This window comes from Rhizobium sp. BK602 (genome assembly GCF_014195095.1).
Taxonomy (GTDB): Bacteria; Pseudomonadota; Alphaproteobacteria; order Rhizobiales; family Rhizobiaceae; genus Rhizobium.
In genome coordinates this window covers 1-56,971 of the sequence record NZ_JACIBC010000010.1, presented here as the reverse complement: position 1 = coordinate 56,971, position 56,971 = coordinate 1, and the positions used below count along the sequence as shown (strand labels likewise).

Below are 56,971 nucleotides of genomic sequence, written 5' to 3'. Positions count from 1 at the left end.
CGGCCGGCCTGAGGCCGATCCAGACGCCCAGCGGAACCCAGATCAGGCTTGCGACGGCGATCAGGACGATGACACGCAGCAGCGTGACGAGCCCGCCGCTGAAGGCCTCCCAGGCATCGCTCCAGCCGAGGCTCCGGCTCATGAAGGCGAAGGCTGTCCAGATGCCCCAGGCGCCGACCATGGTGATAAGGCCGAGCCAGGCATAGTCGAGCATCCGCGTTGCCGCGCCGCGTTCGCGTGGCTTGACTGCCATGGATCGGGTGCCCGGCAGGCGGATCAGCAGCAGGCGATGCCATACCCAGGAGACCGGCTGCATCAGGCGCTTGAGAAGATGCGTGCGCTGGACGAGCGAATAGACCCAGGAGCGGGGCTTGGCCTGCCCGGCCGTCTGTTCGAAACGGAACTTGTCGGCCCAGGTCACGACCGGCCGGAAGAGCAGCTGGTCGTAAAGCACAATGACGATACCCATGGCGAGCACGGCCCAGGCGACAGCGGCGAAATCCTGCTTGTCGATGGCGACCGCGAGCCAAGAGCCGAGGCCCGGAAGCTGCACCGTCGTATTGCCGACGGTGATCGCTTCGGAGGCGACGACGAAAAACCAGCCGCCGGACATCGACATCATCGTGTTCCAGATGAGGCCGGGAGCGGCGAAGGGGGCCTCCAGCCGCCAGAAGCGTTGCCAGCTGGAAAGGCCGAAGCCGCGGCTGACCTCGTCCAGATCGCGCGGCACGGTGCGCAGCGACTGGTAGAAGGAGAAGGCCATGTTCCAGGCCTGGCTGGTGAAGATCGCGAAGATCGATGCGCATTCGGCTCCAAGCTGGTTGCCGGGGAAGATGCCCATGAAGAAGGTTACGGTGAAGGTGAGGAAACCCAGCACCGGCACGGACTGCAGGATGTCGAGCGCCGGGATGATCACCATCTCCGCCCGACGGCTCTTGGCGGCCAGCGTCGCGACCGCGAAGGTGAAGACGAGCGAGGCGACGATGGCGGCGAACATCCGCAGCGTCGTGCGCAGCGCATATTCCGGCAGATAGGCCGGATCGAGCGAGATGGGGGTGCTCGCCAGGCCCGCCAGCGGCGCCCGCATTTCGGCCGCGCCATGCAGCGCCAATACGGCGAGAGCGGCGACGAAGGCAAAGGCGATGAGATCATAGCCGTTCGGCAGGATGCGGGTGCCGGCCAGTTCGGCGACGGCGCGGTGGCCGGGGCGATCATTGGAAAGAAAGACCATGGGAGACCTCATGGAAGGTTCGGAAGGCTCGATGTCATGTCCTTCGATCTCGTGGAGATCACCGAGCATGACATCTGGCGATTGCGGCGATGGGATGCGGAAAAGATTACGCCGCCCGGCGGCAAGTTCGGCCGTGACTGCCATCTTCCTCGGACATCCCCTGAGGTTCCGTGGTCCAGCGGCATTCCCTTTTTCCTGTGCGGGGATTGGTGTGCCAGACCGCGACGAGTACGGGGCGCTGGATGCGGCCCGCAATCGGAGCCTTGGCCGGCAGTGCGCGGACGATGGGAAGAGCGGTGGCCGACGCGCGTCGGCGGAAAAGAAGGATGTTGTTCACGGTTCACCTCCTCGGCCCACCATCGGCGGGTCCGTGGGCGAACCGGACAGGCTATGCCCGGCCGGCGCTCGCCCGGGCGGTTGCGCCGGGAGCGGTCCAGATTGTTGCGATGACCATCCGGCCGCGGCCTGACGCCGCAACCGGACAGCGACTAGGGTAGCTGTCCATTGGTGTCTTGATCTGTTGTTTCGACAGGCTTCGCGGCGCTCGCTGCGAAGACATGGCCGTATTGTCACGAGGGGGATGAGGGGTCAATCAGGCGTTGGTGCACTGCAGCTATACCTTGGTATAGGCAATGGTTCCGTCAATCGGAACAGGCCCGCCGGGATACCTTGGCACCCCGGCTTCACAATGGAAGCCTCCCCCGACCGGTTTGAGGAAGGCGCGTGACCGTTAGTACACGACGACGCCGCGGATGCTCTCACCCTTGTGCATCAGATCGAAGCCCTTGTTGATGTCTTCGAGCGGCATGGTGTGGGTGATCATCGAGTCGATCTGGATCTTGCCCTGCATGTACCAGTCGACGATCTTCGGCACGTCGGTGCGCCCGCGCGCGCCGCCGAAGGCCGTGCCCATCCAGTTGCGGCCGGTCACCAGCTGGAACGGCCGGGTGGAAATCTCCTGGCCGGCGCCGGCAACGCCGATGATGACCGACTTGCCCCAGCCGCGATGCGAGGCCTCCAGCGCCTGGCGCATCACCTTGGTGTTGCCGGTGCAGTCGAACGTATAGTCGGCGCCGCCGATCAGGTCGCCATTGCGCTTGGTCAGATTGACGAGATAGGGCACGATATCGTCGCCGACCTCCTTCGGGTTGACGAAATGCGTCATGCCGAACTTCTCGCCCCAGGCCTTGCGGTCCGGATTGATGTCGACGCCGATGATCATGTCGGCGCCGGCAAGGCGCAGGCCCTGCAGCACGTTGAGGCCGATGCCGCCGAGACCGAAGACGATCGCCGTCGAGCCGATCTCCACCTTGGCGGTGTTGATGACGGCGCCGATGCCGGTGGTGACGCCGCAGCCGATGTAGCAGACCTTGTCGAAGGGGGCGTCGGGATTGATCTTGGCGAGCGCGATCTCCGGCAGCACGGTGAAGTTGGCGAAGGTCGAGCAGCCCATATAGTGGTGGATCTTGTCCTTGCCGATCGAGAAGCGCGAGGTGCCGTCGGGCATGACGCCCTGGCCCTGGGTCGAACGGATCGCGGTGCACAGATTGGTCTTGCGCGAGGTGCAGGAATAGCATTCGCGGCATTCGGGCGTGTAGAGCGGGATGACGTGGTCGCCCTTCTTCACCGAGGTGACGCCGGGACCGACATCGACGACGATGCCGGCGCCCTCATGGCCGAGGATGGCGGGGAACAGGCCTTCCGGATCGGCACCCGACAGCGTGAAGTCGTCGGTGTGGCAGATGCCGGTCGCCTTGACCTCGATCAGCACTTCGCCGGCCTTCGGCCCCTCGAGCTGAACCGTCATCACTTCCAGCGGCTTGCCGGCCTGAACAGCTACTGCGGCGCGTACGTCCATGGGTATTCCTCCAGATGATTGGATATTGATAGTTTTCCGGTGGGTCAGCCGGCGGTTTTGGCCCAGAGATTGCGGGCCTCTTGCATCAGAAGCAGGGATTCTTCCCACCGGTCGGTCGAATCCTCGCCGTCGCGGCCGGTGATCGCATAGGGTTTGGGGCCGAGCTCGCAGGTGAATGCCAGGGTATCGCCGGCTCCGGCGCGCTTGCGCCAGCTGCGGAAACCGTAATCCCACCAGCCGAGAAACAGATCGAGCCAGGGCCGATGATGCGGAAAGGAAATCTCGATCTGCACCTGCTCGCGCGAGGCGACCCGGCCGTGGAAGGCCCAGGAGCCGTCGAGAATCCGATGGATGAGGGCGTGATTTTCGTCGGAGACCGGCCAGGCGAATTCCCGTCCGACGAGGAAGTGCGAGACATCGCCCAGCAGCCGCAAGCCTGGCAGGCGGTCGAGCAGGTCGAGGGTGAAGAAGAGGTCGGTGGTCATCCGGTCGCGATGGGTCTCGATATAGACGTCGACGCCGGCCTCTTCGCCGAGCCGTTGCCAGCCTTCGAGCAGGGGAAGACAGTCTTCCAGCCGGCGCAGCCTGACGTCGGGCTGCAGGCAGATGTGATGCACATTGCATTCGGCGGCGATATCGAGCACCGGCTTCAAATCATCGACGGTCTTTGGGAAACATTGTCCTTCCGCCTGGAGGCCGTGCTGCTTGAGCAGTCTTGCGAGCCGGCGTACATAATCGCGGTCGTACCAATGCGCGCTGACGCCGTCGAAACCGGCGGCGGCGATCTTCCCCACATTGTCCTCGAGGCTGAGTTCCGGATATTTGGCGCTGCGCCGCTCCATGGCCCAGAGCGACTGGAATATCAGTATGTTCTGCATGGTGCCTCCCTGCCATCGGGCCGCACAGATCACGGATTTCCAGCCTTTGCCAGAGGCCGCGTTGATGGGTTTTGATCATGACGGCATTTCGTTGCAAGGCTGATGTTCCTGCGCGTCCGCCGCCGCCGTCCGTGACGGTTTTTCATCAAAATACCCTCGGACGCGGAATGGCTCTGCCGCTTAACTCTCAGCAGGCGGCCGCTTGGGCCGCCGTTTCCTGGGAGGAGAACATGCTGAAATTTCTAAGCGCAAGCGCCTTGGCGCTGGTGTTGTCGTCGCAGGCCCATGCCGCCGATCGTATCGGCGTCTCGATGGGCTATCTGACGACCAATTTCCAGACCCTGATCGCCAATGGCATGCAGGATTATGCCAAGTCGCAGGGCGTGGAACTGCAGGTCGAGGACGCGGCCAACGACGTCAACAAGCAGGTGGATCAGGTGCGCAACTTCGCGGCAAGCGGCCTGTCGGCCATCATCGTCGATCCGGTGGATTCCGATGGAACGCCGGCGATGAGCAAGATCGCCGAAGAGGCGGGCATTCCGTTGATCTATGTCAATATCCAGCCGACCGATCTGTCGACGCTTGGCAAGAAGCAGGCCTTCGTCGGATCGAACGAGACCGAATCCGGCACGCTGCAGACCCAGGAAGTCTGTCGCATGCTCGGCGGAAAGGGCCAGATCGTCATCATGATCGGCGATCTCAGCAGCCAGGCCGCGCGACAGAGGACACAGGACGTGCACGACGTCCTGAAGACCGAGGCCTGCAGCGGCTTGAAGGTGGTGCGCGAGCAGGTCGGAAACTGGAGCCGCGTCGACGGTTCGGATCTGGTATCGAACTGGCTGACCTCCGGCGTCGCTTTCGATGCCGTGATCGCCAACAATGACGAGATGGCGCTCGGCGCGATCGCCGCGATCAAGAATGCGGGCGGCTCGACGGACAAGACGATCGTCTCCGGAATCGACGCCACGCCCGACGCGCTGCAGGCGATGAAGGCGGGCGATCTCAAGGTCACCGTGTTTCAGGACGCCAAGGCGCAGGGTAGGGGAGCGATCGATACGGCCCTGAAGGCCATCAAGGGCGGCACGATCGACCGGGAGGTCTGGATTCCCTTCAAGCTCGTGACGCCGAAGAACATGGCGGAGTTCGAGCACCTCAATTGATGCCGCTCGCCAGCCGAAATTACGGGGGAGGCCATCGGCCTCCCTTTTCGTTTGCGTGGCACCGTCCTGTGCCGGTGCCCCCGGCCGGGTTCTTTGTCGCCGTGAGTAATTTTCATCAATTCTTTGCTGTCGTTTACCGAGCCAGTCGCTGAGACTGCTTCCAGAATTTCATTCATCGGGAGACGACATCATGGACGACACGCTCTACGGGTCGCGCGACAAGCGCGGAGACTGGAGACCTAACAAGCTCATTCAATATCCTCCGGTCTTCATCTGGCCTGCTAAGCCGCTTGCCTTCCTGAAATGGTTCTTCGGATATCCGGGCTATCTGATGCCGTGGAACGTGCTCTATGCCGTCATCGGCACGCTGTTGTGGCTCTATGCGACGCCTTCGATGGAGGTGATGAAGACGCTCTCCCCCGGCTGGATCGCCTATATCCTTGCCCGCAACGCCGCGCTCGTCTTCCTGTTCTTCGGCGCCTTCCATCTGCGTCTCTACATGCAGAAGAAGCAGGGCACGAGCTTCAAATACAACGGCAAATGGCCGTCGAAGGACAATTCGGCGTTCCTCTTCGGCAACCAGACCGTCGACAATGTCATCTGGACATTCGCAAGTGCGGTGCCGCTCTGGACGGCATTCGAGGTGCTCACCCTGTGGGCCTTCGCCAACGGCATCATTCCCTATGTCGATTTCGCCGAGCATCCGCTCTATTGCGCTGTCGTCATGCTGCTGATCCCGGCTTTCCGTGACCTGCATTTCTATCTGGTGCATCGCCTGATCCACTGGCCGCCGCTCTATCATGCCGTCCACAAGCTGCATCATAACAACGTCAACCCCGGTCCCTGGTCGGGGCTTGCGATGCATCCCATCGAGCATCTCCTTTATTTCTCGGGCGTGCTCATCCACTGGATCGTGCCGTCAAATCCCGTCCATGCGCTGTTCCATCTGACGCATGCAGCACTTGCGCCGGCGCCGGGTCATGCGGGCTTCGACAAGATCGTCATCGCCGACGAAGCCGCCATCGACACACATGCCTATGACCACTACCTCCATCACAAGTTCTTCGAGTGCAATTATGCCGACGGCGTCATTCCGCTCGACAAGTGGTTCGGCACCTTCCACGACGGCTCGAGGGAGGCGGAGGACCGTATGAACAAGCGCTTCATGGAGCGGGCGAAGAAGCAGGCGGAAAAACAGGCGCGGCGTTCGCAGGCCTCCGGCTGAGGTCCCGGCCACAATCCCAAGCCGAGCCCAAGACTGTGCCGCCCCTTGCCGGGCGGCACGCCGATCTCCTCCTGCCTCCCGCCTTGGCGGCTGTCGATGGCAGGTCATGCCGGAGCCTGTGGCCCCTCTATCGCAGGCTCCGGTCTTCTTTGCTCAGGCCGTTGCGGAAAATTGTCCGATATTCTCGCCGGTATAGGTGAGAAACGGAACCGGATCCTGGCTGACCGGGACGTCGATGATCCCCATTCTGTGCAGGACCGTATCCAGCGCGCGCCGCGCCTGGGTTTCCGGCGCCTGGTCGAGAACCAGCGTCAGCAGGCCAGATGAGATGAAGCCGCGGGTTTCGTCGTTGAGTTCGTGCGCGATCCAGACGAGTTCGCCGCGCTGCCTTTCCCGATAGCGCTGCAATGCCGATCCGACACCCAGATTGGCGCCGCCGGCATTGTAGACCCCGACGACGCCCGTTTCCCGGCGCAATGCTTCCGTCATCATCTCGGCGGAGCGGACATCTTCATCCAGCCCGAATATGACCTCCGAAAACAGATGGGCCGGGTTGTGGTTGGCGGCGAGATAGTCGGAGAAGCCGCGGATGCGCTCCTTGTGGATCTGATAGGCCCAGCTATGACAGACCGCCACGATGCGCCCGGCCGTGTGCGCGAGCATCCGGGACATGTAGAAGCCGGCCGTCCGGCCTGCCGCATAATTGTCGATGCCGACGAAGACATTGTCCTTGCCGGCCGTGTAGGAGACGATCTGCACAACCTCGATGCCGGTGCTGCGGGCACGACGCAGGCTCTCCCGGATTTTCGGATGATCGACGGCGACCACGATCAGCGCGTGCCGCCGGATCGCCGTATTGGCGATGTGGGCGGCGAATTTTTCCGGATCGTTCTCGTCCACGAAGGTCCGGTTCACGGTGATCGAGCTGTCGAGCGAGGCGGCGATGCGCTCGAAGGCGCGGTTGAGCCGGGAGAAGAACGGCGTCTCCGGCCGGACCATCACGACCTCGATGCGCAGCGTGCCGCGATAGAGGTTCGGAATCAGTCCCTTGTAGCCCAGCCGCTTTGCGGCGAGCACCACCTTCTCGGCTGTCTGCGGCCTCACGCTGCCGCGCTCGTTGAGCACGCGTTCGACAGTGGCAAGGCCAACACCGGCTGCCTGCGCAATATCGACCAAACGGGTTTTCTTCATTCCGCTCCTCCTGATGAAAAATGATCATAATCGAACTGGAAAGTGAAGGGGTGCATCACGCATGGTCGATCTTAGCTGGGGAGGAAAAACCGAATGCGATCAAGGCGCAGGGCCGGGGCTTTCCTCCTGAAGGACAATCATGAGGAGATAAGAAATGACGACATGGATCGACGCCTGTAAAGCCACCGATATCGACCAGGAGGATGTCGTCCGCTTCGACCACGAAGGACGGACTTTCGCCATCTACCGCAGTCCCGATGATGAATATTTCGCGACCGACGGGCTGTGTACGCACGAAAAGATTCATCTGGCCGACGGTCTGGTGATGGACGACACCATCGAATGCCCCAAGCACAACGGGCGCTTCAGCTACAAGACCGGCGAGGCACGCGGAGCACCCGTCTGCATCAATCTCAAGACCTATCCCGTCAGGGTGGATAACGGCCGCGTCATGATCGGGCTTGGAGCATGAGCGGCGAGGCAGGCATTGTCATCGTCGGCGCCGGCGAATGCGGCGCGCGGGCGGCCGTCACGCTTAGGGAAAGCGGTTATGCCGGTCCCGTCACCCTGATCGGGGACGAGATCCATCTCCCCTATGAGCGGCCGCCTTTGTCCAAGCAGGTGTTGCTGGCCGAGACGACGGAAGCACCGCCGGCGGTTCTGAGCGAGGCCGGTTTGCGCGAGCGCGCGATCCAGCACCTGGCCGGGGTTCCGGTAACGGCCGCCGATTCCGCCTCCAAGCAGGTCGTTCTGGCGGATGGCCGGGCCTTGCCTTACGACAAATTGCTGCTGGCGACGGGGGCGATGCCCCGGCGATTGCCGAACGTGCCGGCCAGCCCGCGCATTCTTTATCTGCGAACGATCGGCGATGCGCTTGCGCTTCGCCCATGGATCGCCGCCGGGATGCATGTGGCGGTGCTGGGCGGTGGGTTCATCGGACTGGAAGTCGCGGCGTCGGCCCGCAGCCGTGGCGCGCGGGTCACGGTCATCGAGGCGCAGGAGCGCATTCTGAAGCGCGGTGTGCCGGACGCCGTCGCCGAGACCGTGCTGTCCGTGCATCAGGGCAACGGCGTTCTGGTGGCATGCGGCGTCTCCGTGTCCGGCATCGACGCCGACGAGCATGGTGTCGGCATTCGGCTCGGGGACGGAACGCAGGTAACGGCCGATATTCTCGTCGTCGGCATCGGCGCCCAGCCGTGCATCGATCTTGCCGAGCAGGCGGGTCTTGCGCTCGACAACGGCATCGCCGTCAATGAACGGCTGGAGACCTCGGTGAAGGACATTTATGCCGCCGGCGACTGCTGCTCGTTTCCGCATCCCCTGTATGGCGGCCGCCGGCTACGGTTGGAGGCATGGCGCAATGCGCAGGATCAGGCGATCATCGCTGCCGCCAACATGATGGGCGCGACGCGCGGCTATGAATCCGTACCCTATTTCTGGTCGGATCAGTTCGATCACACCTTGCAGATCGTCGGACTGGTGGACGAGGGGCGTTCGGTAGTTCGGCGAGAGCTTGGAGATGGCGCGTTCATCCTCTTTCATCTTGACGACGGCGGAAGGCTGGTCGCGGCGAGCGGCATCGGCGTGGGCAACAGGATCGCCAGGGATATGAAGCTGAGCGAGATGCTGATCGCCAAGCGGGTCGCGCCGTCCTGCGAGGCGCTTGCCGCGGATGCGAATTTGAAGACTCTGCTGCCGAGAGCGGCCTAGCCGTGGGCCGGGTCGCTCCACGGAAGTGGTTTGTATGAGATTGTAGAAGGCTGGTCGCCTCCCACATTTCGTTACACTTCCGCGCAATCGGGACATATGCGGGATACTTGGCGGCGGCCTTATGCGGGCAATGACTGCCTGGCGGTCATTGTGCTCCATCGGAGCGTCAGCATCACCCGTTTCAAAGGAACCGACATCATGACCCAGACCGACAAGGTACTCTACACTGGCAAGACCCACACCATCGGTGGACGCGAGGGCGCAGCGCGCAGTTCGGACGGACGCCTGGACATCAAGCTTTCTCCTCCCGGCAGCGCCGGCACCGGCACCAATCCGGAACAGCTCTTTGCTGCCGGCTGGTCGGCTTGCTTCGAGGGTGCGATGGGACATGCCGCCCGCAAGCTGAAGATTGCCGTGCCGAGCGATACGGCTGTCGATGCCGAGGTGGACCTGTGCCTTGTCGACGGCGCCTATTTCCTGCAGGCACGCCTCAATGTCAGCCTGCCGGGCCTGGAGCGCGACGTTGCGCAGACGCTGGTGGAGGCCGCGCATCAGACCTGCCCCTATTCGAAGGCCACGCGCGGCAATATCGATGTCATCATCAATCTGGTCTGAGCCGGAGTTTCCAACTTCACGAGAAAGAGGCCGGCAAGGGCGATCAGGGCTCGTCCTTGCCGGCGTCGACGAGGGTGTCGCCAAGGGCGGCGATGGCCTTTTGCAGGATCTGGAATTTCTCTTCCGTTTGCGTCTATCGGCACAATCGCGGCTGGAAGATCGATGGCGCTCTCCATCGGTGGCTTGAAGACGGTCAGGCGCCCATCCATTTAAGATGTAGAACAACAGCATATGGCGGCCGGGCTTGTTTGCAGCCGGCCTGCCGGCGGCAGCGGCGATGGCGCGGCTGCTCGAGGGTCAAGCGATGGGCTTTATGGACAAGGCTGTGGTGCCGGCCGAAGACGGTGCACTGATAGATGCATATTCCCAATCCATAGCGAGCGCGGTGGACATGGTCGGACCGGCCGTCAGTCGCATCGAGCGCGTCGGCGGCAGGGGCGGACATGGTTCCGGCTTCGCCATATCGCCGGATGGGTTGATCGTCACGAACAATCATGTGGTCGACGACGCCAGGCTCGTTCGCATCACCACGCCGGACGGTTTCGTTACCGAGGGCCGGGTTCTCGGGCGCGACGTCGATACCGACATCGCCCTTATCCGCGCGAATTCCGGCGTCGGAGCCTGGGCGCGGCTCGGCGATTCCAAGCGGCTGCGCAGGGGGCATATCGCGATTGCCATCGGCAATCCCCTCGGTTTCGAGTGGACAGTGACCGCAGGTATCATCTCGGCGCTCGGCCGTTCGATGCGCTCTGCAAGCGGCCGTCTGATGGACGATGTCATCCAGACCGACGCCGCGCTCAATCCGGGCAATTCCGGCGGGCCGCTGGTTTCTTCGAACGGCGAGGTCATTGGCGTCAATACGGCCGTTATCCAGGGTGCGCAGAGCATCGCTTTCGCGGTCGCCTCCAACACGGCGAATGTCGTGGTCTCGGAAATCCTGCGTTATGGCCACGTCCGGCGCGCCTTCATCGGCATCGCCGGCGATACGATCGAACTGCCCCGCAAGGTCGCGCTGGAGGCAGGCACCGGCCAGGCGACGTCGGTGCGCGTCAGGCGGGTCGAGCCTGGCGGTCCGGCCGAACGTGGCGGCTTGAAGGACGGCGACTATATTCTGGCGATCGACGGAACGCCCGTCGGCGGCGTCGATGATATCGTCCGATTGATGAGCGGCGAGCGGATCGGTCGGGATACCGAACTCCTTGTCTTTTCCGTCGCCGGCAGGCTCGAAAGGCGAACGGTGCTGCCGGTCGCCCGATCTTAGGTCTCATCGGCCTGCGCGGATGGGTCGGGTAAGTTGGCGCGTGCGGCGACGCTCGTCGTTCTTGCCTTCGTCGCACTCAACGGATGGATGACGTAGCCGGGCGTCTCGCCCAGCACCGTAGCCTTGCTCCTGAGCGCCCCGCCTGGTTTTCCTGGGCTCAACCACCTCGTTCTTCGAAGACCTTGCGGACGACGGGAGCTGCCGACATGGCATTCGGCCAGCCGGCATAAGAGGCCAGATGCGTTATCAAGCTGGCGATTTCCGGCTTCGTCGGGCCGTTGTTCGTTCCGATGAACGAGACTGATGAATGAATACCTGGGCCATTTGGCAGGATGGTATCGCTGCCGCTCGCGCATCTCTGGCTTGAAAGTAATGCAGAAATGCATTACAATCATGTTTTCCGAAGAGAGGAGGTTGCCATGACGACACTGACCGTGACGGTACGAGGGCAGGTTACCTTCCGCAAGGAAGTGTTGCAGCATCTGGGTATCCAGCCGGGTGAGAAAATCGAATTGAATCTGCTGCCGGATGGCAAGGCGGAGCTGACTGCCGTTCGGCTAAAAGGCTCGTTTCGGAACCTGCATGGTTTCTTGAAAGGAAAGACGAACGGTCGGATCCTGACCGTTGAAGAAATCGACGATGCCATTGCGGAGGCGGGCGCAGCGGCTGGGGCCGACAAGCCGTGAAAGTGACGGCTGATACCAATGTGCTGCTCCGAGCCTATGTTGCGGACGATGCGAAACAGGCGAGTGCTGCCGTCGAGTTGCTGGCCGAAGCGGAACTCGTCGCCGTAAGTCTGCAATCCCTCTGTGAGTTTAGCTGGGTTTTGGCACGTCAGTATCAAACCGCGCGAGAAGATATCGCCGCGGCGATCCGTGCATTACTCGGTATTGAAAATGTTGTCGTCAACCGGCCGGCCGTGGAGGCGGGCTTGGCCGTTCTTGATGCGGGCGGCGATTTTGCCGATGGCGTGATTGCCTATGATGGAAACTGGCTCGGCGGAGAAATCTTCGTTTCCTTCGACAGAAGAGCTGTGAAGCTGCTTTCCGAGCAGGGACGTCCGGCACGCTTGTTGTCCTGAATTCCCGGCGGCGCCTGTTCTGAATAGCCATCGCCATCGGCCGGCGGATCACCACCTCAATGGCGAACGGTAAGACCGGATGATCTCCGGCTCAGTCCACCAAAAAAATCGCATGGCATGTCGAAATCGGGTGGGTTTGAACGTCATTAGACCATAGTCGGTGCGGCGTCCGCCGCGCGGACGTTGGTTTACGGACATGGGAGCTGAGCGGCTATGAGCATTTCCTATCGTTGGGTCATCGTTGGCGCCGGTGCCTTGATGACGTGTGTCGCGCTTGGCGCCATGTTTTCGCTGGCGATTTTTCAAGTGCCGATCGCGGCGGCGACCAATTGGTCGCATGCGGGCATTGCCAGCGCGATGACGCTCAATTTTCTGGTCATGGGTCTCGGCGGCTTCCTGTGGGGTGCGGCGAGCGACCGCTTCGGCCCCCGCATCGTCGTCCTCATCGGAGCAGTGCTTTTGGGGCTCGCGCTCGTGCTTGCCAGCCGGGCGGCATCGCTGCTGCAATTTCAATTGACCTACGGCATCCTCGTCGGGCTTGCGGCCAGCGCATTTTTCGCGCCGATGATCGCGGCCACGACAGCCTGGTTCGACGAGCATCGCAGCCTCGCGGTTTCGCTGGTGTCCGCCGGCATGGGGGTGGCGCCGATGACGGTTTCGCCCTTCGCCCGCTGGCTGATTTCCGCCTATGACTGGCAGACGGCCATGATGCTGATCGGCGTGCTTGCCTGGATATTGCTGGTGCCGGCGGCACTTCTGGTGCGGCAACCGCTCGAGGCGGCGGAAGGATCGACGGTCGATCAGTCGGCTGATGGCGCCGATATTCCGCTGGGTCGGATATTCCGCTCGCCGCAATTCCTCGTGCTCGGCGGAACCTTCTTTGCCTGTTGCGCGGCGCATTCCGGGCCGATCTTCCACATGGTGAGCTATGCCACGATCTGCGGCGTGGCGCCGATGGCGGCGGTCAGCATCTATAGCGTCGAGGGCCTCGCCGGGCTCGGCGGCCGGATTCTATACGGCACGCTGGCGGATCGGCTCGGGGTCAAGCCGGTTCTTGTCGCGGGATTGCTGGTGCAGGCCGCGGCGCTGGCGACCTATCTCCTCGTCAGCCGGCTTGGCGAATTCTACGCGCTCGCGGTCGTCTTCGGCAGTGCCTATGGTGGGATCATGCCGCTCTACGCCGTCTTGGCGCGCGAATATTTCGGCCCGCGCGTCATCGGCACGGTGTTCGGCGCGGCGACGATGCTGTCGAGCATCGGTATGGCCTTCGGTCCGCTGATCGGCGGCTGGATCTTCGACACCTTCGCCAACTATTCGTGGCTCTTCATCGGGTCGGCGATGGTCGGGCTCGGGGCGGCGGCGATCGCGCTTGCCTTCCCGCCATTGCGGCGTCTGCGGCTCCAGCCGGCATGATCATGCGCTCCAGAGACAGGAAAGCGGGGCCGCATAGAGCCGGTCGCTAAAGGGCAGGATCTTGTCTCCATCGTAGAGAACAAGCCCGATCCGAAAGTCATCGCCGGCTACATGCCGGATCTTTCGCAGGCCCTTGAAGTCCGGATCGGTGACCGTGGCCCCGCCTTGATCTCGATACCGGCGATGGCACCGCTATTGTCTTCGAGAACGATATCCACTTCGTCCAATCCGGATTTCAAGCGCGTCCAATTCGGAAAGTCTTGAGCAGCCGGCGTTGATTTTCAGTGGTTCGCACGGGATTTTATCGGTGGACCTTAGACTCAGTTTTCTGGCACCGACAGGGTGACAACCGGTTACGCCAAAAGCGAACGAACCGCCCGTCATGACTGCTTTTCCGCCCCTTACACACAATTTTAATCAATGGAGGCAAGTTGCAGCCATTGCATTTTTCAATTTTTCGCCAACACTTCCGTGCGTATCGGATGCACGACCTCCTGGGAGGAAACTGGAGGGCATCCGTCGGCGCCGGTTTCCCGCGCCACGCTGGCCGGGATTTCCTGCGCAATAGGACTGTTGGGGGGATATGATGCGGGCTTTGCCGCCATGCCCTGGGTGCAATTGGGAGGATTGAAAATGGCAACCACGTCCGTGGCCGAGACATCTGATCGAGGTATGACCAGGGAAGAGAAGAAGGTGATCTTTGCATCTTCGCTCGGAACTGTGTTCGAATGGTATGATTTCTATCTCTATGGGTCTCTGGCAGCCTTTATCGGCGCGACCTTCTTCAGCGATTATCCGGAGGCGACCCGCAATATTTTCGCGCTGCTGGCTTTCGCGGCGGGCTTCCTTGTCCGGCCGTTCGGCGCGCTGGTCTTCGGACGGATCGGCGATCTCGTCGGCCGCAAATATACCTTCCTCGTCACCATCCTGATCATGGGTCTGTCGACCTTCCTCGTGGGTATTCTGCCCGGCTCGGCGAGCTGGGGCATTGTCGCCCCGATCATCCTGATCGCGCTGCGCATGCTGCAGGGCCTGGCGCTCGGCGGCGAATACGGCGGCGCGGCGACCTATGTCGCCGAGCACGCGCCCAACAATCGGCGCGGCTTTTATACGTCCTGGATCCAGACGACGGCAACGCTCGGGCTTTTCCTGTCGCTCATCGTCATCCTGGTGGTGCAGAACTGGGTCGGCAAGGAGGCTTTCGCGACATGGGGCTGGCGCATCCCCTTCATCCTCTCCTTCGTTCTCCTCGGCATTTCCGTCTGGATTCGGCTCTCTCTCAGTGAATCGCCGACCTTCAAGAAGATGAAGGAGGAGGGCAAGGGCTCGAAGGCACCGCTGTCGGAGGCCTTCGGGCAGTGGAAGAATGCCAAGATCGCCCTTCTCGCCCTTTTCGGCCTCACTGCCGGTCAGGCCGTGGTTTGGTATGCGGGCCAGTTCTATTCGCTGTTCTTCCTGCAAAACGTGCTGAAGGTCGATGGCCAGTCGGTCAACATCATGATCGCCATCGCGCTTCTGATCGGCAGCGGCTTCTTCGTGTTCTTCGGCTGGCTCTCCGACAAGATCGGCCGCAAGCCGATCATCATGGCCGGGCTTGCGTTGGCGATCCTGACCTACTTCCCGCTGTTTAAGGCATTGACCTATGCAGCCAATCCGGCTCTGGCCCAGGCGGAACAGACCGTCCGCGCCACCGTCACCGCCGCCCCCGGCGATTGCACGTTCCAGTTCAACCCCGTGGGAACGGCGAAGTTCAACACGTCCTGCGATATCGCCACCTCGTTCCTGGCGAAGAGCTCGGTGCCCTATGAAATCGTCGACGGCCCGGCCGGCCAGCCGGCAACGGTCAAGGTCGGCGATGCGACGGTCCAGTCCTATGATGCGGTCGCCGCCGGCGCGGGTGCCGCGGCAAAGAGCGCCGTCTTCACGCATGATCTCAACCTTGCCCTGCAGAAGGCGGGCTTCCCGCTGGCGCGCGATGCGGCCAAGGTGCCGGATGTCAAGCTCGACGCCTTCATTGCGGCCAATCCCGAGCTCGGCCTGAATGCGGCGACGGTCAGGGCTGGTGACAAGACCGTTACGCCGGTGGCCGATCTCGTCAAGGCGAAGCTCCTGACCGCCGATCAGGCGGCAGGAGCGACGGAAATGCCGGTCTATACGGTGCCGAATGGCGGGGCGTTCAAGATGGTCGCCGATCCCTCGGCGATCAACTGGCCGCTGACCATCGCCATCCTCACCGTGCTGGTCATCTATGTGACCATGGTCTATGGCCCGATCGCGGCGATCCTGGTCGAGATGTTCCCGACCCGCATCCGCTATACCGGCATGTCCTTGCCCTATCACATCGGCAACGGCTGGTTCGGCGGCCTGCTGCCGGCAACGGTCTTCGCCATGAGCGCGGCCAAGGGCGATATCTATTATGGTCTCTGGTATCCGATCGCGGTGGCCGCGATGACCTTGATTATCGGTCTGATCTTCGTCCGCGACACCAAGGGCGTCGATCTCCACGCCATCAAGTAAGCTGACGGACAGAAAAGGCCCGGCGCAAACCAACGCGCCGGGCCTTTGCTTTTGATGGCCGCAATGGCGGTTGCAGGTGGGAAACCGGCCGCCGTCCCGTCACATCTTGCAACAAGAATTCCCACAAAATTCACGGTGCGGAAACATTCAGACACCGTCGGCGGCAGGCAATCCTCTAGATATCGGGACCCCATGCGGCGCAAGGACGGGCGAGACATCCTGTTACTGCCGCCGACTGTCAAAACGCCTGTCGCGGAGTGCGATCTTCGATGTTTTTCCATAATCCGTGGCGGCAGCAGCAGCTAAGACATGTCGTCGTGACGACCTTCCATGAAAAAGGCTATCGCGATTATGGAAAGAGATGCATCGAGACTTTTCTCGAACATTGGCCCGCGGATATCGAACTGCTGGTCTATGCCGAGGATGTTGATGTCGAGGAGCGGGATTCCCGGCTCCACGTTCTGGACCACGGCGAGGTTCTTCCGCATCTGCTGGAATTCCGCGATGCATTTGCAGGCAATCCGCTCGCAAACGGAGTCCGCTCTTCCGGCGGCGTGCTGAAGCGCGATTACCGCTGGGATGCCGTGCGCTTTTCCAACAAGGTCTTCGCCGTCACCGATGCGATCCGGCGATATCGGACGTTGGCGGACCAGCTGATCTGGCTCGATGCCGACACGGTGACGCATAGGGACATTCCGCGAAGCCTGGTCGACAGGATAGCGCCGAGGGGAAAACAGCTCGCCGCCTATCTGAACCGGAGCATCTACCCCGAATGCGGATGGGTGGGATACAATCTGCGCCATCCCGAAATATTGACCTTCGCGGAACGCTTCGAACGCACCTATACGTCGGGCTATTTCCTGGCGATGAAGGAAAGCCACGACAGCTTCGTCTTCTGGAAGATCGTCCAGCAGATGGAACAGGACAGGGAAGCGAAGTTCAAGTTTCTGGGCTCGAACCGCACCAAGTCGCATGTCTTCATCAACAGCGTCCTCGGCGGTTACCTGGATCACCTCAAGGGTGACCGGAAGGCGGCTGGAAAAAGCCGCAAGAGCGATTTGACCTGGCGAAGGCGCGAGGCCTGGTGGCGCTGACGGCCGCTGCGTGATTCGCCGAAATAGTTTAAGTTTAAACTTGTTTTTTCCGTTGCGTGACTGGATACTGCGGTCATGGCGGTTGGCTGCAATCGGCTGACCCGGCTGTCGTTTCGCGAGCACGGAGTGTTGAGCCATGATGAAGGCGCATCCGCTGAAGGGAGAGAACCGCCTGAAGCTTGGCGTCTTTTCCGCCAATGCCGATGGCGGGCTGGCGATCACCGATGTGCCGGAGCGCTGGGCGGCTCGCTGGCAGGACAATCTGACCGCCGCGCAGATCGCCGACCGTGCCGGGTTGGAGTTTTTCCTGCCGATCGCCCGCTGGCGCGGTTTCGGCGGCAAGAACCGGGTGCGCGAATGGTCTTTCGAGACCTTCACCTGGGCGGCGGCCCTGGCGGCGGTGACGGAACGGATCGCCCTGTTCATGACGGTGCACGTGCCGTTGCTGCATCCGCTTTATGCCGCCAAGTCGCTGGCGACCGTCGACCATATCAGCCAGGGGCGGGCGGGGCTCAATATCGTCTGCGGCTGGAACCCGAAGGAATTCGGCATGTTCGGCATTCCGCTGGTCGAGAAAGGCTACGATCAGGCGGCCGAGTGGTTGGAGATCGTCGAAAGGCTCTACGCTTCCGATGAGCCGATCGATCATGCCGGCGCCTATTATAGTCTCAAGGAGGCCGTCAGCCGCCCCGCGAGCTTGCAGATGCCGCGGCCGGTGACGATGAATGCCGCCTTTGGCGGTCCCGGCCGGGATTTTGCCGCGGCGCATTGCGACTATCTCTTCACGACCTTTACCGAGATTGCCGATGCCGGCAAGCATGTCGCCGATATTCGCGACCGCGCGCGCATGAAAAGCAGGGAAGTGGGCGTCTATACGGTCTGCCATGTCGTCTGCCGTCAAACGCAGCGGGAGGCGGAGGATTACTATAGCCGCTATGCCGTCATCATGGCCGATCACGCGGCGGTCGACCAGCATATGGCGGGCAAGAAGGAGTTCTCGCAATCGCATGATCGCGAGGCCTATGACCGCTATCGCCAGCGCTTTGCCGGCGGCGCCGGCAGCTATCCGTTGATCGGAACGCCGGAAAGGATCGCCGAGGACATGATCGCCATTGCCCAGCAGGGCTATGCGGGCATCGCGCTGTCTTTCGTCAACTATACGCAGGAACTGCCCTATTTCTGCGACCGGGTGCTTCCGCTTCTGAAGAAAGCCGGATTGCGCGCCGGGTGACGGCGCTGACCTTGGGGAAACGATGACGTCCGCTGCCTGTGTGAAGGAGACGACGGACGTCGTTTCATTCCGGATCGCCCGCCTGCGAGGGCGATCCGGATGTCGTGGGCGCGGCGGGCTTACAGTCCGCCCGCGCTGGCGGTGCTGCGCAAGAGCCTGCACAGGCTGACGAGGCCGGCATCGAAATTGCCCGAGGCCGTGACCTGGCGACAGGCGATCAGCATGCGTCTTTGCTCGGCGCTCGACATGGTGCGGAAGGCTGCGAGCGTGCGTCTGCTCGAGCCGAGGCCCTGGCCGCTGCCGGATCCCAAGCCGGAGCCGCCCGAAAGCCCACCATTTCCGCTGCCGATGCTGATGCCGCCAGACCCTCCGGAGCCACCGGAACCACCTGTTCCACCGCCTCCAGAACCACCACCGGAGCCGCCACCGCCCGAACCGCCACCGCCCGAACCGCTGCCTCCAGAGCCGCCGCCGATGCCAACGCCGACACCCACGCTTGCGCTGCCACCGCCGACCGATACGCCGGCACCTGCGTTGATCCCGCCGGAGCCGCCGACAGACGCGCCGACGCCGGCATTGATGCCGCTGGTCGTGTTGGCGGATGCGCCGAGACCGGCATTGACACCATTGGAGCCGCCGACGGACACGCCAGCTCCGGCATTGACGCCGCTGGTGGTCGACGCGGTCGCGCCGACGCCGGCGTTCACGCCGCTGCTACCGCCCACGGATGCCCCAGCGCCGACGCCGAGCCCGGTTGAGCTCAGGCCGACGCCCGCGCCCGCCTTTATGCCGCCGAGGGAGACGCCAAGGCCAGCGCCAAGCCCGCCTCCGCTCGCCGATTGGCTTCCATGATCCGTGCCGCCGCCTGGCTCCGCATAGGCCGTATAGGCTGTGGAAGCCAACAAAAAGACTGCGGATGCGACGACCGCCATCCGTGAAGTTTGCGTTCTCATGACATGCCTCCGTTTCAGTTTAGGCCAGCAAAGCGGGCCAGTTTCTGATGTCGGAGCGCGCGCACCGTAGCGTTGGAATGAACGGGCGAACTTTGCCAGCCTTTCCTCCCAAGACTGCACATTAGGATAGTCTTAATTTTTAACTCGGCAATAAGAATTTCGCGGATGACTTGTAATTGGTCGACTATACTACAACGAACAAAATTTGGCCGTGCGGCAGTTGGCTTCCTCGTGTCCGCTATGCTCCACTCTTCTTGTCTCTCGACATGCTGGTACGGGGTTGAGCTGGGCCGGCTCATGGTTCATTTTGTCAAAGAGGATTTGATTCACGGGAGCGGCGCTGTGAGCGAGGAATTGTTCTTGACGTTACAGTCGATCGTGGCTGAAAGCCCCATACTGTCTCCCTTGCTTGAAAGATGGGAGGACGTCGCTCTCCCGGATGGCTGGCTCGTTGCCGGCGCCGTCGCGCAAACGGTCTGGAACCACGCTTTCGGCCTGCCGCCAGCGCACGGCATCAACGATATCGATATTGTTTATTTCGATGCCACCGACCTTTCCGAGGATGCCGAGGCGGCACATGCGGCGAGGCTGCGGTCGATCTTCTCCGATCTGCCGGTTTGGATCGATGTGAAGAACGAGGCCAGGGTGCATCTCTGGTACGAGGCGAAGTTCGGAGATGCGATCGAGCCCTACCGGTCGGTGGCGGATGCGATCATGACATTCCCGACGACTGCGACCGCTGTCGGCCTGCAGCGTCGCGGTGACGACCTGGCGCTATGCGCTCCCTTCGGACTTTCGGATCTGTTCGAAACCATCGTTCGTCCCAACAAGAGGCAGATCACGTCCGCGATATACGCAAACAAAGTCAGCCGATGGGTCGCGCTGTGGCCGGGACTCAGGGTAATCGACTGGGACGGCTAGGCGCTTGTCGCCAGTCGGCGGACCGCGTGCGGCGCGCGCCATCATGAGAAGCGATTGATCCATGAAGTCATTGAAGCTGCGAACCGAACGGGCCTATCTCAGATATCACGACATAGCGGGAAGCGGCCCGCCCCTGATCTTCATTCATGGCCTTGGCTGTGCCTCGTCCTGCGACTATCCCGCCATCGCCGCCGATCCTGCCCTTGCCGGCCGCAGGATGCTGCTGGTCGATCTGCTGGGAGCGGGTTTCAGCGACCGTCCGGCCGAATTCGGCTATACGATCGATCTCCACGCCCGCACGATCGTGCAGCTGGTCGGTCATCTCGGCCTGGAAGCCGTCGACCTCTTCGGCCATAGCATGGGCGGCGCCGTGGCGATCACCGCGGCCGGCCTGCTCGGGCATCGGGTACGGCGCATGGTGTTGAGCGAGCCGAACCTGGAGCCTGGCGGGGGCATCTTCAGTCGTCGGATCGCCGCGTTTTCCGAAGCGGATTATCTTTCCAGCGGCCATGACGATCTGATCCGGACCTTTGCGAGGGTGGATGGCGGCATGTGGGCGGCATCGCTGATGGTCAGCGCGCCCTATGCCCTGCATCGCGGCGCGTCCTCGCTCGTGACCGGCAGCAGCCCGAGCTGGGGCGAGCAGCTCGCCATTCTCGGCATGCCGAAGACGGTGATCGTCGGCAGCGCCAGCCTGCCGCATCCTCATATCGAGCAATTGCCGCGTAGCGGCGTGAAGATCGACATCGTGCAGGATGCCGGCCATTCCATGGCCTGGGAGAACCCGGCCGGGCTTGCCGGCGCGATCGGACGGGCGCTCGCCTAATCCCAGTCGCATGGCCTTCGGCCTTTAATGCCCGAAGGCCGGCGCGAACTGGAGCCTTCCGCTTGGGGCAGGGCCGCGAAGGACGAGGCGTTGCACGAGCCTCGTGTCGAGATTTTCGTAGGTCAGCCGGCCGTCGCTTTCAAAACCCGCGTGGCGATAAACATCCGGATTGCCGATAAGGGCGCATCCGCGGGCAGCCCTTTCGTCCAGAAGGGCAATACCCTTGGCGATGAGCGCCTTGCCGATGCCCTGCCGCTGCCTGTCCGGCGCGACCGATATGGGGCCGAGCCCGAACCAGCCGTCATGCACGCCATCGATCGTCACCGGCGAGAAGGCGACATGGCCGACGACCATGCCGTTCTCCTCGGCGACCAGCGAAATGGTCAAATCGTCAGATGCCCGCAGCGCCCGCAGAATATCGACTTCGCTACCGTCGCTGAAGGGCATGGGCGCGAATGCGACCCGCGTCAGCGTGTCGACAGCCTCGATATCAGCCGGTGCCTCTGCCCGGATCAGCATTCGATCCCCCATTTACCAATGCGCAGGCAGGCGCTCAGGCGCGCTCCGCCCAGAGCTTTGCGAGTTCGACGATGGTCTTGACCGCCTTTTCCATGTCCTGTCGGCTGACCCATTCCAGCGGCGAGTGGAAGGCATGGCCGCCGGCGAAGATGTTGGCGCAGGGCAGGCCCATGAAGGACAGGCGCGAACCATCGGTGCCGCCGCGGATGCTGCCGCGCACCGGCGTCATGCCGGCCCGGCGGATGGCCTCGACAGCATAGTCGACGATCTGCGGATGACGGTCGAGAACGACCTTCATGTTGCGGTATTGCTGCTTGACCTTGAACGTGTGGGAAGAGCCGGGATAGCCGGTCATCACATCCTTGACGATGGCTTCCAGCAAGGTTTCCTTGGCCGTGAGGCCTTCCTCGTCGAAGTCGCGGATGATGAAGCCGAGCGACGCCTTTTCCATGGAGCCGCTCAGTCCCGTCGGATGGATGAAGCCGTCCCGGCCGGCCGTCGTTTCCGGCGCAATGTCTTTGGGCAGGCGGCTGACGATCGCGCCGGCGATCTTGATGGCATTTTCCATCTTGTCCTTGGCGAAGCCCGGATGGATGGCGACGCCCTGGATGGTGATCTCGACGCCATCGGCCGAAAAGGTTTCGTCCTCGATATGGCCGGCCGTTTCGCCGTCCATCGTGTAGGCGAAGGCGGCGCCGAGTTTGGCCAGATCCACCTTGTCGACCCCGCGGCCGATTTCCTCGTCGGTCGTGAACAGCAGCTTGACGGTCCCGTGCTTGATGTCGGGATTGTTGAGGAGGAACTGCGCCGCCGTCACGATCTCGGCCAGGCCCGCCTTGTCGTCGGCACCGAGCAGCGTCGTGCCGTCGGAGGTGATGATATCGTTGCCGATCTGGTTGTTAAGCTCGGGATGTTCGCTGACACGGATGATCTGCTGCGGATCGCCCGGAAGCTGGATGTCGCCGCCGCCATAGTCGCGCAGGATCTGCGGCTTGACGTTGGTGCCGGTGAAGTCCGGCGCCGTATCCATATGCGAGCAGAAGCAGATGACCGGGACCGGCTTGTCGAGATTGGACGGAATGGTCGCATAGACATAGCCATGCTCGTCGAGATGCGCATCCGCAAGGCCGATCGCCAGCAAGTCCTCGACCAGTAAGCGGCCGAGATTTTTCTGTTTTTCAGTGGAGGGTTGCGTCGAGGAGGTCGGATCGGATTGCGTGTCGATAACGACGTAGCGAAGGAAACGATCGGTGACGGTGACGGTGTCGGTCATGAGGTCGGGTCCAATCTGTGTGCGTCAGCCTTGGACAGCTATAGCCTCCACCGGCGGAGTCGTGAATCCATTTTCGACCCGGCGATGCGTTTTTGTTGCTGCGACAGGACGATCGCCCCGCGAGGGGCGATCGGTCGCGATCCAATTCAGCCGTCAGCGCGCATTGTATTTCGCGTCGACCTCGTCGATGGCCTTGACGTTGCTGGCCGAGCGGCCCTGTTCGTCGAAGGTCTGGACGAGGAAGGCATCAGCGATGGCCTTGGCAAGCTCCGAGCCGATGACGCGGGCCCCCATGGTGATGATCTGGGCATTGTTGGAGAGCGCTGCACGCTCGGCCGAATAGGTATCGTGGGTGAGCGCCGCGCGAATGCCCGGCACCTTGTTGGCCGAGATGCAGACGCCGATACCGGTGCCGCAGACGAGGATGGCCTTGTCATAGGTGCCGTCGATGACGCCCGAGGCGACGCGGTCGGCGAGATTTGCATAGAATGCGTCCGGGCCGGCATCCGTGCGCGAGACTTCGCTCACCTCGTAACGGTCCTTCAGGTGGTCGGCGAGGACCTTTGCCAGGCCTTCGCCTGCGCTGTCTCCTGCGATGGCAAGTTTCATTTCGTGTCTCCTCTAAGTTTGGCGGCGCATTTGGCGAGAATGTCGAGGTAGCCTTCGACGTTCCAGGCCGAACGGCCGATGAAAAGCCCGTCTATATGCGGGCATGAGATGAGTTCTTCGCAATTGTCCGGATTGACCGAGCCGCCGTAGAGGCAGGGGATACGGCGGCCGAGCACGCCTTCGGCGACCGCGATGATCTCGGCCTGGCGCGCGTCGGCATAGGACGGCTCGGCGGGAATGCCCTTTTCGCCGATGGCCCAGACCGGCTCGTAGGCCAGCAGGATCTGCGCCTGTTTCTGCGATGCCGAGAGCCTGGAGAGGGCGCCCACGACCTGTTCGCTCAGGATCTCCGTCGCACGGCCGCTTTCGCGGTCGCTCAGCGTCTCGCCGATGCAGATGAGCGGGATGAGGCCATGGCGGACGGCGGCTTCGGTCTTGAGGCCGACGGTCTCGTTGGTCTCGCCGAAATGCTCGCGGCGCTCGGAATGGCCGAGTTCGACGATGTCGAGATTGCAATCCCTCAGCATCAGGGGCGAGATTTCCCCCGTCCAGGCGCCCTGGTCGGCCCAGTGCATGTTCTGCGCGCCAACCTTGACCGAGGTCTCCGACAGGATCGCCTTGACCTCGCGGATGGCGGTGAAGGGCGGAATGATGAAGCGCTGGATCGCGGGGTCGCGCTGGTCATCCGCATCGCGCAGCGCCTCCGCGAAGACGCGGGCTTCCGCCAGCGTCTTGTTCATTTTCCAGCTGGTTCCGATCCAGTAGCGGGGTGATGCTGTCATTTCAGATCCTAGGTCGAGGCAATGGTCAGGGCGACGCCGTCGCGGTTCAATTGTTCGAGGATATCGGCTTGCGGCGCGCTGTCGGTGATAACGGCGTCGAAATCGGCAAGATCGGCCATCACATGCAGCGCGGTATGGCCGATCCGCTGGTGGTTGACCAACAGGCAGGTCCTGGTCGCCGAGGCGATCATCGCCCGCTTCGTGCGCACCACGTTGTCGTCCATATGATAGACGAGCCTGCCCGACACGGCCGGTGTCGAGATGAAGGCGATGTCGGCGCGCAAGCGAAAAAGTGCCTCCTCGGTGACGACACCCAGAAAGGCGTTGAATTTGGGCGAATAGATGCCGCCGAGTGCGATGAGCGTGATGCCGTTCTCGCCCTTCATCCGGTCGATGATCGCCGCATTGTTGGTGATCAGCGTCAGCGGCTGTCTCTGGAGCAGCATCTCGCCGAGGACGGCGGCCATCGAGCCGTCATTGACCATGACCGTCATGCCCGGCTCGACCAGGTCCAGGGCGGCGCGCGCCATGGCGAGCTTTTCCTCATGTCCCTGGCGTTCCCGGAAGCGGAAATCGCTTTCGAACTGGGTGCCGGCATCGATCGTTGCCCCGCCGCGCACCTTGCGCAAAACGCCGGCCTGCTCGAGATCGTCCAGATCGCGGTGAATGGTCATCTTCGATACGGCAAAGCGCTCGGCCAGATTGTCGAGGTCGACCGTCTTGTGTTCAACGAGCAGATTGATGATCGATTGCTGACGCTCTTCCCGTTTCACCTTGCGCTCCGGTCGTGACCAAGATCGAACTTATCAAAACATAACATTATAATCACATAATTCAACATCGATATTGTGATGTTGATGTGAAATTGTGTTTCTTTTGGCGCGATGGGCAGATTTAATCCTGTAGCAGTGCCCGCGCCGTCCGTTCGTCGGTGATCAGGCCGTAAAGACAGCGGCTGTTGAGAACGGCGCGAATGGCATGAACCTTCGGCAGGCCGCCGGACAGGGCCACGAGTTTCTCCTTCTTCGAGTGGGGCAGGGAGGCGGCAAGCGTCCGGGCCGTCAGCGTCGTCTCGAGGATGCGTCCATCGGCATCGAAGAAATGGCCGAGGATTTCGCCGACGCCGCCCATGGCGGCGATCTCGCGGATCTCGCGCGGCTCCACCATGCCCGACAGAACGAGCTGTGCATCGATATCGACGGTGCCGAGGCCGACAAGCTTCAGTTCGGCATTGTTGGCGAGGTCGAAGACTTCACGGACCCCGCGCTGCGCCAGCAGAACGTCGCGGTCCTCGCGGGTATTGGCGAAGAACGGCACCGGCATGACGTAGGCCTGCATCCCCGTCTTTTCGGCGATGCGATGCATCACGTCATAGGGATTGGCGGCATAATGCCGGGTCAAGCCGCCGAGCAGGGATACGAACCGCACCTCCTTGGCATTGACGCGCGACATGTGGTGGACGGCTGACGACAGCGTTCGCCCATGCCCGAGGCCGATGAGTTTGTGATTGCCGCTTTCGACTTCCCGGCGCAGGAAGCCAGCGCCGGCATGACCGAGCGCCCGGAACTCGAAACCTTCCTCGCCGAGATCGGGGGCGACCTCGCAATATTGCAGGCCGAAGCGCGCCGCGAGCTTGGTCTCCAACTCGACGCATTCGACGATATCGCCGTCGATCGTCACCTTGACCACGCCATCGGCGACGGCCCTGGCGATCAGGCGATGCGCCTTGACGGAGGGCACGCCGAGGCGTTTGGCGACTTCGGATTGTGTGAAGCCGCCGGCATAATGCAGCCATGCCGCACGCACGGCCAGCGACTCGTCCGCATCCGTCATCGAATCGTCCCTTTCCCTTCGATCATGCCGCTATCCCAACGCCTTGATCGGCGTTCGCGGCTAGATATGCAAGTCGTCAATACCGCTGTCGATATAGGGAGCCCAGAAGGCGATGCTTTCGGCAATCTGCGCGATGACCTGACGGTCGTTGGGCTCGCGTTCCTTGAAGGACAGTTCGAGGCAGATTTCGTTGTCGCGCGCGCCGCCCTCGGCAAAGGCTGCGAGCAGCGGCGCGGGTTGGATGCGCCCCTTGGCGTTGAACTCGGCGGTGAACGGTCGGTGGCCGCCCTTGTCCATCAGGCTCTGCTTGATGTGGATGATCGGCGACACCTTGGGCACGGTTCGAGCCCAGGCATAGGGATCGTAGTCGTCCGGATTGGCGGAGGTGACGTCGCCGTGATCGATGTCCGCCATCATCCACATCGGTACGGCAAGACCCGCCGCCGTCAAGCGCTGCTGCAGCGTGAGGCAGGCTTCGATCGTCTCGCCGAATTCGCGGCCGATGCTCATCGGTTCCCAGAAGACATAGGAAAGACCCGCCGACTTGGCATGTTCGGCCACCTCGGCCCAGCAATCGATGGCAATCTTGATGAGATCCTCGCGGCGAACCGGATCGTCATAATCCTCGTAGGTGAAAATCGCGAACTGCGTGCCGACGGACTGCCCGCCGAGATCGGCGGTGATATCGGCGAAAGTCTTGAACCAGTCCACGTAGTAGCGCCGGACGTCCGCGTCGGGATGGCCGAAATGGTTCAGGCGTCCGTAGGGGCCGGTCATGCCTGAGGTCACGCGGACGCCGGTGCGCTGGAGGGCTGACCGCATCGTCCGCGTCAGCCGGCGGATGACGGGAGCCTGCCAGCTCGGATTGATGAATTCGTGGGTGAGCTGGAGATCGCGGATCTTGAGGTCGCGCGCCACCGTTTCGATGAGGTCGCCCGGCTCGGCGAAGCGGTTCACCAGCGGATTGGTGTTGAGGGATAGGGTCAGCGGCATGGGATCTGTTCCTTGGAGAAGCCGGGATTTCAGGCGGCGAGCGCCAATTCGCTCTCGAACCACGCCGAGAAGTTCGCTTTTTCCTGTTCGGTCAGATGCAGGCCCTCCTTGGTGCGCCGCAGGAGAATGTCGTCGGCGGTTTGCGCCCATTCCGATGCCGCCAGATACCGGGCTTCGGCCTCGTAGAGATGGCCGCCGAAATGGCGTCCGAGCCCGGCAAGCGAGGCGGCATCGCCGACGATTTCCCTGGTGCGGGTGCCGTAGAGATGTCCGTAGTGGTTGACGAGCGTGCGCGGCATCCATGGATAGGCGCCGCGCAGGCTGTCGGCAAAGGCGACATAGTCGGCATCGGGAATATCGCCGCCCGGTAGCGTGGCAGTTCGCGTCCAGTCGCCACCCATCTTGGGAAAGAACTTGGCGAGTTTCTGCAGGGCATGTTCGGACAGCTTGCGGAAGGTGGTGATCTTGCCGCCGAAGACGTTGAGAAGAGGCGCGCCCGCCGTCTCGTCGAGATCGAAGACATAGTCGCGGGTCACCGCGGACGGATTGCCCTTGCCGTCGTCGAATAGCGGACGAACGCCCGAGAAGCTTTCGATGACGTCGGAGCGGCGCAGCTTCTCCTTGAAATAGCGGTTCACGGCGGAAATCAGGTAGTCGATCTCCTGCTCGTCGGCTTTCACCTCTTCCGGCTTGCCGTCATAGGGAATGTCGGTCGTGCCGATCAGGGCCATGTCGCCCTCGTAGGGATTGATGAAGATGACGCGCTTGTCGTGGTTCTGGACCAGATAGGCCTGCTGTCCGCTCCAGAATTTCGGCACGATGATATGGCTGCCCTTGACGAGCCGGACGTTGCGCCGGCTGTTGGAGCCGGCAACGCGGCCGATGATGTCGTTGACCCAGGGGCCGGCGGCATTGACCAGCACCCGCGCCCGCACGGTGCGCAGCTCGCCGGATCGCTGGTCTCGCATCTGGACGACCCAACAGCCCTCGTCGCGCCGCGCGCTGACGCAGGCCGTGCGCGTCAGGATCTGAGCCCCCTTGCCGGCGGCGTCGAGGGCGTTCAGCAGGACCAGCCGGGCATCGTCGACCCAGCAGTCCGAATATTCGAAGCCCTTGCCATATTGGTCGAGGATGGGCGCGCCTTCCGGGTCGCGGTGAAGATCGAGCGAGCGCGTGCCGGGCAGCCGCTTGCGGCCGCCGAGGTGATCGTAGAGGAAGAGGCCGAGGCGGACGAGCCAGGCGGGGCGGTCGGTCGGGCTGTGCGGCAGCACGAAGCGCATCGGCCAGATGATGTGGCTTGCGGAGTTCAGCAGCACTTCGCGCTCGATCAGCGCTTCGCGGACCAGTCGGAATTCGTAATATTCGAGATAGCGCAGGCCGCCATGCACCAGCTTGCCGGAGCGTGACGAGGTTCCCTCCGCCAGGTCGCCCTTTTCGCATAGCATGACGGAGAGACCCCGGCCCGCTGCATCGCGAGCGATGCCGGCGCCATTGATGCCGCCGCCGATCACGAAGAGATCGAAGATTTCGGGTTCAGTCATTTCCATGCTCCTTGGGATGCCTTGCGCATCGACACATCACTTTGCTTTCACGGAGCCCGTCGCGGCCTACGGCGCGAGGAGCCTGTCCCAGGCGGGCGCGATCGCCTGCCGCACTTGCACATAGGCGGAGAACAAGCGGTCGTAGCGGCGCGCTTCTTCGATATCGGGGGCCTCTGCTTCGCCCAGCAGCGGCGAGACCCAGTCGGCGATGCAGTCGTCCATGGTCGGGTAGACGCCGATCGCAACCGCCGCCATCATCGCGACGCCGGCGGCACCCGCCTCCTCGCGGCGCGAGACCCGGACGGGGGCGTTGACGGCCGCCGACAGGGAACCGCGCAATGCGCGCGAGCGCGCCGCGCCGCCTGTAAGTCGCAGTTCGGCAGGCATGTTGCCCATGGCGGCGTAGCAATCGCGGGTTGCCATGGCGAGCCCTTCGACGACCGCCCGCAGCATGTCGGCAAAGCCGTGTCGCGTCGAAAGGCCGGTGAAGCCGGCGCGCGCATGGGCGTTGACGAAGGGGCCGCGCTCCCCCGCCTCGGAAATATAGGGATGATAGAGCAGGGAGCCCGGCTTGCTTTCGGCAAACCACGCATCGATCCGTGCGATCAGATCGGAGGCGGCAACGGGAGCGTCCGCCTGCGACATGAGTTCGGCGGCGATCTGCAAGATCCAGTCGATGTTGATGGTCGCGCCCATGTTCGTCTGGACCTGGGTGACGATGCCCGGAATGGGTAGCGCAATGACATAGCCCGTCCCCTCGGCGTTGAGCTGGACGTCGGATACCGGCTTGGCGCGCATATGCACGCCGGTCGAGCCGATGGTCGAGCAGGCCGCGTTTTCACCGCCGCTGCGCACGCCGGCGCCGAGCGCCGTCATCACCATGTCGACATAGCCGAGGCAGACGGGCGTGCCGGCCAGCAATCCGGTCGCCTGCGCCGCATCGGCCGATAGCGGATGGGTGACCTCAGTTCCCTCGATGATCTCGGGCAGGAGGGATCGCCGATGCTTGAGGCCCAGCGCATCGATCACCACGGGATCATATTGGCGGGTGCGGAAGTTGCCGAAGGTGAAGCTGGCTTCCGAGGGATCGGTCGCACGGACGCCGGTCAGGTTCAGATAGAGCCAGTCCTTGCAATGCAGCGCCGTCTCGGCCCGATCGAGGGTCTCGGGCGTGAAGCGATCCATATGGGCAAGCTGCGCGCCCTGCTGGCAGGTATTGAGGCCGGTGCCCGTGACCTCGAACCGGGCGCGACTGTCCGGATGGCCGCCGAGACGGGTCACGGTCGCGGCGGCGCGGGCATCGAGCCACAGCCAGGCATCGCCCACCGGCGCGTTGCCGGGCCCGACCAGCCAGGTTCCATCCCCCTGACCGGTTACGGCGATGGCGGCGGTGCGCGCGGCAAGATCGGGGACTTTTTCGCCAAGGCCGCGCAAGGCGCTGACGCAGTCGGACCATGTGCGCTGTAGCGACTGCGTGGCCGAGCCGTCTTCGCCCATCATATATTGGTTTCGCGCCGATGCCGAGGCGATCTGCCGGCCGGAAAGCTCGAAAGCCACGGCCTTCAGCACCGAGGTTCCCGCATCGATGCCGATGATGATCCCGTTGCCCCTAGACATGATGACGCGCGTCCGTCGCGATGGAGCGAGCCGCAGCCGGCAATGCATCCGCTAAAAACATTTTACGCCTCTTCCTCCCGGCCGTCTCGAGCCCATCAGGTCCGACGCCTCGGTTCCTTCCCCAGTGCCATGCCCACTGATCTCCCAGCCTTCATCTTTGATGCGGCTGGCGGTCCGCAGTCCAGGCTTGGATGTCAGCAGAAATATAACATAGAGATACCATATATCTTGTAATATTTTTCTGGCAATGTAATTTTTTTCATATAAGATAGCGGCTGTCAACCTCAGGAAGGTGACTGGATCGCTGCCGGCGCAAAGCGCTTGGTTGTGATCACGAAGATCTCGCGATGAAGATGCAGTTTGCCTGTCGGCTCGTGGTCTAGATTTTTAAATCATGAATATTCAATGGTTTAATGAAAAATAGTTTCGCGTGATTTCTCATCCGCACGGTTACTTTTCCTGAGGTTGGCAACTTGGAGTGTTGTGTTGTGATTTTTCCTGTGTGCCGAATTCATGGCTGTGATCAATGAGGGGCGGCTATCGGCAGTGAGAAAGGTCTGTTGACAGGGCTGATAAATTATAACATAGATTTCGTCGTTTATAACGCACTTATATCATAATCTCGTGATGGATGATTGGGTGGCGACGTAGGGTGCCTGCAGGAGACAGGCGCTCGCATGCTGAGGAGGTTTCGATGAATATACTCTTCCCAGGCGATGGCTCGGTCTTGCGCCAGCGGGGCTTGCGGCCGCCGCCATATCCTTGCGCTCCCGAATTCCAGCCGGGTCCCAGATAGGCCGGCGCACGCCACCCTTCCTTCCCGAACAGGCAATCCGGCAAATGACGCCGAAGGTCTCCGAAACATGAATACACAGACTGAACACGCGGCCTTCAAGCCAGGCAACACCAAGCTCATCGCCGCAGGCATCGCGGCGGCGCTCATCGTCATCGGCGCGATCGCCGCCGACACGAAGGTGGTGAAGATCGGGTCCGAGCATGACGTGCGCGAGCAAGCCTTCTCGCCGGAAACCTATGGCGTCCAGGAGTTTCCGAAGATCCAGGCGGACGTCGAGAAGCGTGCGGTCGACGCCGCGACGCTTTCGAGCGCGGTGCTTGCCGACAAGAAGGCGGCGGGTGAGAAATATGGGGTGGCAACGAGCACCGGCCCGGTCATGCCGGTTTCCTTCACCGGTACCTTCGGCACCCGCAAATCCAACTATAACGACATCAAGATCGACGGCCTTCCGGCTGACGTGACCGTCCGCGTCCAGACCGGTCCGGCAATCAATGGCACCGATCTGCGCGATGCCACCGGCGCCATCGCGTTCGGCCAGTTCACCAATCAGATCGAGTATCAGGATGCCGGTTCGGCGATCAACAACGAGATGAAGAAGGCCGTGCTTGCCGGCATCGATGCCGAGGCGCTCACCGGCAAGACGGCGTCTATCGTCGGTGTCTTCAAGCTCATCAATCCGAAGAACTGGCTGGTTACTCCGGTCAAGGTTGACGTGAAATGAGTGGGGCGCCGCGGATCGAGGGCGCGAAGGGCGAGGTCGTCCTCGCCGCCCGCAACATCACCAAATCCTATGGCAGCGTTCATGCCCTCAAGGGCGTGAATTTCGACATCCATCGCGGTGAGGTCACCACTCTGTTCGGCGAGAACGGGGCGGGCAAGTCGACGCTCATGAAAATCCTGTCCGGCGTCGTCCAGCCGACCTCCGGCGAGATCGTCCTCGATGGCAATCCGATTACCTTTCATTCGTCGACGCATGCGCGTGCCTGCGGGGTTTCCATCATCCATCAGGAACTGAGCCTCGCGCCCAATCTCAGCGTCCGCGACAACATCTTCATGGGTCGCGAGATCATCAAGGGCGGTGTGGTCGATTTCGCCGAGGAAGAACGCCAGACGCGCGCCCTTTTGGCGGAGCTGGAGGAAGAGATCGATCCGCTTGCCCGGGTCGAGGATCTGCGCCTCGGCCAGCAGCAGATTGTCGAGATCGCCCGGGCGCTTTCGGTGAATTCGCGCATCCTGATCATGGATGAGCCGACCTCGGCGTTGAGCGCCACCGAAGTGGAGGTGCTTTTCAAGGTCATCCGCGACCTGACGGGCCGTGGCGTGTCGATCGTCTATATCTCGCATCATCTCGAAGAGGCGCTTCAGATCACCAATCACGCCGTCGTGCTGCGCGATGGCGCCATGACCGCCTATGCCGAGCGCAAGGACATCGATCTCGAATGGATCGTGCGCAACATGGTCGGCGACAATTTCGATCTGGGAAGCCCGCCGACCGGCCACAGGATCGGCGATGTCGCGCTGACCATCGACAATCTGATCGTACCCGGCCCGTCCGGCGCCGCCTACAATGCGGTCGATCGCATGTCGCTGCAAGTCCGCGCCGGAGAGATCGTCTGCATTTACGGCCTGATGGGCGCCGGCCGCACCGAACTGCTCGAATGCGTCGCCGGACGGCTGCGACCGAGCGGTGGCCGCGTTCTGCTCGGTGGCCGCGACGTTGCCGGCCTCACCATTGCCGGCCGGATCGCCAATGGGCTGGTCCTCGTGCCCGAGGATCGCCAGCGTGACGGCCTCGTCCAGACCATGACGGTCGGCTCCAACCTGTCGCTCGCCAGCATCGGCGCTTTCACAAAAGGGCTCCTCACCTCCGGCAGCCGCGAGCGGGAGCTGGTGGGTGAATCGATCCGCAAGGTCCACATCAAGACCGATGGCGGCGAGGCGGCGATCGGCTCGCTTTCGGGCGGCAACCAGCAAAAGGTCGTCATCGGCAAAATGCTCGCCACCCATCCCCAGGTCATCCTGCTCGACGAACCGAGCCGCGGTATCGATATCGGCGCCAAGGCAGAGGTTTTCAAGCTGTTGGCCGAGCGCGCCAAGCAGGGCCTGGCGGTGATCTATTCGACATCGGAAGTCGCCGAATGCCTGAGCATCGCCCACCGCATCATCGTCATGCACCGCGGCAGGATATCCGCCGAATTCGGTCCCGACGTCACCAAAGAGAAGATCATGGCCGCCTCTGGCGAAGCAGTGGTCGCGCACTAGCCGCATTCATGGAGCACTGATTATGTCAGTCACGAACATCACGGAAAAGAAATCGATTTCGAACGGTCAGCGGCGGAATTTCAGTCTGGTGCGGCTGATCCTGGAAGGCCGCGCCTTCTTCGCGCTGATCGTCATCATCGCGGTGTTTTCCTTCCTGTCGCCCTACTACTTCACGCTCAGCAACTTCCTGACCATGGCCTCGCATGTCGCGATCTTCGGCATTCTGGCGATCGGCATGCTGCTCGTCATCCTGAATGGTGGCATCGACCTTTCGGTCGGTTCGACGCTCGGGCTCGCCGGCTGCATCGCCGGCTTCCTGATGCAGGGCGTCACGCTGTCGAGCTTCGGCGTCATTTTGTATCCGCCGGTCTGGGCTGTCGTCGTCATCACTTGCGCAATCGGCGCCATCGTCGGCGCGGTGAACGGCGTGCTCATCGCCTATCTGAAGGTGCCGGCCTTCGTCGCCTCGCTCGGCGTGCTCTATGTCGCGCGCGGCATCGCGCTGTTGATGACCAACGGCCTCACCTACAACAATCTCGGCGGCCGTCCGGAGCTCGGCAATACCGGCTTCGACTGGCTGGGCTTCAACCGCCTGGCCGGCATTCCGATCGGCGTCATCGTGCTGGCGGCGCTCGCGATCATCTGCGGCCTGGTGTTGAGCAAGACCGCCTTCGGCCGCTGGCTCTATGCCTCCGGCGGCAACGAGCGCGCGGCGGATCTTTCGGGCGTGCCGGTCAAGCAGGTCAAGATCCTCGTCTACGTGTTCTCCGGCGTCTGCGCCGCCATCGCCGGCCTGGTCCTGTCCTCGCAGCTCACCTCGGCCGGTCCGACCGCCGGCACCACTTATGAATTGACGGCGATTGCCGCCGTCGTGATCGGCGGCGCGGCGCTGACGGGCGGACGCGGCACGGTGCGTGGTACCATGCTCGGTGCCTTCGTCATCGGCTTCCTGTCGGATGGTCTCGTGATCATCGGCGTGTCGGCCTACTGGCAAACCGTCTTCACCGGCGCGGTCATCGTCCTGGCGGTCCTCATGAACAGCATTCAATACGGGCGTCGGACCAAATCGGGCTGACGCGCACGACCGAACTTGTCCGCGACGCCAACCTGGCGCGATGCGCCAGCCGATCGCGGAAAGCATCGCCGGCCTGCCGGCACTATCAGAGCTCATCAAAGGGAGAGAGACTATGTTTAAGAAAGGCATGCGCATTCTTCTGGCCGCCGTCGCGGTAGCCCCCATCTTCGTAAGCTCGGCATGGGCTGCTGGCCAGATGACGATCATCGTCAACGATCCGTCCAACCCCTACTGGCTGACGGAAGGCAATGTCGCCAAGGCGACCGCCGAGAAGCTCGGCTACACGGCGTCGGTCAGCGCCCATAAGGGCGATACCAACACCGAGAGCAACCTGATCGATACCGCGATCACCAACAAGTCGGTCGCCATCATCCTCGATCCGGCCAATGCCGACGGTTCGGTCGGCGCGGTGAAAAAGGCTGTTGCCGCCGGTATTCCGGTCATCCTCGTCAATGCGGAAATCAACCAGGAAGGCCTCGCCAAGGCGCAGCTCGTCTCGAATAATGCACAGGGTGCTGCCATCGGTGCCCAGCAATGGGTCGAAGCCGTCGGTGACAAGGGCAAGTATGCCGAGCTGTTCGGCGCTCCCTCGGACAACAACGCCGCTACCCGTTCGAACGGCTATGAAACGGTACTGACGCAATATCCGGACCTGCAGAAGGTCGCCAAGGAGGTCGCCAATTGGGACCGCACCCAGGGCCATAACAAGATGCAATCCATGCTGCAGGCCCATCCCGACATCATCGGCGTGATCTCCGGCAATGACGAGATGGCGCTCGGCGCGATTGCCGCCCTGAAGGAAGCCGGCAAGCTCGCCAACGTCAAGGTCGGCGGTTTCGACGGCTCCCCGGATGCCGTCGCCGCGATCAAGGCCGGTGAACTTCAGTACACCGTTCTTCAGCCGGTTGCCGTCTTCTCGGAAGAGGCGGTCAAGCAGGCCGACAGCTTCATCAAGACCGGCAAGACCGGTGCTTCGAGCGAAAAGCAGCTCTTCGATTGCCTGCTGATCACGAAGGACAATGTCGACAAGTACACCGGCCCGTTCGTTCTGGCCCAGTAAGCAGGTATGGGGCGCTGCCACCGGCGCCCCATATTCCCGTTGATATGTAAGGGACGCGCCATGCCGGCATGGACAGCAGCGTTGCGGATACGGCAGAGATTGCTCCATATCCTCCTTATGCCCCGATGCCGCATGGGCGGGACGGGGCTCATATCGGCAAGAACCAGCGTCAGGGGCCACAGTGACACAGAAGACGAATCTCGGACCATTCCTGTCGGACGAACTTCCAAGCGACAGCCGGCACAGCCGCCAGCTCGTTCGCCGGCAGATGATTGCCGAGGCTGTCATGGCGGAGGGCTCCATGCGCATCGAGGATCTCACCGAGCGGTTCGGCATCAGCCTGATGACGGCGCATCGCGATGTCGACGAGCTGGTCGGCCGCGGCCTCTTCCGAAAGACGCGCGGCATCGTTTCGGCGGCCGCGACGAGCCTGATCGAATCGAGCGACGTCTACCGCGCCAACCGCCAGCCGGCGGAAAAGAAGATGATCGCCGCGGCCGCGATGCAGTTCATCGAGCCGGGGCAGGCGATCTTCCTCGACGATTCCACCACCGTGCTGCAAATGGCGGCACATCTGCCGGCCAAGGTGCCGCTGACCGCGATCACCAATTCCCTGACGCTCATGAATGCGCTGAAGGGGATGCATGATGTGACGCTGCTCGCTCTCGGCGGCCAGTATCACAATTGGTGCAATGCCTTCATGGGGCGGATGACGATCAACGAGATCAACAGGCTGCGGGCCGATGTCGCCTTCATCTCCATGTCCGCCATCACCGACGACATCGTCTTCCACCAGTCGCCCGAGATCGTCGACATCAAGCGGGCGATGTATGATTGCGCCGCCAAGCGCATCCTTCTTGCCGATCACACGAAATTCGAGCGGCGTGCCTTGCACAGTTTCGCGGCCCTGAGCGAGTTCGATGTGGTCATCGTCGACGAAAAGACATCGGCGGCGCATGTCGATCGCATGCGCACCGCGAATATCAACGTCGTCGTTGCCAGGGGCGACGAAGACCGGTCATGAGGGCGACGCCCGCGCGGCCCTTCTATCAGTCGGAGTAACCAGAATGCCGAGCCTTCTCGGAATCGATAGCGGTCTCACCGTCACCAAGGCCGTTATTTTCGATGTCGACGGAACGCCGCTTGCCGTGGCGCGCCGCCGCGTCACCCAGTTCATCCCGAAGGCCCGTCATGTCGAACGGGATATGGACGAGCTCTGGAATGCCACGGCGGATGCGATCGCCGAGGCCATCGTGCTCAGCAAGCGGCCCGCCTCGGACATCAAGGCGATCGCCGCGACCGCCCATGGCGACGGCATCTATCTGCTCGATCGCTCCCGCAAGCCGCTTGGCCGTGCCATCCTGTCGCTCGACAGCCGGGCGGGCGCTCTTGTCGACCGCTGGCTGGCAAGCCCGGTGGCGGACGCCGCCTTGGCGCTCACCGGCCAGCTTCCGCATGTTTCCGCGCCCTCGGCTCTTCTTGCCTGGATCAAGGAGAAGGAGCCCAGCCGTTTCGAACGGATCGGTCACATATTGAGCTGCAAGGACTGGCTGCGTTTCTGCCTGACCGGCGTCGTCGGCACCGATCGGACCGAGGCCAGCACCTCTTTCACCCATGTCGGAAGCCAGGATTATTCCGAAGACGCGCTGACGCTCTTCGGGCTCGATGCACTCAAGGATGCCCTTCCGCCCGCATCGCGCTCCGATGAGATCGTCGGTCGTGTCACCGCCACGGTCGCCGGTCGCACAGGGCTTGCCGAGGGAACGCCGGTGGTTGCGGGGCTCCACGATGTCACGGCATCGGCCCTGGGTGCCGGGGGGTATGCCTCAGGCGTGGTCGCGGTGATCGCCGGCACCTATTCGATCAACGAGACGCTATCGTCCGAGCCGCGCGTCGACAAGCGCTGGTTCTGCCGCAACGCAATTGCACCGGGCTTATGGAACAATATGTCGATCTCGCCGGCGTCGACAGCCAATTACGACTGGTTTCTCGATAAGCTCTGCGCCGGCGAACGCGCGGGCGCGGAGGCGGCGGGGCAGTCCATTCATACGCTGCTTGCTCCCGAGATCGAGGCAGCCTTCGCCCGTCCATCGACCGCGCTGTTCCATCCCTATCTCTTCGGCTCCCCCTACGGCGCCTCGGCGAGCGCCGGCTTCTTCGGCCTCGGCGGCTGGCACGATCGCGGCGACATGCTGCGGGCCGTGCTGGAGGGCATTGCCTTCAATCACAAGATCCACGTCGATGCGCTGGGCGACGGCTTTTCCTTCGGCGAAGCGCGGCTTGCCGGCGGTATCTCCCGTAATCCCGTCGTCGTCCAGATGTTTGCCGATGTTCTCGGAATGCCTGTCACGGTGACCGAAACGGACGAGGCGGCCGCCTGGGGAGCGGCGCTCTGCGCCGGCGCGGGTGTCGGGCTCTATGCCGATCCTCAGAGCGATCCCCGCAATGTCGGCGCGATTGCCAGGACCTCTTATCCCGATGCGGGGCGCAGTGCCGAATACCGTGTCCGATATGCGCTTTTCCGCGAGATCGCCGAGGCCATGGCGCCTATCTGGCCGAAGATCGGCGGCCTCGTGCCGGCGGACACCGCACACTAGACTTTCAGCAGGACCATGACGTCATGACCGATATCGCCGCCGATCTGGAACAACGCTTTTCGAAACTGCAGGATGGCGATATCGATGTCGTCATCCTCGGCGCGGGTGTGAATGGCGCCGGGCTGTTTCGCGACCTTGCAATTCAGGGCATCGACTGCCTTATCGTCGACAAGTCCGATTTCGGTTCCGGCACGAGCGCGGCTCCGTCGCGGCTCATTCATGGCGGGTTGAAGTATCTGGAGACCGGCGAATTCGGATTGGTGGCGCAGTCGACGCTCGAGCGCAATCTGCTCTTGAGGAATGCGCCGCATTGCGTCGAGGCGCTGCCGACTTTCGTTCCGATCTTCTCCTGGACACGCGGCATCTGGGCGGCGCTGCGGACGCTCACGGGATCGACCACCGCGCCGAGAAGCCGTGGCGCCGTGCTCATCAAGATCGGGCTCGCGCTCTATGATTTCTTCGGCTCCCGCGGCCGCGTCATGCCCCGTCACAGGTTCGTCTTCAAGCGACGGGCGCTGAAGGAGATGCCGCATGTCACGCCGAAAATCGTCGCCGGCGGCATCTATTACGATGCCAAGATCAGCAGGCCCGAGCGGCTGGTCTACGAATTGGTGAAGGATGGGCTGGAGGCCAACGGCAAGGCGCTCGCCGCCAATTCCACGACGCTGATCTCGTCGTCGAACGGGACGCTCACCTTCCTCCGGCCGGACGACAGCACCTTCTCGATCACGCCGAAGCTCGTGATCAATGCCGCCGGTCCCTGGATCGATCATGTCAACGAGGCGCTCGGTGCCCCGTCGCATCTGATCGGTGGCACGAAGGGATCGCACATCCTGCTCGACCATCCCGAGCTGGTGCGCAGCCTGAACGGCCATATGATCTATTTCGAAGCCGACGACGGCCGCATTTGTCTGGTCTATGGCTATCTCGGCCTTGCCCTGGTCGGCTCGACCGACATTCCGAGCGCCGATCCGGACAATGTGCGCTGCGAGGCGCCGGAGCTCGACTATTTCCTGGAGAGCTTGCGCTCGCTGCTGCCGGGACTGCGGTTCGATGAGGAGCAGGTCGTCTATACCTATAGCGGCATCCGCCCACTGCCGGCCTCGGATGCGTCGTCGCCGGGGCTGATCAGCCGCGACCATTCCGCTCCCGTGCAGGAGCCACAGGCAGAACGCCCCTTTGCCATCATCTCGCTGGTGGGTGGCAAGTGGACCACGTTCCGTGGCTTTGCCGAGGAGGTCGCCGATACCGTGCTTGGCCGGTTCAATCGGACGCGTCGCCTCTCCACCCGGCAGCTTGCAATCGGCGGCGGCAAGGACTTTCCCGCCGATGTCGCCGCAAGGAAGGAATGGGTGCGTGCCGTTGCCGCCAGGACCGGGAGTGAGCCGGAGCGGGTCGATGAGCTTCTGGCCCGCTACGGCACCACGGCCTCGGCCATCCTGGAACATGGTTCTGCCCATGGCGACGCCGAGCGGCTGCCCGGCGCTTCGCATTACAGTCTTCTCGAAATCGACTGGATCGCGCGGCGCGAACTTGTCGTCCATCTGTCGGATATCGTCTTCCGCCGCACCACGCTGGCGATCGAGGGTGCGCTGACGATGGAAGGGCTGCGCACGGTCGGGACGGTCGCTGCCAGCGCATTGGGATGGAGCACGCAGAGATTGCTCGCCGAGATCGACGACGTGGTGAATTCGCTGGCGACGTTCCACGGTTACCGGCTGGCGGATGTTTCCGGCCCGCAGCCGGCGCATGCGAGGCTCTAGAACGGTTCAGCGTTTCACGAAACCACTCTGTCCCCCTACGCTTACGAGAAGACCGGGTCGAGCGCGCCGGACTTGTAACGCTTTGCCATCTCCGAGACCGGCAGTGGCTGGATGCGGGTCGCATGCCCGGCGGTGCCGAACTGTTCGAACCGTTCCTTGCAGAGTTTCGTCAGCGCAGCCATGGCCGGCTTCATATATTTGCGCGGATCGAATTCGCTCGGGTCTTCCTGCAGGACGCGGCGGATCTGGCCGGTCATCGCCATGCGGCCATCCGTGTCGATATTGATCTTGCGCACGCCGTTCTTGATTCCGCGCTGGATCTCCTCGACCGGTACGCCCCATGTCGGCTTCATCCGGCCGCCATACTTGTTGATGATCTCCTGGAGTTCCTCCGGAACGGAGGAGGAGCCGTGCATCACCAGATGGGTGTTCGGCAGCTTGCGATGGATCTCCTCGATGACGTTCATCGCCAGCACCGATCCATCCGGCTTGCGGATGAACTTGTAGGCACCGTGCGAGGTGCCCATGGCGATCGCCAGTGCATCGACCTTGGTCTCGCGCACGAATTTGACCGCTTCGTCGGGATTGGTGAGAAGCTGGTCATGCGAGAGCTTGCCCTCGGCGCCGTGGCCCTCCTCGGCCTCGCCCATGCCGGTTTCCAGCGAGCCGAGAACGCCGAGTTCGCCTTCGACGGAAATGCCGCCGAGATGCGCCATTTCGGCAACCGTCTTCGTGACACCGACATTGTAGTCCCAGTCGGCCGGCGTCTTCGCATCCGCCTTCAGCGAGCCGTCCATCATCACCGAGGTGAAGCCGGCCTGGATGGCGGTCATACAGCTTGAGGCATCATTGCCATGGTCGAGATGCACGCAAACCGGAATATGAGGATAGATTTCGACGACCGCATCCATCATGTGCTTGAGCATGATATCGTTGGCATAGGCTCTGGCGCCGCGCGAGGCCTGGATGATCACCGGCGCATTGGAGGTATCGGCTGCCTCCATGATGGCGAGTGCCTGCTCCATGTTGTTGATGTTGAAAGCCGGCACCCCATAGCCGTTTTCCGCAGCGTGATCGAGCAACTGTCTCAACGTGATACGTGCCATTCAACTCTCCCTTCAGCGACGACATGCAGCGATGAAATCACCCTATTGAAGTAAATAACAATATAAAGCGACAAAATCACATTTCTCATGACATTTTGTTTCATGCTGCGTGAAACGTCATGGTTGATCGTTTCGGGTGAATCTCATGCTTTGACGGGGCCTACCCCGTCTCCGCTCAAAACAAAATGACCGCCCCCTTGCGGAGGCGGTCATGGAAGATGGTATGCGGTCGGACCTTGCTGACGGCGCGGCTGTCGCCTTAAAAGCGGCGAGGGTCGCTGTCAGTCCGTCGAGGTCAGCGTTACGGAAGTGCCGGTCGCCGCGAGGTTGAGGCCGAGCTGGCCGGTCACGCTTACCGTCTGCAGATGGATCGAACCGGAAGTACCGCCGACGAGGATGTTCGTGCCGATGCCGACGCCGAGGGTCGCTTCGGCCGTGGCGCCCTGGTAGAGGCCGCTCAAGGAGCCATGATGATAGCCGGCTGTCGGCGCGAATACGGCCCAGACGAGCTTGCTGCGGGTGGTGAAGCCGAGATCGACGCCCATCTTGCGGATGGCGCCGCTATAGTGGTCCACGCGCTCTTTTCCCATGGTCGAATGGAAGGTGCAATCGACTTCCTTGGCAGAGCCGAGCACATAACCGACGCCGCCGCCGATCTCGCAAGTGAGATAGCCGATCTTGACGCCGTTGCGCTGGTCCTGTTCCTGCTCCTGATAGGAGGGCGACAGATCAGCCGCGCGTGCAGTCGCCGCACCGGCGACGATCAAGGATGCCGCTGAAAATGCCAGGGTAAGTATTTTTTTCATCTGTTTTCTCCTTGTCAGAGTATTCCGGGTGCGAACACCCTTTTGATCGAGCCGTTTTAAGGTCAGCTCTTACTAACGTCTGTCGTTGCAGAACGATCCCACAAAAATAAGGCAGCCTGTCCGTTATGCAGATAATAATATAAGGGGCCATGCAAGGAACGTCAGCCCCGCAGGCCCTTCACGTTTTGCGACCGGCTTTCATTCAACGCATGATTTGGCCGTCGATCACGCATGATTGAAGACGAACAAGCCGCCCAACATGCGGTTCGACATGCAGCGTGCCTTCATTGCGGGATCCGCATGGCGGCTGATTCGGCGCTCTTGCGTGCAAACGGGGGATTGCCTCGTTGATCACGCCCGTTGTCGTTGCTTTTCGTCGGTCACCGGGGCAAAGACCTCGACCGGCTCGCCGAGACCCTTGAGCGGGAAAGCGCCGAGACTTTCCATCTCGATCTCGCAACCGGCCATTTCGACGAAGGCTTTTGACAGGAGGACGGGCCGCTTGACCTCCTTGGTCAGCGATTCCAGCCGTGAGGCGATGTTGACCGCCGGGCCGATCACGGTGAAATCGAGCCGGGTTTTCGAGCCGATATTGCCATACATGACATCGCCCACATGCACGCCGACGCCATAGCGCAGCACTTCGCGGCCGTGTTTGCGGTTTTCCTCGTTCAGGGTGGCGACAGCCGCTTCCGCCTCGCCGATCGCCTGCAGAAGGCTGGAGCAGGCATCGGGATTGCTGAGTGGGAAGATCGCCAGCAGCCCGTCGCCCATGAATTTCAGGATCTCGCCGCCATGTTTCTCGATCGGCTCGGCCATCGCGTCGAAATAGCCGTTCAGAAGCTCGATGACATCGTCGCGCGGCCACATGTCGGAAATCGTGGTGAAATCGCGCAGGTCGCAAATGAGGATGGCGGCGCCGACGGTGGTGCCGCTGCCGCGCGTGGTTGCACCGGCGAGGATGGCTTCGCTGGCATGCGGGCCGACATAGGTGCGCAGCATCGTGCGCGCCAATATGTTCTTCAAGCGGATCTCGCTCACGAGCGTCAGGGCAGGCAGCAGGTCCTGGAGCACGCTCACCTGCTCTTCGGTGAAGCCGCCCGGCGCATCGCAGGCGAAGGTGGCGATATGACGCTTGCCGAACGTATGATAGATCGGCCAGGCGATGTAATCCGTCAGCCCCTCGGCGCGCATTTCATCGTAGAGAGTATAGGCAAAGCCACCCGCCGGCACCTTCTCGAGATTCTGGCGGACTTCGGTGGCGCCATTGAAGATCTCATTCATCGGGCTCGACAGGAACTGCGGCGTCTTTTCGACGCCATAGCTGAAGGTGGTGATATCGGCCTCTTCCAGTCCCGGGCGCCAGAGGATGCGCGCGCCGAGCCATTGCGGATGAAGTGTTCTGAAGTGCAGCGTCGCCCGTCCGACCGGGATGCCGGCGGCTCGCAATTTCTCGCAAAGGGCCACGAGGATATTGTCGATGAAACGTTCCTCGCGGGTCTCCTGGATCAGCCAGTCGAGAATACGGCTGCGCTTTATCGGCCAGGTGCCGTTGCTCTCGTCATGCATGCCGTCGGCAGCTTGCGATGAGATTTGCATAAGCGATACTCCATGAATGCCTGGCCTGTTGTGGCTGTGGCTGCGGCGGTGATTCAGCCGTAACGCGAATATATCCTTATTGTCGTTTGACTGGAACGACAATCGAGCCATTTCCGTGCGCTGCGTTTGTCGCAGGCCAGCCGGGAACCAGATCTCACCGATGAAGCAGGCTGTGGCGGCGACAGTTGGGGAATTTGCCGCATTCGCGTTTCGCGACTTGCTTTCGCAGCGCAGCAAAGCCAGACTGCCGCCCACCGTCTCATCGGCTTGCCGCAATCCCGGCGCCGTTATACGACCGTCCCGAAGGAGAGTTTTCATGACCCCGTCCGAAGCATCGCGTCTCGTTGCCGAGGAAGCCAAGACCTGGCGCCGCGAGATCCATCAGCATCCGGAGCTGCTGTTCGACCTGCCGCGCACGGCGGCGCTTGTCGCGGAGAAGCTCAAGGCATTCGGCTGCGACGAGGTGGTGACCGGGATCGCCCAGTCCGGGGTCGTGGCGGTGATTGCGGGCAAGCGGGGACCTGGCAGGACGATCGCATTCCGCTGCGATATGGACGCCTTGCCGATGTCCGAGCAGACGAACCTGCCCTATGCCTCGAAAGTGCCCAACATGATGCATGCCTGTGGCCATGACGGCCATACCGCCATCATGCTCGGCGCCGCCAAGCGTTTTGCCGCCGAACGGGATTTTGCCGGCAAGATCGTCCTCGTCTTCCAGCCGGCGGAAGAGGGCGGCGGCGGCGGGCGCGTGATGCTGGAGGAAAGGTTGCTCGATCGCTTCGGCATCGAGGAAGTCTACGGCATGCACAATCAGCCGGGTCTCGACGTTGGTTCCTTCGCCATCCGCAGCGGCCCGATGATGGCTGCCGGCGATCGTTTCGTCATTGCCATCACCGGCCTTGGCGGTCATGCCGCGACGCCGCATCTTGCCCGCGATCCGCTGCTTGCCGCCTCGCATCTGGTCGTGGCGCTCCAGTCGATCGCCTCCCGTTTCATCGACCCGCTCGATTCGGTCGTCGTGTCCGTGACCTTCATCAGCGGCGGCGACCGCAGGGCACTGAATGTCATCCCGTCGACGGTCGAGATCGGCGGCTCGGTCCGCACCATGCAGCCGTCAACGCGCCGCGCCGTCGAGCAGCGCTTCCGCGAGATCGTCAAGACGACGGCAGCACTTTATGGCGCCGAGGCCGAGATCGACTGGCGTCCGGGCTATCCGGTCACGGTCAACAATCCCGAGAAGACCTCCGCCGCCATCGCAGCGGCGCAAAGCATTGTCGGGCAGGAGCGTGTCGACGGCAACTGGCCGATGACCATGGGTTCGGAGGATTTCTCCTATATGCTCGAAAAACGGCCCGGCGCAATGATCTGGCTCGGCAATGGCGACAGCGCCGACCTGCATAACCCAGCCTATGATTTCAACGACAACGCCATTGCCTATGGCATCGATTACTGGGCGGCTCTGGTGGCACAACGCCTATCCTGATGAACGGTTGATAGAGGCAATAGATTGAGAGCATATTTGGCAGGCCCGGAGGTTTTTCTTCCGAACGCGCGGGACATTCTCGACCGCAAGATCGCGCTCGCGCGCGATTACGGTTTCACGCCGGTATCGCCGGGCGACCTGGCGGTCCCCGAAACCGAAACGAAAAGGCAGCGTGGCCTCGCCATCAGCGCCATCAACGAAAGGCTGATGTCGAGCGCCGATCTGATCATCGCCAATCTGACGCCCTTCCGTGGGGTCGCCGCCGATATCGGCACGGCGTTCGAACTCGGCTTCATGTGTGCCCGCGGCTGTCCGGCCTTTGCCTTTTCCAACAGCACGAAGAGCCATTTCGAACGGGCGAGCCGCTACTATGACGGTGCCCTCCGGCTCGATCATGACGGGCGTTATCGTGGCCCCGATGGAATGTCGCTCGAAAACTTCGACATGGTCGACAATCTGATGCTGGACGGCGGCATCGATTCCCGTGGCGGAACGATCGTCACGCGGCAGGTCGAGGCCGACCGGCTGTTTGTCGATCTCACGGCATTCGAGGAGTGCCTGCGGATCGCGGCGACAAGACTACTTGAGCGAGCGGTTCACGCCGCTCCTAGGGAAACCGCCAATTCCTGAAGCTCCTCATAGAGCGCTTCGGCAAAGCTGCGCAGCACCGTCAGCTCGAAACTCTCGGCGCCGGTACGCGTCAGCTGCACCGTGATGTGCCCAAACAGGGTGACGGCCGAGCGGCCTTCGGGGAAGGCCAAGGGATGAAGATCGACCGCTGTGCCCTTGGTTAGCAGTTCGACCGCTTTCGAGCCGGAAAGGCCGATGCGGACGCGTCCGTGGCTCTGGTCGGACAGATAAGCCTTGTTGAGAATGGCCGAGGAAAATGCTGCAATCTGCGAAGCCGCCAGCGCGGTGTCGCCGGCGACGAACCATTGCCGGTAGCCCGCTGGCCGGAGCGTGCTGGCATCGAGGCCGGCGACGGCGAGATGCCCGGCGAGGCTTTCGGCGTCGATGGCGCCCATCACATGCAGCAGATGGCCCTCCGGCAGCGGCTCAAGTCGGATATCCGGTCCCTGGAGGATGTCCTTGCCGGCAAGCACTGGGCTATGTTGCAGTTGATCAGGCATGGAGCTTCTCGTTGTCGGGGTCGATAAAGACGGGGCTGCAGAGCTGCGCCTCGGTGAATTCGTTTCTCAAGGCGTTCCAGACCAGCACTTTCTCACCGATGCGCTCCGGTCCGTTCTTGACCAGCGCGAGACCGATCGTGTGGCCGAGGCTCGGCGAGAAGGCGCTTGACGTAACATAGCCCTGGTCGTTTTCGAGCGTCGCCGCCGCGCCGTCGGCCAGAATATGGGCGCCGGTGCGGAAACTGGTGGCGGGATCGAGCGGCTTGACGCCGACAAGCCGGCCGCGATCCGCCGCCTGCAGCCCCTCGCGGGCGAGCATTTCCTTGCCGATGAAATCCGCCTTGGTCGTCGAGACCATGCGGCCAAAGCCGAGGTCGCCGGGTGTCACCGTGCCGTTGATCTCGGCATGGGTGACGTGGCCTTTCTCGATGCGCATGACGCCGAGCGCTTCAGCGCCATAGGGGCATATGCCATGCTTCTCGCCGGCCTGCATGACGGCGTCGGCGACCGCTTCTCCATAGCCGGCGGGCACCGCGAGCTCATAGGCGAGCTCGCCGGAAAAGGAGATGCGGAAGAGCCGGCCCTCGAGCTTGCCGCCGAAAAGCGTGACCGGGCGGGCGCTCATGAAGGGGAAGGCTTCATCGGAGAGATCCTCGTCGACGATCTCGGACAGGATCGCGCGGGATTTCGGGCCGGCAACGGCCATCTGCGCCCATTGGTCGGTCGAGGAGGCGAAATAGACCTCGAGCTCGGGCCAGAGCGTCTGGGCGCAGAATTCCAGATGGGTCAGCACGCCGGCAGCAAGTGCGGTCGTCGTCGTCATGAAGAAATGCTCTTCGCCGAGCCGGCTGGTCGTGCCGTCGTCATAGATCATGCCGTCTTCGCGCAGCATGATGCCGTAACGCGCCTTGCCGACGGCAAGCTTGGCGAAACCGTTGCAATAGACGCGGTCGAGGAAGGTCGCCGCATCCTTGCCGAAGATCTCGATCTTGCCGAGCGTGGAGACATCGCAGATGCCGGCGTGTCCGCGGATGTTCAGCACTTCGCGGTCGACGCTTTCTCGCCACGTCGTTTCGCCCGGACGCGGGAACCAGGAGGAGCGATACCAGAGGCCGGTTTCCACAAAGGTGGCGCCGTTCTTCTTGGCCCAGTTGTGCAGCGGCGATTTGCGGGCCGGCTGGAAATGCTTAGCTCGCGAGCTGCCCGTCAGTGCCCCGAAGGAGACCGGCGTGTAGAAGGGGCGGAACGTGGTGGTGCCGACTTCGCCGGGCGACATGCCGCGTGCTTCGGCGAGAATGCCGATGGCGTTGATATTGGAGAGCTTGCCCTGGTCGGTCGCCATGCCATTGGTCGTATAGCGCTTGGCAAGCTCGACGTGGCCGTAGCCCTCGCGCACCGCAAGGCCGAGATCCTTGAGGTTCACGTCGTTCTGGTAGTCGACGAAGGCCTTGCCCTTGCCGCCCTTGACGTACCAGAGCGGCGTGGCCACGGTCTGTCCGTCTTCCACCGGTGCGAAGGCCGGCTCGACCTTGGCGAAACCGATGGCCGCCAGCGCCTCGATCGCCTTGCCGGCGCCATCGCCGAGGCAGGCTTCCGCCGTGGCGAGACCGGCGGCGGAGCCGGCGATCAGCAATCCGTCCTGCCTTTCCGGCGCGAGGAAAGCCGCGTGCCGTTCGGACCAGGCCGGTTTTGCCCCGCGATGGCAAGCGAGGTGAATGATCGGGCTCCAGCCGCCGGACATGGCCAGCGCATCAGCCTCGATGTCCTGCATGCCGGATGCCGTCGCAATGGTCACGCGCTGCAATTGCTTGCCGCCATGGGCATCGACGATGCATCCGCCGGAGAGGACCGGCGCCTTGCCGCCCCAGCCTGCGCTGCGTGCCGACCGGTTATCGACGATGGCGGCAACCTCGACGCCGGCGGCCTCGAGATCGGCGGCGGTGCGATAGCCGGATTCATTCGTGGTGAAGATCACGGTGCGGGCGCCGGGGGCGACCGCCTGGCGGTTCAGATAGCTGCGCATGGCGCCCGCCATCATGATACCGGGGATGTCGTTGCCGCCGAAGACAAGCGGCCGCTCCTCCGCGCCGGTGGCAAGGATCGCCTGCTTGGCGATGATGCGCCAGAAACGTTCGACGGGACGATGGGGATCGGGCGTGACTACATGCTTCTGCACGCGCTCGACCGCGCCGAAGACATTGTCGTCGTACCAGCCGATGACGGTGGTGCGCGGCAGGAGCTGGACGTTCGGCAGCGTCGCCAATTCGTCAAGAATGGTTTGCAGGGCAGAATCGGCTTCGTTCAGCAGGCTGCCGCCATGCACAAAATTCTCGTCGGCAAGGATCACGCGCGCTCCGGCGCGGCCCGCTGTCAGCGCCGCGGCAAGGCCGGCCGGTCCGGCACCGATCACCAGCAGGTCGCAATGCGCCCAGCATTTCTCGTAGGAATCGGGATCGGCTTCATAGGAGGCCTTGCCGAGACCGGCGGCCTTGCGGATCAGCGGCTCGTAGACCTTCTCCCAGAAGGCGGCCGGCCACATGAAGGTCTTGTAGTAGAAACCGGCACTGAGGAAGGGCGAGAGCAAGCCGTTGAGGGCGCCGATATCGAAATCGAGCGAGGGCCAGCGGTTCTGGCTGCGCGCGATGAGCCCGTCATAGAGCTCGATCATCGTGGCGCGGCTGTTGGCCTCCGTGCGGCCGCCGGTGCCGGTCGTCACCAGCGCGTTCGGCTCGGCCGCGCCCGCCGTCAGGATGCCGCGGGGACGGTGATATTTGAAGCTGCGGCCGACGAGCTGGATGCCGTTGGCGAGCAAAGCGGAGGCAAGCGTATCCCCGGGATGACCGGACAGGTCCCTGCCGTCGAAGCTGAAATGGATCGACTGGGCGCGGTCGATCCGGCCGCCGGAGGAAAGGCGATAGCTGCTCATGCCCGGTCTCCAAGCTTGGTAAGTGCCGCATCGCTGACGGTGTGGACCTTGTGCGTGACCGTATCGCGCTCGACGATCAACCAGCGGCGGCAGCCGGAGGAATGATGCCAATACTCCTTGTGAATCCCCTTCGGATTGTTGCGGAGGTAGACGTAATCGTACCATTCTTCGGGGGATGCACCGGGAGCCGGGCGCGTCAGGCTTGCATCGCCCTTGATGGTGAACTCCTCCTTGGGGCGGATGCCGCAGTGAGGGCAGGAAATCAGGCTTGCCATCTCGTCATGTCCTCAATGCAGGTTCGGCTGGGCGCCGACGCCCTTTTCGTCGATCTGGTAGCCGCGCTGGAAACGGTCCAGGCGCAATTGCCGCGCCGTCTCGTGCGGCTCGTTGCGGGCGATCAGATGCGCGTAGCAGTAGCCGGAGGCGGGTGTCGCCTTGAAGCCGCCATAGCACCAGCCGGCGTTCAGATAGAGATTGTCGATATGGGTGCGGTCGATGATCGGCGAGCCGTCCATGCTCATGTCCATGACACCGCCCCAGCTGCGCAGGTAGCGCACCCGCGTCAGCGCCGGGATCATCGCCACGCCGGCCTCTGCGACATGCTCGACGGTCGCGAGATTGCCGCGCTGGGCATAGGAATTATAGCCGTCGATGTCGCCGCCGAAGACGAGGCCGCCCTTGTCCGACTGCGAGACATAGAAATGCCCGGCGCCGAAGGTGACGACGCAATCGATGAAGGGCTTCAGCCCCTCGGAGACGAAGGCCTGCAGCACATGGCTTTCGATCGGCAGGCGCAGGCCCGCCATATCGGCGACGATGGTGGAGTTGCCGGCGGCCGCCAGCGCCAGCTTGCCGCAGCCGATGAAGCCCTTGTTGGTCTCGACGCCGGTCACACGGCCATTTTCGCGGCGTATGCCGGTCACCTCGCAGCCGGTGATGATGTCGACGCCGCGGCTGTCGGCGCCGCGCGCATAGCCCCAGGCGACCGCATCATGGCGCACGGTGCCGCCGCGCGGCTGCAACAACCCGCCCATGATCGGGAAGCGGGCATTGTCGAAATCGAGGAAGGGAAGCTTCCTGCGAACGGCCTCCCGGTCGAGCAGTTCGGCATCGACGCCGTGCAGGCGCATGGCATTGCCGCGTCTCATATAGGCGTCGCGCTGGGCGTCGGAATGAAAGAGGTTGAGTACGCCGCGCTGCGAAACCATGGCATTGTAGTTGAAATCCTGCTCCAGCCCTTCCCAGAGCTTCATCGACAGCTCGTAGAAGGGATTGTTGCCGGGCAGCAGGTAGTTGGAGCGGATGATCGTCGTGTTGCGGCCGATATTGCCGGAGCCGAGATAGCCCTTTTCCAGGACGGCGACATTGGTGATGCCGAAGGTCTTGGCGAGATAATAGGCCGTCGCCAGCCCATGGCCGCCACCTCCGACGATGATCACATCATAATGTGGCTTCGGTTCGGGCTGACGCCAGGCGGGTGCCCAGCCGGTATTGCCGCGAAGGCCGTTGAGAAAAATGGAGAGAGCGGAATAGCGCATGAATGGCTCCGAAAGAACCGCCCCATGATGACAGAAGGACGATCGCATACTTGCCTATTTGGGACTTTTTCGAATAGAAAAGGGACATGTCATTCATCGACGCGAAAAACGTCCAGCATGTCGGCTTCATCCTGATCCCGGGATTCGCCTTGATGTCCTACGCCTCGGCGACGGAGCCGCTGCGTGCCGCCAATCTGCTTGCGGGGCGGGAAATCTATCGCCTGTCGAATTTCTCGCCGGACGGTGCGCCGGCTCTGTCCTCCGGCGGCGTGCCGGTGCCGGTCGACCCGCTTCCGGGTCGTGGCTCGGGGCTAGGCACCATCTTCGTCTGCGCCGGCGGTTCGCCGCGCGACTGGCATTATCCCGCCGTCCATGCCTGTCTCAGGCAGCTGGCGCGCGAGGGCGTGCGCATCGGCGGCATTTCCGGCGGACCCTACCTGCTGGCGGATGCCGGCCTGCTTGCCGAGCGCGATTTCACCATCCACTGGGAGCATGCGCCGGCGCTCCTGGAAGCCTTCCCTGCGCTTTTACCGCGGCAGGCCCGGTTCGTTATCGATGGCAACCGCATCACCTGCGGCGGTGGCATTGCGCCGCTCGACATGATGCATGTGCTGATTTCCGAGCGCATGGGGCCGGATTTCGCCCGCCGCGTCAGCGACTGGTACCTGCACACGGAGGTCGGCGAACCGACGGCGCCGCAGCGCGGCTCGCTTGCCGAACGCTACGGCGTGCATCATCCCGGCCTCCTCAGCGTGCTGGAGAAGATGGAGGAGACGATCGAGATGCCGCTCGGCCGTGCGGCCATGGCGCGGATCGCCGGCGTCACGCCGCGCCATCTCGACCGGCTGTTCGCGGCCCATCTCGGCTCCACCTTCCTCGATCAGTATCGCCGCATCAGGCTGCAGCACGCGCGGCGGCTGCTGGAGCAGAGCCCGCTTTCCATATCCGAAATCGCCGTCGCCACCGGCTTTTCCAGCGGCGCGCATTTCTCGCGCATTTATCGCAATGTCTATGGGGTCGCGCCCAGCAATATTCGCAAATCCTGACTTTCGTCTCGGTTGAGAAAATTTCACTCCGACGATAGGGTGCTTGTAAAGGTGCGTTGCAGCAAAGGATATTGAATGAAGAGCAAGCCGGAGAAGACATCGAGCGAAGAGCATCCGCACAACGCGCGACCGGCTTTTTCGCAGGACCCGCATGCGGTTCGCGAGCCGAAGGAAAACAACCTGGAAATGGCGATCGGCCATGAGGTGCGCGCCTATCGCAAGAAGCTCGGCATTACCGTGACGGACCTTGCGGCCGCCACCGGCATTTCGCTCGGCATGCTGTCGAAGATCGAAAACGGCAATATCTCGCCGTCGCTGACGACGTTGCAATCGCTCTCCCGCGCTCTCGGCGTGCCGCTGACGGCCTTCTTCCGCCGATACGAGGAGCCGCGCAACGCTGTCTTCGTCAAGGCGGGGCAGGGGGTGGAGCTGGAGCGGCGCGGCACGCGCGCCGGCCATCAGTATAATGTGCTTGGCCATATCGACAACAATTCGAGCGGCGTGATCGTCGAGCCCTATCTCATCACGCTGACGGCCGATTCCGACGTGTTCCCGACGTTCCAGCACGAGGGCATGGAGTTCCTCTACATGCTCGAAGGCGAGGTCGTCTATCGCCACGGAGAGCAGCTTTTCACCATGCAGCCGGGCGATAGCCTGTTCTTCGATGCCGACGCGCCGCATGGGCCGGAAGTGCTGGTGAAACTGCCGAGCCGCTATCTCTCGATCATCAGCTATCCACAGCGCGGCAAGAGCGACTGACTTGCTTTAAAAGAAAATATTATTCTTACCAGTTGAAATCCTAAATTGGACCTGCTAGTCATTTTGCAGACGCGAAATGGAGGGTCTGATCATGTGCGGAATTGTGGGTCTCTTCCTGAAGGATAAAAGCCTGGAGCCGGAGCTCGGCTCGCTTCTTTCCTCCATGCTGGTGACGATGACGGATCGCGGGCCTGACAGCGCCGGCATCGCGATTTACGGCGGCGCGAACGGGAATAAAGCGAAAATCACCATCCAGTCTGCCAATCCGGCAAAGGATTTCGACGGCCTGGAGGCCGATCTGAGGCGGGCGCTCGACGCGCCGGTGTCGATCGAGGTGAAGAGCACCCATGCCGTTATTGTGCTTGCGAAAGACAAGCGCAGCGATGGCCGCGCGGCCATCGCTGCGCTGCGGCCGGATGTCCGGGTGATGAGCAGCGGCGATGCCATCGAGATCTATAAGGAGACCGGCCTGCCCAAGGATGTCGTCTCCCGCTTCGGCGTCGCCTCCATGTCCGGCACGCACGGCATCGGCCATACCCGCATGGCGACCGAATCCGCCGTCACGACGCTCGGCGCGCATCCTTTCTCGACCGGCTCCGATCAATGCCTGGTTCATAACGGCTCGCTGTCGAACCACAACAATCTTCGCCGCGAGCTGGTGCGCGAGGGCATGAGCTTCGAGACGCAGAACGACTCCGAAGTCGCCGCCGCCTATCTGACGGCCGAGATGGCCAAGGGTAAGGATCTGGGCGAGGCGCTGACCGGCGCGCTGGACGATCTCGACGGTTTCTTCACCTTCGTCGTCGGCACCAAGTCCGGCTTCGGCGTCGTGCGCGATCCGATCGCCTGCAAGCCGGCGGTCATGGCCGAAACCGATCGATATGTCGCTTTCGGTTCCGAATATCGCGCGCTCGTCAATCTGCCGGGCATCGAGGATGCCCGCATCTGGGAGCCGGAGCCGGCCACCGTCTATTTCTGGGATCACGAAAAGGCTGCCTGATCAGGCTTCGTGCAATCGAGAGAGTTGTTTAATGCCAGTTTTCGATCTTTCCGTCACGCCGCTGCGTGACCTCAACAGCGCACTTCACGGGCTTGCGGCGGGCGCCAACGATATCGCCTTCGAAGTCGTGAACCCGCGTGGCCATCACGCCGTCGCCGTCGGCATCGACGCGCCCGTCACCGTCGATGTCAGGGGCTCGGTCGGCTATTACTGCGCCGGCATGAACGATGGCGGCAACGTCACGGTGCATGGTTCGGCCGGTCCCGGCGTCGCCGAAAACATGATGTCGGGCACCGTCGTCATCGAAGGCGATGCCAGCCAGTATGCGGGCGCGACCGGCCGCGGCGGCCTGCTGGTCATCAAGGGCAATGCGGCCTCGCGCTGCGGCATCTCGATGAAGGGCATCGATATCGTCGTGCATGGTAATATCGGCCATATGTCGGCCTTCATGGGACAGTCGGGCCATCTGGTCGTGCTCGGTGATGCCGGCGATGCGCTGGGCGACAGTCTCTACGAAGCCAAGCTTTTCGTGCGCGGCTCGGTCAAGAGCCTGGGCTCCGACTGCATCGAAAAGGAGATGCGTCCCGAGCATCTGGAAAAGCTCGCCGAGCTTCTCGCAAAGGCCGGCGTCCATGACGTCAGGCCGGAAGAGTTCAAGCGCTATGGATCGGCGCGCAAGCTCTACAATTTCAACATCGACAATGCCGACGCGTATTGAGGCAAGAGAGACATTATGAGCTATCACAATCCCTTTACGCCGCCGCGCAAGTCCGCCACCTTCGACGACCATACGCTGGCCGAGATCCGCCGCGCGGCGGCGACCGGCATCTATGACATTCGCGGCGCCGGCACGAAGCGCAAGGTGCCGCATTTTGACGACTTGCTGTTTCTCGGCGCGTCGATCTCGCGCTATCCGCTCGAAGGCTATCGCGAGAAATGCGACACGACCGTGGTTCTCGGCAGCCGCTTCGCCAAGAAGCCGATCACGCTCAAGACCCCGATCACCATTGCCGGCATGAGTTTCGGCGCCCTGTCGGGCAATGCCAAGGAAGCGCTCGGCCGCGGCGCCACGCTGGCCGGCACCTCGACCACGACCGGCGACGGCGGCATGACCGACGAGGAGCGCGGCCACTCGCAGACGCTGGTCTATCAGTATCTGCCGTCGCGCTACGGCATGAATCCTAGGGATTTGCGCCGCGCCGATGCGATCGAAGTGGTTGTGGGACAGGGGGCCAAGCCCGGCGGCGGCGGCATGCTGCTCGGCCAGAAGATTTCCGATCGCGTCGCCAACATGCGCAATCTGCCCAAGGGCATCGACCAGCGCTCGGCCTGCCGCCACCCGGACTGGACCGGGCCGGACGATCTTGAAATCAAGATTATGGAGCTGCGCGAAATTACCGATTGGGAAAAGCCGATCTACGTCAAGGTTGGCGGCGCGCGCCCCTATTATGATACCGCGCTCGCGGTGAAGGCCGGCGCCGATGTCGTCGTGCTCGACGGCATGCAGGGCGGCACGGCCGCAACCCAGGATGTCTTCATCGAGAATGTCGGCATGCCGACGCTCGCCTGCATTCGCCCCGCCGTCCAGGCGCTGCAGGATCTCGGCATGCACCGCAAGGTGCAGCTGATCATCTCCGGCGGCATCCGCTCCGGCGCCGATGTGGCCAAGGCGCTCGCGCTCGGTGCCGATGCGGTCGCCATCGGTACGGCCGCCCTGGTCGCCATCGGCGACAACGACCCGCGCTGGGAGGAGGAATACCAGAAGCTTGGCACGACCGCCGGTGCCTATGACGACTGGCACGAGGGCAAGGACCCGGCCGGCATCACCACCCAGGACCCGGAACTGGCCGCGCGGCTGGATCCGGTCGCGGCCGGCCGCCGCCTTGCCAACTATCTGAAGGTGATGACGCTCGAAGCGCAGACCATCGCCCGCGCCTGCGGCAAGAACCATCTGCACAATCTCGAGCCGGAGGATCTCTGCGCGCTCACGATGGAAGCCGCCGCCATGGCGCAAATCCCGCTTGCGGGCACCAACTGGTATCCGGGCAAGGCCGGATTTTAAATATCGGAACGGGCGCATTTGGGAGGATGTCGCCCGTTTCTTTTGACAAGTGTCCAATATCAAAAATGAGGGAACGACTGTGACACTGGACCTCTCGCATTATGCCTCCGAGAAAGGCATCAAGTATTTCATGATCAGCTATACGGACCTGTTCGGCGGTCAACGCGCCAAATTGGTCCCTGCTGAAGCAATCGCCGACATGCAGAAAGACGGCGCCGGTTTTGCCGGTTTTGCCACCTGGCTCGATCTGACGCCGGCTCATCCCGATCTCTTCGCCGTGCCGGATGCCTCCTCCGTCATCCAGCTCCCGTGGAAGAGGGATGTCGCCTGGGTCGCGGCCGACTGCATGATGGAAGACAAGCCCGTCGAACAGGCGCCGCGCGTCGTGCTGAAAAAGCTGGTCGCCGAGGCCGCGAAAGAGGGGCTGCGGGTCAAGACCGGTGTCGAGCCGGAATTCTTCCTGATTTCGCCGGACGGTACGAAGATCTCCGACGAGTTCGACACGGCGGAAAAGCCCTGCTACGACCAGCAGGCGGTCATGCGCCGCTATGACGTGATCGCCGAGATCTGCGACTACATGCTCGAACTCGGCTGGAAGCCCTACCAGAACGATCACGAGGACGCCAACGGCCAGTTCGAGATGAACTGGGAATATGACGATGCGCTGAAGACGGCCGACAAGCACTCCTTCTTCAAGTTCATGGTCAAGTCGGTTGCCGAAAAGCACGGGCTGCGCGCCACCTTCATGCCCAAGCCCTTCAAGGGGCTGACCGGAAACGGTTGCCACGCGCATATCTCCGTCTGGGACGTCGAGGGCAAGGTCAATGCCTTCGCCGACAGTGCGATGCCGTTCGGGCTGTCCGCAAAGGGCAAGACGTTTTTGGGCGGTATCATGAAGCATGCCTCCGCGCTCGCCGCCGTTACCAATCCCACCGTCAATTCCTACAAGCGCATCAATGCGCCGCGCACGGTTTCGGGAGCGACCTGGGCGCCCAATACGGTAACCTGGACCGGCAATAACCGCACGCATATGGTGCGCGTTCCGGGACCGGGCCGTTTCGAGCTGCGGCTTCCGGACGGTGCCGTCAATCCCTATCTGCTGCAGTCGATCATCATTGCGGCCGGTCTTTCCGGACTGCGTACCAATGCCGATCCAGGCCCGCACTACGATATCGACATGTACCGGGACGGTCATGCCGTGACCGACGCACCGAAACTGCCGCTCAACCTTCTCGACGCGCTGCGCGAATACGAGAAGGATACGGAGCTGCAGGCCGCGCTCGGGACGGAATTTTCCGCCGCCTATATCAAGCTGAAGCATGGCGAATGGAACAGCTATTGCTCGCAGTTCACCGCCTGGGAGCATTCGACGACGCTCGATATCTGAGCATGTCAAAGGCATTTCACCGGATTAACGCCCGGGCCGGAGCCTGAAATTCCGGCCCGCGCGGACGCGCAGTCGCAGCTTGCAGGGGAAGAGACATGAAAAATTACGTTCTACGGGTATCGTGCCAATCGACGCGCGGGATTGTGGCCGCGATCGCCAATTATCTGGCCGACCAGGGCTGCAACATCGTCGATTCCAGCCAGTTCGACGATCTCGACACCGGCAAGTTCTTCATGCGCGTCTC

The 56,971-nt window shown here is 62.5% G+C and carries 52 protein-coding genes (1 of these 52 cut by a window edge); 30 read left to right on the top strand and 22 right to left on the bottom strand.

Annotated elements, in window-relative coordinates:
* The 3 genes from FHX11_RS26380 to FHX11_RS26370 form a co-directional block, all read right to left on the bottom strand.
* On the bottom strand, positions 1-1,231 hold the 5' portion of the coding sequence (locus FHX11_RS26380) for an ABC transporter permease subunit (protein ID WP_184363566.1). It extends 527 nt beyond the left edge of the window; 1,231 of the gene's 1,758 nt are visible here — the first part of the coding sequence; it begins with the start codon at positions 1,229-1,231; its stop codon lies off the left edge, out of view.
* 730 nt (positions 1,232-1,961) lie between these two features.
* Positions 1,962-3,089, bottom strand: coding sequence for an S-(hydroxymethyl)glutathione dehydrogenase/class III alcohol dehydrogenase (locus FHX11_RS26375; protein ID WP_184363243.1), 1,128 nt, complete (start codon positions 3,087-3,089; stop codon positions 1,962-1,964).
* A 44-nt stretch (positions 3,090-3,133) separates the two neighbouring features.
* A complete protein-coding gene (locus tag FHX11_RS26370) occupies positions 3,134-3,967 on the bottom strand; it encodes a TIM barrel protein (protein WP_184363240.1) in 834 nt (277 codons plus the stop codon).
* A 230-nt stretch (positions 3,968-4,197) separates the two neighbouring features.
* On the opposite strand from FHX11_RS26370, the gene FHX11_RS26365 reads away from it, so the two are divergent.
* Both FHX11_RS26365 and FHX11_RS26360 read left to right on the top strand, forming a co-directional pair.
* Positions 4,198-5,127: a sugar ABC transporter substrate-binding protein gene (locus FHX11_RS26365; protein WP_184363237.1), complete on the top strand. Its 930-nt coding sequence runs from the start codon at positions 4,198-4,200 to the stop codon at positions 5,125-5,127.
* Positions 5,128-5,317: 190 nt separating this feature from the next.
* Entirely contained in the window at positions 5,318-6,352 is a 1,035-nt protein-coding gene (locus FHX11_RS26360) for a sterol desaturase family protein (protein ID WP_184363234.1), read from the top strand.
* Between the two features lie 153 nt (positions 6,353-6,505).
* On the opposite strand, the gene FHX11_RS26355 is transcribed toward FHX11_RS26360, so the two are convergent.
* Positions 6,506-7,543 (bottom strand): LacI family DNA-binding transcriptional regulator, encoded by a 1,038-nt coding sequence (locus tag FHX11_RS26355; RefSeq protein ID WP_184363232.1) that lies wholly within the window; start codon positions 7,541-7,543, stop codon positions 6,506-6,508.
* Between the two features lie 154 nt (positions 7,544-7,697).
* Between FHX11_RS26355 and FHX11_RS26350 the strand changes: the two genes are divergently transcribed.
* From FHX11_RS26350 to FHX11_RS26335, 4 genes are all read left to right on the top strand, one after another.
* The gene (locus FHX11_RS26350; RefSeq protein WP_184363229.1) at positions 7,698-8,015 is read left to right on the top strand and encodes a MocE family 2Fe-2S type ferredoxin; all 318 of its coding nucleotides are present in this window, start codon (positions 7,698-7,700) and stop codon (positions 8,013-8,015) included.
* Entirely contained in the window at positions 8,012-9,253 is a 1,242-nt protein-coding gene (locus FHX11_RS26345; RefSeq protein ID WP_184363226.1) for an FAD-dependent oxidoreductase, read from the top strand. The genes FHX11_RS26350 and FHX11_RS26345 overlap by 4 nt, the downstream gene beginning before the upstream one ends.
* A 198-nt stretch (positions 9,254-9,451) precedes the next feature.
* The gene (locus FHX11_RS26340; protein ID WP_184363223.1) at positions 9,452-9,868 is read left to right on the top strand and encodes an organic hydroperoxide resistance protein; all 417 of its coding nucleotides are present in this window, start codon (positions 9,452-9,454) and stop codon (positions 9,866-9,868) included.
* Between the two features lie 304 nt (positions 9,869-10,172).
* Positions 10,173-11,129: a trypsin-like peptidase domain-containing protein gene (locus tag FHX11_RS26335; protein ID WP_184363563.1), complete on the top strand. Its 957-nt coding sequence runs from the start codon at positions 10,173-10,175 to the stop codon at positions 11,127-11,129.
* A 157-nt stretch (positions 11,130-11,286) separates the two neighbouring features.
* On the opposite strand, the gene FHX11_RS30100 is transcribed toward FHX11_RS26335, so the two are convergent.
* Positions 11,287-11,421, bottom strand: coding sequence for a carboxymuconolactone decarboxylase family protein (locus FHX11_RS30100; protein ID WP_348649740.1), 135 nt, complete (start codon positions 11,419-11,421; stop codon positions 11,287-11,289).
* A 127-nt stretch (positions 11,422-11,548) separates the two neighbouring features.
* Between FHX11_RS30100 and FHX11_RS26325 the strand changes: the two genes are divergently transcribed.
* The 6 genes from FHX11_RS26325 to FHX11_RS26300 all read left to right on the top strand — a co-directional run bounded on the left by FHX11_RS26325 (position 11,549) and on the right by FHX11_RS26300 (position 18,465).
* Positions 11,549-11,815: an AbrB/MazE/SpoVT family DNA-binding domain-containing protein gene (locus tag FHX11_RS26325; protein ID WP_184363220.1), complete on the top strand. Its 267-nt coding sequence runs from the start codon at positions 11,549-11,551 to the stop codon at positions 11,813-11,815.
* Positions 11,812-12,210, top strand: coding sequence for a type II toxin-antitoxin system VapC family toxin (locus FHX11_RS26320; RefSeq protein WP_184363217.1), 399 nt, complete (start codon positions 11,812-11,814; stop codon positions 12,208-12,210). The genes FHX11_RS26325 and FHX11_RS26320 overlap by 4 nt, the downstream gene beginning before the upstream one ends.
* A 213-nt stretch (positions 12,211-12,423) precedes the next feature.
* The gene (locus FHX11_RS26315; protein ID WP_184363214.1) at positions 12,424-13,623 is read left to right on the top strand and encodes an MFS transporter; all 1,200 of its coding nucleotides are present in this window, start codon (positions 12,424-12,426) and stop codon (positions 13,621-13,623) included.
* 633 nt (positions 13,624-14,256) lie between these two features.
* On the top strand, positions 14,257-16,140 hold the full coding sequence (locus FHX11_RS26310; protein ID WP_184363212.1) for an MFS transporter: 1,884 nt from the start codon (positions 14,257-14,259) through the stop codon (positions 16,138-16,140).
* Between the two features lie 269 nt (positions 16,141-16,409).
* Positions 16,410-17,234 (top strand): hypothetical protein, encoded by an 825-nt coding sequence (locus tag FHX11_RS26305; protein ID WP_184363209.1) that lies wholly within the window; start codon positions 16,410-16,412, stop codon positions 17,232-17,234.
* A 136-nt stretch (positions 17,235-17,370) separates the two neighbouring features.
* On the top strand, positions 17,371-18,465 hold the full coding sequence (locus FHX11_RS26300; protein WP_184363207.1) for an LLM class flavin-dependent oxidoreductase: 1,095 nt from the start codon (positions 17,371-17,373) through the stop codon (positions 18,463-18,465).
* A gap of 119 nt (positions 18,466-18,584) precedes the next feature.
* Here the strand turns inward: FHX11_RS26300 and FHX11_RS26295 are convergent, their stop codons facing one another.
* Positions 18,585-19,418, bottom strand: coding sequence for a hypothetical protein (locus FHX11_RS26295; protein ID WP_184363204.1), 834 nt, complete (start codon positions 19,416-19,418; stop codon positions 18,585-18,587).
* A gap of 360 nt (positions 19,419-19,778) precedes the next feature.
* On the opposite strand from FHX11_RS26295, the gene FHX11_RS26290 reads away from it, so the two are divergent.
* Both FHX11_RS26290 and FHX11_RS26285 read left to right on the top strand, forming a co-directional pair.
* Positions 19,779-20,339 (top strand): nucleotidyltransferase family protein, encoded by a 561-nt coding sequence (locus FHX11_RS26290; RefSeq protein WP_246781149.1) that lies wholly within the window; start codon positions 19,779-19,781, stop codon positions 20,337-20,339.
* Between the two features lie 61 nt (positions 20,340-20,400).
* Entirely contained in the window at positions 20,401-21,165 is a 765-nt protein-coding gene (locus tag FHX11_RS26285) for an alpha/beta fold hydrolase (RefSeq protein ID WP_184363198.1), read from the top strand.
* Positions 21,166-21,189: 24 nt separating this feature from the next.
* Here the strand turns inward: FHX11_RS26285 and FHX11_RS26280 are convergent, their stop codons facing one another.
* The 9 genes from FHX11_RS26280 to FHX11_RS26240 form a co-directional block, all read right to left on the bottom strand.
* The gene (locus tag FHX11_RS26280; protein ID WP_184363194.1) at positions 21,190-21,684 is read right to left on the bottom strand and encodes an N-acetyltransferase; all 495 of its coding nucleotides are present in this window, start codon (positions 21,682-21,684) and stop codon (positions 21,190-21,192) included.
* A gap of 34 nt (positions 21,685-21,718) precedes the next feature.
* Positions 21,719-22,957, bottom strand: coding sequence for a peptidase T (pepT, locus tag FHX11_RS26275; RefSeq protein ID WP_184363192.1), 1,239 nt, complete (start codon positions 22,955-22,957; stop codon positions 21,719-21,721).
* A gap of 153 nt (positions 22,958-23,110) precedes the next feature.
* On the bottom strand, positions 23,111-23,566 hold the full coding sequence (locus FHX11_RS26270) for an RpiB/LacA/LacB family sugar-phosphate isomerase (protein WP_184363189.1): 456 nt from the start codon (positions 23,564-23,566) through the stop codon (positions 23,111-23,113).
* A complete protein-coding gene (locus FHX11_RS26265; protein WP_184363186.1) occupies positions 23,563-24,348 on the bottom strand; it encodes a triose-phosphate isomerase in 786 nt (261 codons plus the stop codon). The genes FHX11_RS26270 and FHX11_RS26265 overlap by 4 nt, the downstream gene beginning before the upstream one ends.
* Before the next feature lie 8 nt (positions 24,349-24,356).
* Positions 24,357-25,121 carry a DeoR/GlpR family DNA-binding transcription regulator gene (locus FHX11_RS26260; RefSeq protein WP_184363183.1) on the bottom strand — a complete coding sequence of 255 codons (765 nt, stop codon included), beginning with the start codon at positions 25,119-25,121 and terminating at the stop codon, positions 24,357-24,359.
* A gap of 121 nt (positions 25,122-25,242) precedes the next feature.
* Entirely contained in the window at positions 25,243-26,181 is a 939-nt protein-coding gene (locus FHX11_RS26255) for a sugar-binding transcriptional regulator (RefSeq protein ID WP_184363181.1), read from the bottom strand.
* A gap of 60 nt (positions 26,182-26,241) precedes the next feature.
* The gene (locus FHX11_RS26250; protein WP_184363178.1) at positions 26,242-27,174 is read right to left on the bottom strand and encodes a TIM barrel protein; all 933 of its coding nucleotides are present in this window, start codon (positions 27,172-27,174) and stop codon (positions 26,242-26,244) included.
* Positions 27,175-27,203: 29 nt separating this feature from the next.
* Positions 27,204-28,715, bottom strand: a complete 1,512-nt coding sequence (locus tag FHX11_RS26245; protein WP_184363175.1) for a glycerol-3-phosphate dehydrogenase — start codon at positions 28,713-28,715, stop codon at positions 27,204-27,206.
* 66 nt (positions 28,716-28,781) lie between these two features.
* Positions 28,782-30,332, bottom strand: a complete 1,551-nt coding sequence (locus tag FHX11_RS26240; protein ID WP_184363171.1) for an FGGY-family carbohydrate kinase — start codon at positions 30,330-30,332, stop codon at positions 28,782-28,784.
* An 863-nt stretch (positions 30,333-31,195) separates the two neighbouring features.
* Here FHX11_RS26240 and FHX11_RS26235 point away from each other — a divergent pair.
* From FHX11_RS26235 to FHX11_RS26205, 7 genes are all read left to right on the top strand, one after another.
* On the top strand, positions 31,196-31,849 hold the full coding sequence (locus tag FHX11_RS26235; RefSeq protein WP_184363169.1) for a DUF2291 domain-containing protein: 654 nt from the start codon (positions 31,196-31,198) through the stop codon (positions 31,847-31,849).
* The gene (locus tag FHX11_RS26230; protein WP_184363166.1) at positions 31,846-33,390 is read left to right on the top strand and encodes a sugar ABC transporter ATP-binding protein; all 1,545 of its coding nucleotides are present in this window, start codon (positions 31,846-31,848) and stop codon (positions 33,388-33,390) included. The genes FHX11_RS26235 and FHX11_RS26230 overlap by 4 nt, the downstream gene beginning before the upstream one ends.
* Before the next feature lie 22 nt (positions 33,391-33,412).
* Positions 33,413-34,465, top strand: a complete 1,053-nt coding sequence (locus FHX11_RS26225) for an ABC transporter permease (protein WP_184363162.1) — start codon at positions 33,413-33,415, stop codon at positions 34,463-34,465.
* A gap of 112 nt (positions 34,466-34,577) precedes the next feature.
* A complete protein-coding gene (locus tag FHX11_RS26220) occupies positions 34,578-35,525 on the top strand; it encodes a D-ribose ABC transporter substrate-binding protein (protein WP_184363159.1) in 948 nt (315 codons plus the stop codon).
* A gap of 181 nt (positions 35,526-35,706) precedes the next feature.
* Complete coding sequence (locus FHX11_RS26215) at positions 35,707-36,549, top strand: DeoR/GlpR family DNA-binding transcription regulator (RefSeq protein WP_184363156.1); 843 nt, start codon at positions 35,707-35,709, stop codon at positions 36,547-36,549.
* Between the two features lie 43 nt (positions 36,550-36,592).
* Entirely contained in the window at positions 36,593-38,122 is a 1,530-nt protein-coding gene (locus FHX11_RS26210; RefSeq protein ID WP_184363153.1) for an FGGY-family carbohydrate kinase, read from the top strand.
* Positions 38,123-38,145: 23 nt separating this feature from the next.
* Positions 38,146-39,885 carry a glycerol-3-phosphate dehydrogenase/oxidase gene (locus tag FHX11_RS26205; RefSeq protein ID WP_184363150.1) on the top strand — a complete coding sequence of 580 codons (1,740 nt, stop codon included), beginning with the start codon at positions 38,146-38,148 and terminating at the stop codon, positions 39,883-39,885.
* 41 nt (positions 39,886-39,926) lie between these two features.
* On the opposite strand, the gene fba is transcribed toward FHX11_RS26205, so the two are convergent.
* The 3 genes from fba to FHX11_RS26190 form a co-directional block, all read right to left on the bottom strand.
* On the bottom strand, positions 39,927-40,991 hold the full coding sequence (gene fba / locus FHX11_RS26200) for a class II fructose-bisphosphate aldolase (protein WP_184363147.1): 1,065 nt from the start codon (positions 40,989-40,991) through the stop codon (positions 39,927-39,929).
* 281 nt (positions 40,992-41,272) lie between these two features.
* Positions 41,273-41,797, bottom strand: coding sequence for a DUF992 domain-containing protein (locus FHX11_RS26195; RefSeq protein ID WP_184363144.1), 525 nt, complete (start codon positions 41,795-41,797; stop codon positions 41,273-41,275).
* A gap of 351 nt (positions 41,798-42,148) precedes the next feature.
* The gene (locus FHX11_RS26190) at positions 42,149-43,396 is read right to left on the bottom strand and encodes an adenylate/guanylate cyclase domain-containing protein (protein WP_184363141.1); all 1,248 of its coding nucleotides are present in this window, start codon (positions 43,394-43,396) and stop codon (positions 42,149-42,151) included.
* A 316-nt stretch (positions 43,397-43,712) separates the two neighbouring features.
* Between FHX11_RS26190 and FHX11_RS26185 the strand changes: the two genes are divergently transcribed.
* Complete coding sequence (locus FHX11_RS26185) at positions 43,713-44,879, top strand: M20 aminoacylase family protein (RefSeq protein WP_184363138.1); 1,167 nt, start codon at positions 43,713-43,715, stop codon at positions 44,877-44,879.
* Positions 44,880-44,903: 24 nt separating this feature from the next.
* Positions 44,904-45,509, top strand: a complete 606-nt coding sequence (locus tag FHX11_RS26180) for a nucleoside 2-deoxyribosyltransferase (RefSeq protein ID WP_184363136.1) — start codon at positions 44,904-44,906, stop codon at positions 45,507-45,509.
* Here the strand turns inward: FHX11_RS26180 and FHX11_RS26175 are convergent.
* Genes FHX11_RS26175 through FHX11_RS26160 form a run of 4 tightly spaced genes read right to left on the bottom strand, consistent with a single transcriptional unit; the run spans position 45,476 to position 50,473 of the window.
* On the bottom strand, positions 45,476-46,009 hold the full coding sequence (locus FHX11_RS26175) for a sarcosine oxidase subunit gamma family protein (RefSeq protein ID WP_184363134.1): 534 nt from the start codon (positions 46,007-46,009) through the stop codon (positions 45,476-45,478). The two genes, FHX11_RS26180 and FHX11_RS26175, sit on opposite strands and share 34 nt — an antisense overlap.
* Positions 46,002-48,935, bottom strand: a complete 2,934-nt coding sequence (locus FHX11_RS26170; RefSeq protein ID WP_184363131.1) for a sarcosine oxidase subunit alpha family protein — start codon at positions 48,933-48,935, stop codon at positions 46,002-46,004. The genes FHX11_RS26175 and FHX11_RS26170 overlap by 8 nt, the downstream gene beginning before the upstream one ends.
* Positions 48,932-49,210: a sarcosine oxidase subunit delta gene (locus tag FHX11_RS26165; RefSeq protein ID WP_184363128.1), complete on the bottom strand. Its 279-nt coding sequence runs from the start codon at positions 49,208-49,210 to the stop codon at positions 48,932-48,934. The genes FHX11_RS26170 and FHX11_RS26165 overlap by 4 nt, the downstream gene beginning before the upstream one ends.
* A 12-nt stretch (positions 49,211-49,222) precedes the next feature.
* Entirely contained in the window at positions 49,223-50,473 is a 1,251-nt protein-coding gene (locus FHX11_RS26160; RefSeq protein ID WP_184363125.1) for a sarcosine oxidase subunit beta family protein, read from the bottom strand.
* An 86-nt stretch (positions 50,474-50,559) separates the two neighbouring features.
* Here FHX11_RS26160 and FHX11_RS26155 point away from each other — a divergent pair, with 86 nt between their 5' ends.
* The 7 genes from FHX11_RS26155 to FHX11_RS26125 all read left to right on the top strand — a co-directional run.
* Positions 50,560-51,519 (top strand): GlxA family transcriptional regulator, encoded by a 960-nt coding sequence (locus FHX11_RS26155; RefSeq protein ID WP_184363122.1) that lies wholly within the window; start codon positions 50,560-50,562, stop codon positions 51,517-51,519.
* A gap of 75 nt (positions 51,520-51,594) precedes the next feature.
* Positions 51,595-52,278, top strand: a complete 684-nt coding sequence (locus tag FHX11_RS26150) for a helix-turn-helix domain-containing protein (protein ID WP_184363120.1) — start codon at positions 51,595-51,597, stop codon at positions 52,276-52,278.
* A gap of 91 nt (positions 52,279-52,369) precedes the next feature.
* A complete protein-coding gene (locus FHX11_RS26145; RefSeq protein ID WP_184363117.1) occupies positions 52,370-53,278 on the top strand; it encodes a glutamine amidotransferase family protein in 909 nt (302 codons plus the stop codon).
* 31 nt (positions 53,279-53,309) lie between these two features.
* On the top strand, positions 53,310-53,996 hold the full coding sequence (locus FHX11_RS26140) for a GXGXG domain-containing protein (protein WP_184363114.1): 687 nt from the start codon (positions 53,310-53,312) through the stop codon (positions 53,994-53,996).
* 15 nt (positions 53,997-54,011) lie between these two features.
* A complete protein-coding gene (locus FHX11_RS26135) occupies positions 54,012-55,340 on the top strand; it encodes an FMN-binding glutamate synthase family protein (protein ID WP_184363110.1) in 1,329 nt (442 codons plus the stop codon).
* Between the two features lie 79 nt (positions 55,341-55,419).
* Positions 55,420-56,727, top strand: coding sequence for a type III glutamate--ammonia ligase (gene glnT, locus FHX11_RS26130; RefSeq protein WP_184363107.1), 1,308 nt, complete (start codon positions 55,420-55,422; stop codon positions 56,725-56,727).
* Between the two features lie 95 nt (positions 56,728-56,822).
* The coding region (locus tag FHX11_RS26125) for an ACT domain-containing protein (protein ID WP_184363105.1) at positions 56,823-56,971 on the top strand (149 nt) is incomplete at its 3' end.

What these genes read in the sequence shown, in the direction of transcription:
- FHX11_RS26350 (WP_184363229.1), top strand. Translation starts at nt 7,698, where the DNA reads ATGACGACATGGATCGACGCCTGTAAAGCCACCGATATCGACCAGGAG.
- FHX11_RS26170 (WP_184363131.1), bottom strand. Translation starts at nt 48,935, where the DNA reads ATGAGCAGCTATCGCCTTTCCTCCGGCGGCCGGATCGACCGCGCCCAG.
- FHX11_RS26240 (WP_184363171.1), bottom strand. Translation starts at nt 30,332, where the DNA reads ATGTCTAGGGGCAACGGGATCATCATCGGCATCGATGCGGGAACCTCG.
- FHX11_RS26140 (WP_184363114.1), top strand. Translation starts at nt 53,310, where the DNA reads ATGCCAGTTTTCGATCTTTCCGTCACGCCGCTGCGTGACCTCAACAGC.
- FHX11_RS26245 (WP_184363175.1), bottom strand. Translation starts at nt 28,715, where the DNA reads ATGACTGAACCCGAAATCTTCGATCTCTTCGTGATCGGCGGCGGCATC.
- FHX11_RS26300 (WP_184363207.1), top strand. Translation starts at nt 17,371, where the DNA reads ATGATGAAGGCGCATCCGCTGAAGGGAGAGAACCGCCTGAAGCTTGGC.
- FHX11_RS26345 (WP_184363226.1), top strand. Translation starts at nt 8,012, where the DNA reads ATGAGCGGCGAGGCAGGCATTGTCATCGTCGGCGCCGGCGAATGCGGC.
- FHX11_RS26165 (WP_184363128.1), bottom strand. Translation starts at nt 49,210, where the DNA reads ATGGCAAGCCTGATTTCCTGCCCTCACTGCGGCATCCGCCCCAAGGAG.
- FHX11_RS26220 (WP_184363159.1), top strand. Translation starts at nt 34,578, where the DNA reads ATGTTTAAGAAAGGCATGCGCATTCTTCTGGCCGCCGTCGCGGTAGCC.
- FHX11_RS26195 (WP_184363144.1), bottom strand. Translation starts at nt 41,797, where the DNA reads ATGAAAAAAATACTTACCCTGGCATTTTCAGCGGCATCCTTGATCGTC.
- FHX11_RS26175 (WP_184363134.1), bottom strand. Translation starts at nt 46,009, where the DNA reads ATGCCTGATCAACTGCAACATAGCCCAGTGCTTGCCGGCAAGGACATC.
- FHX11_RS26375 (WP_184363243.1), bottom strand. Translation starts at nt 3,089, where the DNA reads ATGGACGTACGCGCCGCAGTAGCTGTTCAGGCCGGCAAGCCGCTGGAA.
- FHX11_RS26305 (WP_184363209.1), top strand. Translation starts at nt 16,410, where the DNA reads ATGTTTTTCCATAATCCGTGGCGGCAGCAGCAGCTAAGACATGTCGTC.
- FHX11_RS26135 (WP_184363110.1), top strand. Translation starts at nt 54,012, where the DNA reads ATGAGCTATCACAATCCCTTTACGCCGCCGCGCAAGTCCGCCACCTTC.
- FHX11_RS26255 (WP_184363181.1), bottom strand. Translation starts at nt 26,181, where the DNA reads ATGACGGATGCGGACGAGTCGCTGGCCGTGCGTGCGGCATGGCTGCAT.
- FHX11_RS26265 (WP_184363186.1), bottom strand. Translation starts at nt 24,348, where the DNA reads ATGACAGCATCACCCCGCTACTGGATCGGAACCAGCTGGAAAATGAAC.
- FHX11_RS26280 (WP_184363194.1), bottom strand. Translation starts at nt 21,684, where the DNA reads ATGCTGATCCGGGCAGAGGCACCGGCTGATATCGAGGCTGTCGACACG.
- fba (WP_184363147.1), bottom strand. Translation starts at nt 40,991, where the DNA reads ATGGCACGTATCACGTTGAGACAGTTGCTCGATCACGCTGCGGAAAAC.
- FHX11_RS26310 (WP_184363212.1), top strand. Translation starts at nt 14,257, where the DNA reads ATGGCAACCACGTCCGTGGCCGAGACATCTGATCGAGGTATGACCAGG.
- FHX11_RS26315 (WP_184363214.1), top strand. Translation starts at nt 12,424, where the DNA reads ATGAGCATTTCCTATCGTTGGGTCATCGTTGGCGCCGGTGCCTTGATG.
- FHX11_RS26155 (WP_184363122.1), top strand. Translation starts at nt 50,560, where the DNA reads ATGTCATTCATCGACGCGAAAAACGTCCAGCATGTCGGCTTCATCCTG.
- FHX11_RS26210 (WP_184363153.1), top strand. Translation starts at nt 36,593, where the DNA reads ATGCCGAGCCTTCTCGGAATCGATAGCGGTCTCACCGTCACCAAGGCC.
- FHX11_RS26185 (WP_184363138.1), top strand. Translation starts at nt 43,713, where the DNA reads ATGACCCCGTCCGAAGCATCGCGTCTCGTTGCCGAGGAAGCCAAGACC.
- FHX11_RS26360 (WP_184363234.1), top strand. Translation starts at nt 5,318, where the DNA reads ATGGACGACACGCTCTACGGGTCGCGCGACAAGCGCGGAGACTGGAGA.
- FHX11_RS26235 (WP_184363169.1), top strand. Translation starts at nt 31,196, where the DNA reads ATGAATACACAGACTGAACACGCGGCCTTCAAGCCAGGCAACACCAAG.
- FHX11_RS26285 (WP_184363198.1), top strand. Translation starts at nt 20,401, where the DNA reads ATGAAGTCATTGAAGCTGCGAACCGAACGGGCCTATCTCAGATATCAC.
- FHX11_RS26370 (WP_184363240.1), bottom strand. Translation starts at nt 3,967, where the DNA reads ATGCAGAACATACTGATATTCCAGTCGCTCTGGGCCATGGAGCGGCGC.
- pepT (WP_184363192.1), bottom strand. Translation starts at nt 22,957, where the DNA reads ATGACCGACACCGTCACCGTCACCGATCGTTTCCTTCGCTACGTCGTT.
- FHX11_RS26160 (WP_184363125.1), bottom strand. Translation starts at nt 50,473, where the DNA reads ATGCGCTATTCCGCTCTCTCCATTTTTCTCAACGGCCTTCGCGGCAAT.
- FHX11_RS26145 (WP_184363117.1), top strand. Translation starts at nt 52,370, where the DNA reads ATGTGCGGAATTGTGGGTCTCTTCCTGAAGGATAAAAGCCTGGAGCCG.
- FHX11_RS26225 (WP_184363162.1), top strand. Translation starts at nt 33,413, where the DNA reads ATGTCAGTCACGAACATCACGGAAAAGAAATCGATTTCGAACGGTCAG.
- FHX11_RS26250 (WP_184363178.1), bottom strand. Translation starts at nt 27,174, where the DNA reads ATGCCGCTGACCCTATCCCTCAACACCAATCCGCTGGTGAACCGCTTC.
- FHX11_RS26150 (WP_184363120.1), top strand. Translation starts at nt 51,595, where the DNA reads ATGAAGAGCAAGCCGGAGAAGACATCGAGCGAAGAGCATCCGCACAAC.
- FHX11_RS26340 (WP_184363223.1), top strand. Translation starts at nt 9,452, where the DNA reads ATGACCCAGACCGACAAGGTACTCTACACTGGCAAGACCCACACCATC.
- FHX11_RS26325 (WP_184363220.1), top strand. Translation starts at nt 11,549, where the DNA reads ATGACGACACTGACCGTGACGGTACGAGGGCAGGTTACCTTCCGCAAG.
- FHX11_RS26190 (WP_184363141.1), bottom strand. Translation starts at nt 43,396, where the DNA reads ATGCAAATCTCATCGCAAGCTGCCGACGGCATGCATGACGAGAGCAAC.
- FHX11_RS26270 (WP_184363189.1), bottom strand. Translation starts at nt 23,566, where the DNA reads ATGAAACTTGCCATCGCAGGAGACAGCGCAGGCGAAGGCCTGGCAAAG.
- FHX11_RS26365 (WP_184363237.1), top strand. Translation starts at nt 4,198, where the DNA reads ATGCTGAAATTTCTAAGCGCAAGCGCCTTGGCGCTGGTGTTGTCGTCG.
- FHX11_RS26205 (WP_184363150.1), top strand. Translation starts at nt 38,146, where the DNA reads ATGACCGATATCGCCGCCGATCTGGAACAACGCTTTTCGAAACTGCAG.
- FHX11_RS26335 (WP_184363563.1), top strand. Translation starts at nt 10,173, where the DNA reads ATGGGCTTTATGGACAAGGCTGTGGTGCCGGCCGAAGACGGTGCACTG.
- FHX11_RS26295 (WP_184363204.1), bottom strand. Translation starts at nt 19,418, where the DNA reads ATGAGAACGCAAACTTCACGGATGGCGGTCGTCGCATCCGCAGTCTTT.
- FHX11_RS26230 (WP_184363166.1), top strand. Translation starts at nt 31,846, where the DNA reads ATGAGTGGGGCGCCGCGGATCGAGGGCGCGAAGGGCGAGGTCGTCCTC.
- FHX11_RS26355 (WP_184363232.1), bottom strand. Translation starts at nt 7,543, where the DNA reads ATGAAGAAAACCCGTTTGGTCGATATTGCGCAGGCAGCCGGTGTTGGC.